The 55,619-nt window shown below is 68.4% G+C and carries 49 protein-coding genes, 1 pseudogene and 1 riboswitch (1 of these 51 running past the window's edge); of the genes and pseudogenes, 25 read left to right on the forward strand and 25 right to left on the reverse strand.

From position 1 onward, the window contains the following. Positions 1–258: 258 nt before the first annotated feature. Positions 259–708 carry a DUF192 domain-containing protein gene (locus ASE10_RS05080; RefSeq protein ID WP_055902048.1) on the forward strand — a complete coding sequence of 150 codons (450 nt, stop codon included), beginning with the start codon at positions 259–261 and terminating at the stop codon, positions 706–708. Positions 709–718: 10 nt separating this feature from the next. Here ASE10_RS05080 and ASE10_RS05085 read toward each other — a convergent pair whose 3' ends face one another. Continuing rightward, the gene (locus ASE10_RS05085) at positions 719–910 is read right to left on the reverse strand and encodes a rubredoxin (protein ID WP_055902052.1); all 192 of its coding nucleotides are present in this window, start codon (positions 908–910) and stop codon (positions 719–721) included. Positions 911–980: 70 nt separating this feature from the next. Here ASE10_RS05085 and thiE point away from each other — a divergent pair, with 70 nt between their 5' ends. Together thiE and hemL are read left to right on the forward strand one after the other, a co-directional pair. Next, positions 981–1,643 (forward strand): thiamine phosphate synthase, encoded by a 663-nt coding sequence (thiE, locus tag ASE10_RS05090; RefSeq protein ID WP_055902055.1) that lies wholly within the window; start codon positions 981–983, stop codon positions 1,641–1,643. After that, a complete protein-coding gene (hemL, locus tag ASE10_RS05095) occupies positions 1,636–2,919 on the forward strand; it encodes a glutamate-1-semialdehyde 2,1-aminomutase (protein ID WP_055902056.1) in 1,284 nt (427 codons plus the stop codon). The genes thiE and hemL overlap by 8 nt, the downstream gene beginning before the upstream one ends. Before the next feature lie 194 nt (positions 2,920–3,113). Here hemL and ASE10_RS05100 read toward each other — a convergent pair whose 3' ends face one another. Further along, positions 3,114–4,340: an acetylornithine/succinyldiaminopimelate transaminase gene (locus ASE10_RS05100; protein ID WP_055902059.1), complete on the reverse strand. Its 1,227-nt coding sequence runs from the start codon at positions 4,338–4,340 to the stop codon at positions 3,114–3,116. 121 nt (positions 4,341–4,461) lie between these two features. Continuing rightward, a complete protein-coding gene (locus ASE10_RS05105) occupies positions 4,462–4,860 on the reverse strand; it encodes a glutathionylspermidine synthase family protein (protein WP_055902062.1) in 399 nt (132 codons plus the stop codon). Positions 4,861–4,918: 58 nt separating this feature from the next. Between ASE10_RS05105 and ASE10_RS05110 the strand changes: the two genes are divergently transcribed. Continuing rightward, positions 4,919–6,508: a M20/M25/M40 family metallo-hydrolase gene (locus ASE10_RS05110; RefSeq protein ID WP_055902065.1), complete on the forward strand. Its 1,590-nt coding sequence runs from the start codon at positions 4,919–4,921 to the stop codon at positions 6,506–6,508. An 86-nt stretch (positions 6,509–6,594) separates the two neighbouring features. Here the strand turns inward: ASE10_RS05110 and ASE10_RS05115 are convergent, their stop codons facing one another. Beyond that, positions 6,595–7,440 (reverse strand): NAD(P)-dependent oxidoreductase, encoded by an 846-nt coding sequence (locus ASE10_RS05115; protein WP_056306367.1) that lies wholly within the window; start codon positions 7,438–7,440, stop codon positions 6,595–6,597. A 179-nt stretch (positions 7,441–7,619) separates the two neighbouring features. Next, a complete protein-coding gene (locus ASE10_RS05120; RefSeq protein ID WP_055902070.1) occupies positions 7,620–8,276 on the reverse strand; it encodes a serine/threonine protein kinase in 657 nt (218 codons plus the stop codon). A 132-nt stretch (positions 8,277–8,408) separates the two neighbouring features. Between ASE10_RS05120 and ASE10_RS05125 the strand changes: the two genes are divergently transcribed. Beyond that, entirely contained in the window at positions 8,409–10,430 is a 2,022-nt protein-coding gene (locus ASE10_RS05125; RefSeq protein ID WP_055902072.1) for a bifunctional DedA family/phosphatase PAP2 family protein, read from the forward strand. Between the two features lie 1,028 nt (positions 10,431–11,458). Here ASE10_RS05125 and ASE10_RS05130 read toward each other — a convergent pair. From ASE10_RS05130 to ASE10_RS05145, 4 genes are all read right to left on the reverse strand, one after another. Then, complete coding sequence (locus ASE10_RS05130) at positions 11,459–12,061, reverse strand: LON peptidase substrate-binding domain-containing protein (protein WP_055902075.1); 603 nt, start codon at positions 12,059–12,061, stop codon at positions 11,459–11,461. Positions 12,062–12,100: 39 nt separating this feature from the next. Then, positions 12,101–12,487, reverse strand: coding sequence for a hypothetical protein (locus tag ASE10_RS05135; RefSeq protein ID WP_055902080.1), 387 nt, complete (start codon positions 12,485–12,487; stop codon positions 12,101–12,103). A gap of 364 nt (positions 12,488–12,851) precedes the next feature. Beyond that, positions 12,852–14,258 carry a UDP-N-acetylmuramate:L-alanyl-gamma-D-glutamyl-meso-diaminopimelate ligase gene (gene mpl / locus ASE10_RS05140; RefSeq protein WP_055902082.1) on the reverse strand — a complete coding sequence of 469 codons (1,407 nt, stop codon included), beginning with the start codon at positions 14,256–14,258 and terminating at the stop codon, positions 12,852–12,854. Positions 14,259–14,492: 234 nt separating this feature from the next. Then, entirely contained in the window at positions 14,493–15,071 is a 579-nt protein-coding gene (locus ASE10_RS05145) for an adenylate kinase (RefSeq protein WP_055902085.1), read from the reverse strand. Positions 15,072–15,240: 169 nt separating this feature from the next. Here ASE10_RS05145 and ASE10_RS05150 point away from each other — a divergent pair, with 169 nt between their 5' ends. The 6 genes from ASE10_RS05150 (at position 15,241) to ASE10_RS05175 (ending at position 20,518) form a co-directional block, all read left to right on the forward strand. Further along, the gene (locus ASE10_RS05150) at positions 15,241–16,497 is read left to right on the forward strand and encodes a 6-phosphofructokinase (RefSeq protein WP_056100001.1); all 1,257 of its coding nucleotides are present in this window, start codon (positions 15,241–15,243) and stop codon (positions 16,495–16,497) included. Positions 16,498–16,507: 10 nt separating this feature from the next. Beyond that, entirely contained in the window at positions 16,508–17,326 is an 819-nt protein-coding gene (locus ASE10_RS05155; RefSeq protein ID WP_056306369.1) for an AraC family transcriptional regulator, read from the forward strand. A gap of 251 nt (positions 17,327–17,577) precedes the next feature. Then, positions 17,578–18,018 (forward strand): VOC family protein, encoded by a 441-nt coding sequence (locus ASE10_RS05160; protein WP_056306371.1) that lies wholly within the window; start codon positions 17,578–17,580, stop codon positions 18,016–18,018. Positions 18,019–18,179: 161 nt separating this feature from the next. After that, complete coding sequence (locus tag ASE10_RS05165; RefSeq protein WP_055902095.1) at positions 18,180–18,986, forward strand: hypothetical protein; 807 nt, start codon at positions 18,180–18,182, stop codon at positions 18,984–18,986. A 310-nt stretch (positions 18,987–19,296) separates the two neighbouring features. Continuing rightward, positions 19,297–20,028, forward strand: a complete 732-nt coding sequence (locus ASE10_RS05170; protein WP_157488346.1) for a hypothetical protein — start codon at positions 19,297–19,299, stop codon at positions 20,026–20,028. A gap of 7 nt (positions 20,029–20,035) precedes the next feature. Continuing rightward, complete coding sequence (locus ASE10_RS05175) at positions 20,036–20,518, forward strand: DUF2846 domain-containing protein (protein ID WP_056306375.1); 483 nt, start codon at positions 20,036–20,038, stop codon at positions 20,516–20,518. A 67-nt stretch (positions 20,519–20,585) separates the two neighbouring features. On the opposite strand, the gene ASE10_RS05180 is transcribed toward ASE10_RS05175, so the two are convergent. After that, positions 20,586–21,095: a hypothetical protein gene (locus ASE10_RS05180; RefSeq protein WP_157481193.1), complete on the reverse strand. Its 510-nt coding sequence runs from the start codon at positions 21,093–21,095 to the stop codon at positions 20,586–20,588. 188 nt (positions 21,096–21,283) lie between these two features. On the opposite strand from ASE10_RS05180, the pseudogene ASE10_RS05185 reads away from it, so the two are divergent. Both ASE10_RS05185 and ASE10_RS20955 read left to right on the forward strand, forming a co-directional pair. After that, positions 21,284–23,308 (forward strand): annotated as a pseudogene (locus tag ASE10_RS05185) (sodium-translocating pyrophosphatase); the annotation flags it as partial. Between the two features lie 54 nt (positions 23,309–23,362). Then, the gene (locus tag ASE10_RS20955) at positions 23,363–23,728 is read left to right on the forward strand and encodes an OmpA family protein (RefSeq protein WP_235565803.1); all 366 of its coding nucleotides are present in this window, start codon (positions 23,363–23,365) and stop codon (positions 23,726–23,728) included. Positions 23,729–23,797: 69 nt separating this feature from the next. Here ASE10_RS20955 and ASE10_RS05190 read toward each other — a convergent pair whose 3' ends face one another. Then, entirely contained in the window at positions 23,798–25,312 is a 1,515-nt protein-coding gene (locus tag ASE10_RS05190) for an adenosine deaminase (protein WP_056306381.1), read from the reverse strand. 375 nt (positions 25,313–25,687) lie between these two features. Here ASE10_RS05190 and ppa point away from each other — a divergent pair, with 375 nt between their 5' ends. Next, a complete protein-coding gene (ppa, locus tag ASE10_RS05195; RefSeq protein WP_055902112.1) occupies positions 25,688–26,242 on the forward strand; it encodes an inorganic diphosphatase in 555 nt (184 codons plus the stop codon). Between the two features lie 397 nt (positions 26,243–26,639). Here the strand turns inward: ppa and ASE10_RS05200 are convergent, their stop codons facing one another. From ASE10_RS05200 to ASE10_RS05220, 5 genes are all read right to left on the reverse strand, one after another. After that, positions 26,640–27,629, reverse strand: coding sequence for an aspartyl/asparaginyl beta-hydroxylase domain-containing protein (locus ASE10_RS05200; RefSeq protein ID WP_056100025.1), 990 nt, complete (start codon positions 27,627–27,629; stop codon positions 26,640–26,642). A 138-nt stretch (positions 27,630–27,767) separates the two neighbouring features. Continuing rightward, positions 27,768–30,602 (reverse strand): TonB-dependent receptor, encoded by a 2,835-nt coding sequence (locus ASE10_RS05205; RefSeq protein ID WP_082559623.1) that lies wholly within the window; start codon positions 30,600–30,602, stop codon positions 27,768–27,770. 299 nt (positions 30,603–30,901) lie between these two features. Then, the gene (locus ASE10_RS05210) at positions 30,902–31,834 is read right to left on the reverse strand and encodes a helix-turn-helix domain-containing protein (protein ID WP_055902120.1); all 933 of its coding nucleotides are present in this window, start codon (positions 31,832–31,834) and stop codon (positions 30,902–30,904) included. Positions 31,835–31,977: 143 nt separating this feature from the next. Then, positions 31,978–34,335 (reverse strand): winged helix-turn-helix domain-containing protein, encoded by a 2,358-nt coding sequence (locus ASE10_RS05215; RefSeq protein ID WP_162255249.1) that lies wholly within the window; start codon positions 34,333–34,335, stop codon positions 31,978–31,980. A 287-nt stretch (positions 34,336–34,622) separates the two neighbouring features. Continuing rightward, on the reverse strand, positions 34,623–35,309 hold the full coding sequence (locus ASE10_RS05220; RefSeq protein WP_056306383.1) for an ion channel: 687 nt from the start codon (positions 35,307–35,309) through the stop codon (positions 34,623–34,625). 339 nt (positions 35,310–35,648) lie between these two features. Here ASE10_RS05220 and ASE10_RS21265 point away from each other — a divergent pair, with 339 nt between their 5' ends. Beyond that, positions 35,649–35,783, forward strand: coding sequence for a hypothetical protein (locus ASE10_RS21265; RefSeq protein ID WP_255355466.1), 135 nt, complete (start codon positions 35,649–35,651; stop codon positions 35,781–35,783). Between the two features lie 653 nt (positions 35,784–36,436). On the opposite strand, the gene thiC is transcribed toward ASE10_RS21265, so the two are convergent. Then, positions 36,437–38,314, reverse strand: a complete 1,878-nt coding sequence (thiC, locus tag ASE10_RS05230) for a phosphomethylpyrimidine synthase ThiC (protein ID WP_055902126.1) — start codon at positions 38,312–38,314, stop codon at positions 36,437–36,439. A gap of 90 nt (positions 38,315–38,404) precedes the next feature. Beyond that, a riboswitch (TPP riboswitch) is annotated at positions 38,405–38,509 on the reverse strand. Between the two features lie 504 nt (positions 38,510–39,013). On the opposite strand from thiC, the gene ASE10_RS05235 reads away from it, so the two are divergent. Then, positions 39,014–39,265: a hypothetical protein gene (locus ASE10_RS05235; protein ID WP_055902129.1), complete on the forward strand. Its 252-nt coding sequence runs from the start codon at positions 39,014–39,016 to the stop codon at positions 39,263–39,265. Between the two features lie 98 nt (positions 39,266–39,363). Continuing rightward, entirely contained in the window at positions 39,364–40,032 is a 669-nt protein-coding gene (locus ASE10_RS20005) for a hypothetical protein (RefSeq protein ID WP_157481195.1), read from the forward strand. An 85-nt stretch (positions 40,033–40,117) separates the two neighbouring features. Here the strand turns inward: ASE10_RS20005 and ASE10_RS05245 are convergent, their stop codons facing one another. Beyond that, a complete protein-coding gene (locus ASE10_RS05245) occupies positions 40,118–41,269 on the reverse strand; it encodes a M23 family metallopeptidase (protein ID WP_157481197.1) in 1,152 nt (383 codons plus the stop codon). A gap of 423 nt (positions 41,270–41,692) precedes the next feature. Between ASE10_RS05245 and ASE10_RS05250 the strand changes: the two genes are divergently transcribed. From ASE10_RS05250 to thrC, 4 genes are all read left to right on the forward strand, one after another. Further along, positions 41,693–42,385: a hypothetical protein gene (locus ASE10_RS05250; protein ID WP_055902137.1), complete on the forward strand. Its 693-nt coding sequence runs from the start codon at positions 41,693–41,695 to the stop codon at positions 42,383–42,385. A 356-nt stretch (positions 42,386–42,741) separates the two neighbouring features. Then, a complete protein-coding gene (gene thrA / locus ASE10_RS05255; RefSeq protein ID WP_055902139.1) occupies positions 42,742–45,249 on the forward strand; it encodes a bifunctional aspartate kinase/homoserine dehydrogenase I in 2,508 nt (835 codons plus the stop codon). Further along, positions 45,246–46,229, forward strand: coding sequence for a homoserine kinase (locus ASE10_RS05260; RefSeq protein WP_055902143.1), 984 nt, complete (start codon positions 45,246–45,248; stop codon positions 46,227–46,229). Before thrA ends, ASE10_RS05260 begins: the two co-directional genes overlap by 4 nt. Continuing rightward, the gene (thrC, locus tag ASE10_RS05265; protein ID WP_055902145.1) at positions 46,226–47,515 is read left to right on the forward strand and encodes a threonine synthase; all 1,290 of its coding nucleotides are present in this window, start codon (positions 46,226–46,228) and stop codon (positions 47,513–47,515) included. The genes ASE10_RS05260 and thrC overlap by 4 nt, the downstream gene beginning before the upstream one ends. 325 nt (positions 47,516–47,840) lie before the next feature. Here the strand turns inward: thrC and ASE10_RS05270 are convergent, their stop codons facing one another. From ASE10_RS05270 to ASE10_RS05295, 6 genes are all read right to left on the reverse strand, one after another. Continuing rightward, complete coding sequence (locus tag ASE10_RS05270; protein ID WP_055902159.1) at positions 47,841–48,476, reverse strand: hypothetical protein; 636 nt, start codon at positions 48,474–48,476, stop codon at positions 47,841–47,843. Positions 48,477–48,818: 342 nt separating this feature from the next. Continuing rightward, a complete protein-coding gene (locus ASE10_RS05275; protein WP_157481199.1) occupies positions 48,819–49,922 on the reverse strand; it encodes a hypothetical protein in 1,104 nt (367 codons plus the stop codon). A 182-nt stretch (positions 49,923–50,104) separates the two neighbouring features. Further along, positions 50,105–50,434, reverse strand: coding sequence for an antibiotic biosynthesis monooxygenase family protein (locus ASE10_RS05280; RefSeq protein ID WP_082559633.1), 330 nt, complete (start codon positions 50,432–50,434; stop codon positions 50,105–50,107). 72 nt (positions 50,435–50,506) lie between these two features. Continuing rightward, the gene (locus ASE10_RS05285) at positions 50,507–50,794 is read right to left on the reverse strand and encodes a hypothetical protein (protein WP_055902173.1); all 288 of its coding nucleotides are present in this window, start codon (positions 50,792–50,794) and stop codon (positions 50,507–50,509) included. Between the two features lie 132 nt (positions 50,795–50,926). Beyond that, entirely contained in the window at positions 50,927–51,724 is a 798-nt protein-coding gene (locus ASE10_RS05290) for an alpha/beta hydrolase (protein ID WP_055902282.1), read from the reverse strand. Between the two features lie 108 nt (positions 51,725–51,832). Next, positions 51,833–52,024 (reverse strand): hypothetical protein, encoded by a 192-nt coding sequence (locus ASE10_RS05295; protein ID WP_055902176.1) that lies wholly within the window; start codon positions 52,022–52,024, stop codon positions 51,833–51,835. 371 nt (positions 52,025–52,395) lie between these two features. On the opposite strand from ASE10_RS05295, the gene ASE10_RS05300 reads away from it, so the two are divergent. After that, positions 52,396–53,358, forward strand: a complete 963-nt coding sequence (locus ASE10_RS05300; RefSeq protein ID WP_055902178.1) for a hypothetical protein — start codon at positions 52,396–52,398, stop codon at positions 53,356–53,358. Positions 53,359–53,386: 28 nt separating this feature from the next. Further along, positions 53,387–53,641 (forward strand): antitoxin Xre/MbcA/ParS toxin-binding domain-containing protein, encoded by a 255-nt coding sequence (locus ASE10_RS05305; protein ID WP_157481201.1) that lies wholly within the window; start codon positions 53,387–53,389, stop codon positions 53,639–53,641. Between the two features lie 163 nt (positions 53,642–53,804). Here ASE10_RS05305 and ASE10_RS05310 read toward each other — a convergent pair whose 3' ends face one another. Continuing rightward, positions 53,805–54,305, reverse strand: coding sequence for a sugar O-acetyltransferase (locus ASE10_RS05310; protein ID WP_235565800.1), 501 nt, complete (start codon positions 54,303–54,305; stop codon positions 53,805–53,807). A gap of 297 nt (positions 54,306–54,602) precedes the next feature. Between ASE10_RS05310 and ASE10_RS05315 the strand changes: the two genes are divergently transcribed. After that, positions 54,603–55,247 (forward strand): hypothetical protein, encoded by a 645-nt coding sequence (locus tag ASE10_RS05315; protein WP_056306740.1) that lies wholly within the window; start codon positions 54,603–54,605, stop codon positions 55,245–55,247. A 6-nt stretch (positions 55,248–55,253) separates the two neighbouring features. Further along, positions 55,254–55,619: the 5' portion of an XVIPCD domain-containing protein gene (locus tag ASE10_RS05320; RefSeq protein ID WP_055902191.1), read on the forward strand. 1,017 nt of this gene lie beyond the right edge of the window; only the first 366 of its 1,383 coding nucleotides appear in the window; the start codon lies at positions 55,254–55,256; the stop codon falls past the right edge of the window.

The raw sequence follows: 55,619 nt of genomic DNA on the forward strand, positions 1-55,619 counted from the left end.
TCCGTCCTCGTCACCAAAGTGCCCGAGGGAGCCGCACATCTTACAGCAGATTTCGCGACCGTCAACACCCTGCGAAACCTTTTTTCTTACCGCTTCCCGTCTTCCGTTCAGGCCCTTCGGCCGTCCCGGTGAGCGGGGCGCGCATTGTGCACAGCCAAATCTGAATTGGGAAGGGGGGCGGCGAAAATTTTTTCGACTTGACCGCCGCGCCGGCCTGCCCGAAGGTCGCCGCACCCTTACGGAACAAGGAAAAACTCGATGTCCACGCTACGTCTGTTGGCCGCCTGCGGCGCCCTGGTCCTGTCCGGTTGCGCCAGCGGCGCCGATTCCTGGGTGGAGCTGGGCGGTCAGCGCTACACCGTCGAGGTCGCCGACGACGACGAAGAGCGCGCGATGGGCCTGATGTTCCGCGAGGAAATGCCCGAGGGCAGCGGCATGATCTTCATCCACGAGCGCCAGGAGCCGCAGTCGTACTGGATGAAGAACACCAAGATCCCGCTGGACATCCTGTATTTCGACGATTCCCGCAAGCTGGTGTCGCAGCAGCGCGACGTGCCGCCGTGCTCGGCCGGCAACCAGTGCCCGCCCTATCCGAGCAATGCGCCGGCGCGTTATGTGCTGGAACTCAATGCCGGCCAGGCGGCCAAGCTGAAGCTGAACGACGGCGCAGTCCTGACCTTCGGCCCGGGGCTGCCGCCAAAGCCCTGAGGCGGCGGCCTCAGACCTCCATCATTTCGAAGTCGTCCTTGGTCACGCCGCAGTCCGGACAGGTCCAGGTGTCGGGCACGTCCTCCCAGCGGGTGCCGGGGGCGATGCCCTCCTCCGGCAGGCCCTTGGCCTCGTCGTAGATGAAGCCGCACACGACGCACATCCAGGTACGGAAGACGGTGACGACGGCGGTCTCGGACATATGGGCGGATAATGCGTTTTCTGCGGAACGTACATTGTCCCACTCCAGTCGCGCCCACGGAAGCGCCGTCATGCATTCATCCTGGCCGCGCCGCGGCGTTTACGCGATCACTCCCGACGAGAACGACGACGCGCGCCTGCTGGCGCGGGTCGAACAGGTCCTGGCCGCCGGCGCGGTCTGGCTGCAGTACCGCAACAAGGCCGGCGACGCCGCGACCCGCGAGCGCCAGGCGCGCGCCCTGCTGCCGCTGTGCCGCCGCCACCGGGTGCCGCTGATCGTCAACGACGACTGGCGCCTCGCCGCGGCGATCGGCGCCGACGGCGCCCATCTGGGCGAGGACGACGGCGAGATCGCGGCCGCGCGGCAGGCCCTGGGCGGCGACGCCCTGCTCGGCGCCTCCTGCTACGACCGCGCCGATCTGGCCCGCGCCGCGGTCGCGGCAGGCGCCGATTACGTCGCTTTCGGCGCGTTTTTCCCCTCCTCGACCAAGCCCCACGCGCGCCGCGCCGCGCCGCAGTTGCTGAGCGACGCCGCCGCGCTGGCGGTGCCGCGGGTGGCGATCGGCGGCATCACCCCGGACAATGCGCGCGGCCTGGTCGAGGCCGGCGCCGACTTGCTGGCGGTGATCAGCGGCGTGTTCGACGCGCCCGACCCGGCCGCCGCGACCCGCGCCTACCACGCCTGTTTCGACCCCGCTCCCCTTTCCCAAGACCCCGCGCCCGCCCATGAATAACGCCCGTTCGCACGCCCTGTTCACCCGCGCTTCCGAGCTCCTGCCCGGCGGCGTCAATTCGCCGGTGCGCGCGTTCAAATCCGTCGGCGGCGAGCCGTTCTTCGCCCAGCGCGCCGAAGGCGCGTACCTGTACGACGTCGACGGCAACCGCTATGTCGACTACGTCGGCTCCTGGGGCCCGATGATCGCCGGCCACGCCCACCCGCAGGTGCTGGACGCGGTCGCGCGCACCATGCGCGACGGGCTCAGCTTCGGCGTGCCCAATGCGCTGGAAGTGACCATGGCCGAGGCGATCACCGCGATCGTGCCCAGCTGCGAGATGGTGCGCATGGTGAACTCGGGCACCGAGGCCACGCTGTCGGCGATCCGGGTCGCGCGCGGCGCGACCGGGCGCAACCGCATCGTCAAATTCGAGGGCTGTTACCACGGCCACGGCGACAGCTTCCTGGTCAAGGCCGGCAGCGGCGCGCTGACCCTGGGCCTGCCGAATTCGCCGGGCGTGCCGTCGGCGCTGGCCGATCTGACCCTGACCCTGCCCTACAACGATTTCGACGCCGCGACGCGTTTGTTCGACGATGTCGGCGACCAGATCGCGGGCCTGATCATCGAGCCCATCGTCGGCAACGCCAACTGCATCCTGCCCAAGGACGGCTACCTTCAGCACCTACGCGAGTTGTGCACGCGCTACGGCGCGCTGCTGATCTTCGACGAGGTGATGACCGGTTTCCGCGTCGCCCTGGGCGGCGCACAGCAGCGCTACGGCATCGTTCCGGACCTGAGCACCTTCGGCAAGATCATCGGCGGCGGCATGCCGGTCGGCGCTTACGGCGGTCGCCGCGATCTGATGAGCCAGGTCGCACCTAGCGGCCCGATCTACCAGGCCGGCACGCTCAGCGGCAATCCGGTGGCGATGGCCGCGGGCCTGGCGACGCTGGACCTGATCCGCGCACCGGGCTTCCACGATGCGCTGGAACGCAGCACCCACGCGCTCTGCGACGGCCTGGAAGCGGCCGCGCGCGAAGCCGGCGTCGCCTTCCACACCACCCGCGCGCCGGGCATGTTCGGCCTGTATTTCCGCGAAGGGCCGGTCGAAAGCTTCGCCGATGCGATGGGCTCGGACACCGCCCGCTTCAACCGCTTCTTCCACGGCATGCTCGAGCGCGGCGTGTACCTGGCGCCGTCGGCGTTCGAGGCGGGCTTCATGTCCAGCGCGCACGGCGAGGCCGAGATCGCGCATACGATCGAGGCCGCACGCGCGAGTTTCGCCGCGCTGTGATCCGTACCGGATGAGTCGACCGGGCCGCGCACGCGCGGCTCCGGAAACGCGAACGGGCCGACTTGCGTCGGCCCGTTCTGTTTGCATCGCGCAGTTCTAGGTAGACCGGCGCGAACTCGTCTTCGTGAACCAGGCTGATCGGCCGGGTGCGGGCCGCGATCGCGCGAAGACGCGACCGCTCACCCGCCGCACGCTCAGCGGCCCAGGAAACCGGCCAAGGCAGTGCGCAGGCGCGCCAGGCCTTCGGCGAGGTCGGCGTCGGCGATGTTCAGGGCCGGCACGAAACGCAGTACGTCGGGACCGGCCTGCAGCAGCAACAGGCCGTGGTCGATGCAGCGGTCGAGGATCTCGCCGGCCTTGCCGGCATGCTCCGGACGCAGCTCCGCGCCCAGCATCAGGCCGCGGCCACGGATGTCGGAGAACAGCGAGAACTCGGCATCCAGGGCGCTCAGCGCGGCGCGCAGGGCGGCCGACTGGCGTTCGACGTTGGCCAGCAGCGCCGGCGACGACAGCTCGCGCAGGGCGGCGCCGGCGACCGCGGCGGCGAGCGGATTGCCGCCGAAGGTGGTGCCGTGGGCGCCGAACTGCATGCTCTCGCCGGCGCGCGCGCCGACCAGCATGGCGCCGATCGGGAAACCGCTGCCCAGCGCCTTGGCCAGGGTGACCACGTCGGGCACGACTTCGTAGCCGTGGCAGGCGAACAAGCGGCCGGTGCGGCCCATGCCGCATTGGATCTCGTCCAGGATCAGCAAGGCGTCATGGCGATCGCAGAGCGCGCGCAGGCCCTGCAGGAATTCCTGCGTCGCCGGCGTCACCCCGCCCTCGCCCTGCACCGGCTCGACCAGCACCGCACAGACGTCGCCGCCGGCCATCGCGGCTTCGGCCGCGGCCAGGTCGTTGAAGTCGCTGTAGCGGAAGCCCGGCGGCAGCGGCTCGAAACCTTCGTGGTATTTGGGCTGCGCGGTCGCGGTGACCGCGGCCAGGGTGCGGCCGTGGAAGCTGCCGCGGAAGCTGAGGATCGCGCGGCGCTCGGGCGCGCGACCCTGCGCGGTCGCCCACTTGCGCGCGAGCTTGATCGCGGCCTCGTTGGCCTCGGCGCCGGAATTGCAGAAGAACACCCGCTCGGCGAAACCCGAGGCCTGGACCAGGGTTTCGGCCAGGCGCAGCGGCGGCTCGCTGACGAACACGTTGCTGGTGTGCCAGAGCTTGCCGGCCTGCTCGGTCAGTGCGGCGATCAGCGCCGGATGGGCGTGGCCGAGCGCGTTGACCGCGATGCCGGCGCCGAAATCGACGTACTCGCGGCCGTCGCGATCCCAGACCCGCGCGCCCTTGCCGTGATCGAGCACGATCCGGCGCGGACGGTAGACCGGCAGGTAGTAGCGCTCGGAAAGGGCGAACAGCGATTCGGTCGAGGCGGTCATCGGACGCGGAGTCGGTTGGGGAGAATGCGTATTCTCGCCCAAGTCGGCAGCCGGCGCTGGCCTTCCGGCGCCACGCGGCCACGCGGTCCCCGTGCCGGAGAACCCGTATCGGCCGCTGCGATCAATCGAAGCAGTGCGGCACGAAGCGGCTGCCGTTGCGGGTCACGCGGTCGTCGTCCTCACGCATGCCCAGGCCGGCGGCGACGTCGCCGACCACCCAGGCCCCGAGCACCACATGGCCGGCGGCGCTGCGGTACAGCGGCGAATAGGCCTGGTAGACCGTGGCCGGCGCGGCCAGCAACGGCGCGCTTTCGAACACCATCACGCCCTCGCCTTCGCGACCGTGGCGCGGCTTGGCGACCAGCGGCCCGTCGATGTCGGCCGGATCGTGCGAGGCCGGCAGCAGGTTGGGATGGTCGGGAAACAGCCGCCACAACAAAGGCAGCAGCGACTTGTTCGACAGCAGTAGCCGCGCACCCTGGGGCCGACAAGCGCTGCAGGGCACTGTGCGCTGCGTCATGCGGCGAGCCGGTGCCTGCGCGCAGAATCACCGAACCACTCCGGGGACCCACACGCTCATGACCCAGCCGCGCCGCTCGTCGTTCGCCTGCCTGTTGTCCGCCCTGCTTGTCGTCACGTCCGCCGTCGCCGCAGCGCCCGACGCGCCCAAGATCTCGATCACCGAAACCGCCGCGTTCGATGCGGCTTCGGTGCCGGCGTTCAATGGCGACTACGCCGACATCTACACTTACCTCGACCAACACCGTGCCGAGAATCTGGCGCAGTTGCAGCGCTGGGTGCGCCAGCCTTCGATCAGCGCCCAGAACAAGGGCATCCAGGAAATGGCGGAGTTGCTGCGCGCCGATCTGCAGGGCCTGGGCTTCCGCGACACCGCGCTGGTGCCGACCTCCGGCCATCCGGGCGTCTACGGCTATTACGACGCCGGCGCCGAGCACACGCTGGTCGTCTACATGATGTACGACGTGCAGCCGATCGAGCCCACCGGCTGGAAGGTCGACGCCTTCAAGGGCGAGCTGGTCGACGAGCCCGGTCTGGGCAAGGTGCTGATGGCACGCGGCGCGACCAATCAGAAGGGCCCGCAGCGCGCCTTCCTCAATGCGCTGGAGGCGATGATCAAGGTGCGCGGCAAGCCGCCGGTGAACCTGATCGTGCTGGCCGAGGGCGAGGAGGAACTGGGTTCGCCGCACTACCCGGAGATCGTGGCCAAGTACGAGGCGCAGTTGCGCAAGGCCGACGGCGTGTTCTTCCCGATGAACACCCAGGGCCGCGACGGCAAGGCCGGGATGTTCCTGGGCGTGAAGGGCATCCTGTATTTCGAACTGGAAGCGCGCGGCAACGCCAAGACCGGCGGTTCGCAGAAGAGCGAGGTCCACGGTTCGATGGCGGCGACGCTGGACTCGCCGACCTGGCGCCTGGTGCAGGCGCTGTCGACCCTGACCACGCCCGAGGGCGAGATCGCGGTGCCGGGCTACCGCGATGCGATCCGTCCGCCCAACGCCGAGGAGCAGCGCCTGTACAACGGCCTGATCGGCGAACGCGAGAAGGACGCGGCCAAGAGCCTGGACGTGCTCGGCGCCACGCGCTGGAAGAACGGCCGCAGCGTGCGCGAGGCGGTGGCGTCGGAGCTGTTCGACACCACGCTCAATATCGACGGACTGGTCGCGGGCTACACCGGCGAAGGCGTCAAGACCATCCTGCCGCACCGCGCGGTGGCCAAGATCGATTCGCGGCTGGTGCCGAACCAGACTCCGGAACAGGCCTTGGCGCTGATCCGCAAGCAGCTCGACGCGCAGGGCTTCGACGACATCGTGGTGCGCCAGCTCTCGGGCTATCCGCCGGCGCAGACCTCGGTCGACGCGCCCTTGTCGCGTGCGGCGATCGGCACCTACCGCAAGTACGGTTTCACTCCGACCATCGCACCGCGCCTGGCCGGCAGCGCGCCCTACTACGTGTTCACCCAGACCCTGGGCCTGCCGATGATTTCCGGCGGCCTCGGTCACGGCAGCGGCGCGCACGCGCCCAACGAATACATGGTGGTCGAACCGCAGGCCGGTTCGAAGATCGCAGGCCTGGCGCAGGCCGAGCGCTTCTATGTCGACCTGATGTACGCGCTGTCGAATGCGCTGAAGCCGGCGGCGAAGCAGTAAGGCGACGGCACGCGGCGGGCGATGCGGTTCGCGTCGCCCGCCGCAGCCTGCGCCGGCCACACCTCGATGCTGGCGTCCGGCTTCGCTCAGCGCCTGTGCTTGGGCGCGCTGTCGAAATCCAGGAACAGGTCCGGTAGCAGCGGCTGGGTGGGATCGACGGCGTAAGCGGCGAAGTCGGTGATGCCCAGCGCGAACAGCACGTCGTCGTCGATCAGGAAGTGGCCGTAGTAGCCCTCCGCCGGCCGCACCAGCACCGCGTGTGCGGCGTCGGCGACGATTTCCGGGGTCCTGCAGCGTTCGGCCTGCACGCCCGGGATCATGTTGATCGCGTCGGTGGCGATCACCGTGCGCGGCCATAGCGCGTTGACCGCGACGCCCTGCGGGCCGAACTCGGCGGCCAGGCCCAGGGTGACGAAGCTCATGCCCATCTTGGCCAGGGTGTAGCCGGTGTGCGGGGCCCACCACTTCGGATCGGTGCTCAGCGGCGGCGCCAGGGTCAGGATGTGCGGGTTGGGCGCCTTCAGCAGATGCGGCAGGCAGGCCTGCGCGCACAGGAAGCTGCCGCGGGCGTTGACCTGCTGCATCAGGTCGAAGCGCTTCATCGGCGTGTCCAGGGTTCCGCGCAGCCAGATCGCGCTGGCGTTGTTGACCAGGATGTCGAGGCCGCCGAACGCATCCACGGTGGCCGCGACCGCCGCGCGAACCTCGTCCTCTTCGCGGATGTCGCACTTGAGCGCGAGGGCATGACCGCCGGCGGCTTCGATCTCGGCCGCGACGCTGTGGATGGTGCCGGGCAGCTTCGGATTGGCGACATCGGACTTGGCCGCGATCGCGATATTGGCGCCGTCGCGCGCGGCGCGCAGCGCGATCGCGCGACCGATGCCGCGCGAGGCGCCGGTGATGAAAAGGGTCTTGCCGGACAAGCTGCTCATGAGAACTCCTTGAGAGACCGCCGGCGACCAGCGCGCGGCGATCCCTGCATCGTGGGTGGCGTCGTTCGTGGGCGCGGGCGCCCGCCTATGCCATCGATCCTAGCCGAGGCGCCGCTCCATGCGCTGCTGGCCCATCCAGGTACGGACGCGCTTGCGAACCGGCTCAGGGCCCGGCCGGCTCAGGGCTTGGGTCCCTGCCCTTCATTGTCTTCCCAATGCAGGATACGCCGCGTCACGAAGCGGTACACCGGCTTGCCGGTCGCGAACCAGGCCTCGCGCAGCCACGAATGCCGCTGCAGCAGGCGCCGCTCGACCGGGGTCAGCGCCTGCGGGCAATAGGTGCGCTTGTGCTTGAGCAGATGGCGCAGGTCCTCGCGCGCCAGCAGGCGCATCCAGCGCGAGCGCGGGCGGCCGCGCACGGCGAGCTGGAAGTCGATCACCGCCGGGGCGCCGTCGGCCAGGACCAGCCAGTTGGCTTCCTTGGCCAGGTCGTTGTGGGCGATGCCGCAGCGATGCAGTTGCTGCAGCAAACGACGCGCGCGCCGGAAATAGCCGAGGTCGCCGCGCGGCGGGCGCTGGTACATGGCGGCGCCGTCGAGATAGCTGCGGTCGAGCCGGCGCCCGTCCCAGCGCAGCAGTTGCGGCGCCGCCAGGCCGCTCACGCAGCGCAGGGCCTGGGCCTCGCGCCGCGCCAGCCACCACGCCGGCAGGCGCAGCCACAGCGGCACGTGGGCGAGGTCGCGACGCACGAACAGGCCGTCGCCGTCGCGCATCAGCGCGATGCGGCCGAAGCTGTCGGCCTTGAGCGCGGCGACTTCGATGGCGTCGGTGGTCATGTACGCAGTGTACGTTCGGGGCCGTGGCTTGGGGATTCGGCTTGGAGATGCGGTGCGCGCGCCGCGCTTGAATTCGACGCTCCACCGCCCCCACTCCCTAATCCTGTCTTCCGCGCTGCCTATAATCGACCGATGGATTCAGCCTGGCTCGAAAGCGCGACCGCATGGATCGCGGCGAACCCCACCGCCGCCGGCGCGGTGATCTTCCTGATCGCGTTCTGCGACGCGCTCATCATCCTGGGCATCGTGGTGCCTGCCCTGCCGCTGCTGTTCGCGGTCGGCGCGCTGGTCGGCCTGGGCCACATCAGCGGGCCGTATGCGCTGGCCTGCGCGGCGCTGGGCGCGTTCGTCGGCGATGGGCTCAGCTACTGGGTCGGTTATCGCTGGGGGCCGCAGTTGCGCCAGCGCTGGCCGTTCTCGCGCTATCCGCAATGGCTGGACCGCGGCGAGCAGTTGTTCCGCCGCCACGGCAGCAAGAGCATCGTGATCGCGCGCTTCGTCGGCGCGGTGCGGCCGTTCGTGCCGGCGATCGCGGGCATGCTGCACATGCCGGCGCGCCGTTACGCGCTGCCCAGCCTGTTCGCCTGCATCGCCTGGGCGGCCGCGTTCCTCGCGCCCGGCTGGGTCCTGGGCGCGTCCTACGACGCGGTCGCGGCGGTCGCCGATCGCCTGGCGCTGGTGCTGGGCGGGCTGCTGGTCGCGATCGCCCTGGTCTGGGCCTGCGTGCTCTACACCTGGCGCTGGTTCGCCGCGCACGCCAACAACCTGCTCGCGCGGGCGCTGCGCTGGACCCACCGCCACCCGCACCTGGGCCGCTACGCAGAAGCCCTGATCGACCCGAACCGGCCGGAGTCGGCCTCGCTCGCGATCCTGGCGGTGTGCCTGCTCGGGATCAGCTGGGCCTGGTTCACCCTGCTTGCGACCCTGCTCGCCAGTGGCGGTCCGCTGGCCCTGGACCACAGCATCCACGAACTGATGTGGAGCCTGCGCAATCCGCTGGCCGATCGCCTGATGGCCGCGCTGGCGAGCCTGGGCGACGCCGCGGTGCTGGCGCCGGCGGCGCTGGTCGCGTTGGGTTACCTGCTGTGGCGCAGGCGCTGGCTCGCGGCCGCGCATTGGGTCGCGGCGATCGTGTTCGGTCTGGCGCTGACCAGCCTGCTGGAGGCGGCGATCGACATGCCGCGCCCGCCGACGGCGCCGGCCGGCTTCGGTTTCCCTTCGGTCGCGGTCACCATGACCACGATCGTGTTCGGTTTCTTCGCGGTGCTGATCGCGCGCGAACTGCCCGGGCGGCAGCGGGTGTGGCCGTACCTGCTCGCGGGCGTGGTCACCACCCTGGTCGGCTTCGCGCGCCTGTACCTGGGCGCGCACTGGCCCAGCGACCTGGTCGGCGGCACCTTGTTCGGCATCGTCTGGCTGCTGGTGCTGGGTATCGCCTACCGTCGCCACGTCGCGCGTTCGTTCTGGATGCGGCCGCTGGCCTGGCTGTTCTACGGCACCTTCGCCGCTGCCGCGCTGTGGCACGCGCCGCGCGCGGCCGACGCCTTGCTGGCCAAGTTCGCCGCCGCCGCGCCGACCCGCGTGCTGTCCGCCGACGATTGGTGGCGACGCGACTGGGCGGTCCTGCCCGAACACCGCAACGAACGCGACCTGCGCCGGCGCTGGCCCTTGAACCTGCAGGTCGCCGGGCCTCTGCAACCGCTGCGCGACACCCTGCTGGCGCAGGGCTGGCGGGTGCAACCGCAGGCCGACTGGCTGGCGACGATCGCCCTGCTCAACGACGACGCCACGCCGTTGGAACAGGCGGTGCTGCCCGCGACCCTGGACGCGCAAGCCGAATCGCTGCTGTTGCTGCGGCCGAGCACGCGGCCCGACGAGCAGTACGCGCTGCGTTTGTGGCGGGCTCCGGCCAAGCTCGACGACGGTACGCCGCTGTGGCTGGGCACGAGCCAGGTGCTGCGCCTCACCAAACCGCTGGATGCGGCGGCGCTATGGCTGCCGACCAGCGACGACGTCCGCGCGCACGCCACGGTCCGCGCCGCGCTGGCCGGCTTCGGCGGCATCGAAGCGACCGGCCTGCACGGCACGCCGGTGCTGCGGTTGCGGACCACGCCGATGGGCGAGCCTTCGCCGGATGAAGAGCGCAAGCGCTGAGGTTGCGCGGTAAGGCGGCGTGGGCTCACATCGAAAAGTCGAGGCGGCCATTCGCAATCCCACTGTTGTATTGCTTGCATGCCGTTGCTGTTGCTGTTGCTGTTGCTGTTGCTGTTGCTGTTGCTGTTGCTGTTGCTGTTGCTGTTGCTGTTGCTGTTGCTGTTGCTGTTGCCCCGGCATTGAAATCCAACGCACCGCACTCGCCCAGTCCCACCCAGACCCGAAGGGCGGCGCGCAGGACGCGCGCCGTTTTTCGAGGAACAGGATGTTCCTTCGAAAAATCCCGGCGCCACTTCCGATCTCGCACGGGAGGGTTGTCAAGGCAGGCCCTTCTCTTTGGTTACTTTCTCTTGGGCCAGCAAGAGAAAGTGACCCGCACGCGCAGCGGGCGGAAGCCTTTGCTTAAGAACGAAACCAACGCAGCAAACGGAATTCGCGATCGCGGCTTACGCCGCTCCCACAGAAAGCGGAGCCAATCCGAATCGAAGCCAGCGCGCTAATCGAAGGTCGCGGTCGCGGCTCACGCCGCTCCTACCCCAAGGCGAGTGGCGAGAGAAAGTGACTCGCACGCGCAGCGGGCGGAAGCCTTTACTTAAGAACGAAACCAACGAAGTAGCTGGGATTCGTAATCGCGGCTTACGCCGCTCCCACAGAAGGCAGAGGCAGAAAGCGGAACCGTAGCGGAACCTACGCCGGCAAACGAGGGCCGTGGTCGCGGCTCACGCCGCTCCTACCCCAAGGCGAGTGGCAAGAGAAAGTGACCCGCTCGCGCAGCGGGCGGAAGCTGTTGCTTAAGAACGAAACCAACGCAGCAAACGGAATTCGCAATCGCGGCTTACGCCGCTCCCACAGAAAGCAGAAAGCGAAGCCGATCCCCATCGAAATATGCGTAGTGGCCGGAGGTCGTGGTCGCGGCTCACGCCGCTCCTACCCCAAAGCTGGAGCGGGGCGGACGGGCCAAGCGATCGCGGCTCACGCCGCTCCCACAGAAAGCAGAAAGCGAACCCCAGAGCGAGAGCGAGTGCCCGCTAGGGCAACAACGCCAACAAACGGTCCAGACGCTCGTGCGGATCGTCGATCTGCAGCAAGGCCTGGCGCTGCGCGTCCTGCAGCGGCAACAGCTCGGCCAGGCGCCAGCCGACCCAGGCCGCGTCCTCCATCCGCACCCGCGGCGCCATCGCGTGCTCGCCGCCGAAACGGTCGACCAGTTGCTGCAGCAGGATCGCGAGCAAGCCGTGTTCGGGCCGCACCGCCTGTTCCGGGTCCGGCGCGCACCATTCGATCTCGGCCACCTGCAGGCCGTTGTCGCGTACCCGCACCCGGCGCGCGTGGAAGCGGCGCGCGCCGCGCACGCGCAGGGTCAGCAGGCCGTCGGCGTCGTTGCCGAAATCCTCGATCAGCGCTTCGGTGCCGAAGGCCGCGGCACTGGCCGGGGCGCCGACCTCCTCGCCGTCGATGATCAGGCAGACGCCGAAACCACGGCCGCGGCGGCCGCAGTCGCGGACCAGGTCGAGGTAGCGCGGTTCGAATACGCGCAGGCCGAGCGCGGCACCGGGCACCAGCACCGTGTGCAGGGGAAACAGGCCCAGCCATTCCGGGCTGGGCGGCGCGGCATCGGAGGCGAGCGACATGTCGCCAGTGTACCCGCGCCGCACGATGCGGCTATCGCCTCAAGCCGGGTCGAGCAGCTCGATCAGAGCGCGGCGTTTCTTGCGCGGGAGCCGCCGCAGCAGGCCGGCCAAGCGCATTTCCTCGGGGTCGCCGTACGGGCCCTGGGGATCGCGCACCGACAGGCCGTTGCCGTCGACGCTGCCGCGGCCGGTGGACAGCCATTCGAAGCTCACCTGCTGCTGCGTGGCGATTTCGATCATGCGCTGCAGTTCGGGCAGCGACAGTCCGAGCAGCCACTTGCGCGCGGTCTCGCGGCTGACGTTGTAATGGATCGACAAGGCGCCGATGCGGGCGCGGCCCTTGGCGAAGCCCGAGAAGTCCAGCGCATGGCTCAGGCGCCGGGCGAAGTCTGCGTGCTTGGGCTTGTCGTCGTGCGTAGAGTTCATAGGTACCGCCCATGCATCCTGCCAGGCCGAGACGGGCTCCTGCGCGGGCGCGGACGCTGCGCCCGCAGAGCGGGGAATGACGCAACTCATTGTTGCGTATATGCCGCCCTGAAATGGCACTTTTCGTGTGCAGAAATAGCAATTTTAAGTTGCGATATGCGGCGCGTGCCCAGACTCGCATCGGATGTGCCACGAGGTCGGCAATGGGCACATTTAGGCCGATTTATATGCCTATCAGGCGTGGTGAGATGTCGGCAAACGGCACGCAGGATCCGGCGCAAGCGGCGACGCGCACGTCATCGCCATTGCACGTTCGGATTGGAAACTCGGCAGGCGCCGCGCCCGGGACCGGGCGCCGGCCGATTCAGCCGGCGGCGTCCTGCAGTACGGCGAGGAAACGGCGCGGCGCGCCGTCGAAACCGCCGTTGGACATGAAGACGACGTGGTCGCCGGCGCGCACGCGGGCGCGCAGGGCTTCGATCAGCACGGCCGCATCGGGCACGGCCACGCCTTCGCCGCGCAGGCCGGCGACGACCTTGCCGGCGTCCCAGGCCAGTTCCGGGCGATGCAGGAACACCACGGTGTCGGCGCCGTCCAGCGACGGCGCCAGGGCTTCGGCGTGGGCGCCCAGGCGCATGGAATTGCTGCGCGGTTCCATCGCCACGACGATGCGGGCGCCGCCGACGCGCGCGCGCAGGCCGGCCAGGGTGGTCGCGATCGCGGTGGGGTGGTGGGCGAAGTCGTCGTAGACGGTGATGCCGCCGGCCTCGCCGATCACTTCCAGGCGGCGCTTGACGCTGCGGAACGCGGCCAGGGCCGGCAGCACCGAGGCGACATCCACGCCGACCGCGTGGGCGCTGGCGAGCGCGGCGAGCGCGTTCATCACATTGTGGCGGCCGAGCAGCGGCCAGCGCACTTCACCGATCTCGACGCCATCGTGGACCACGACGAAAGCGCTGCCGTCGTCGGCCAGCAGGCGCGCGCTCCAGGTGTAAGCGGCACCGCCCTCGCCTGCGGCGTGCCGGGCCAGTCCGGCGTCCAGGCCGAAGGTCTCGACCGGGGTCCAGCAGCCCATCGCCAGCACTTCGGCCAGGCGCTCGTCCTCGCCGTTGACGATCAGGCGGCCGCGGCGCGGCACGGTCCGCACCAGGTGGTGGAACTGGCGCTGGATCGCGGCCACGTCGGGGAAGATGTCGGCGTGGTCGTATTCGAGGTTGTTGAGGATCGCGACCAGCGGGCGGTAGTGGACGAACTTGCTGCGCTTGTCGAAGAAAGCGGTGTCGTACTCGTCGGCCTCGACCACGAACTCGCGGCCGGCGCCGATGCGCGCGGAGACGCCGAAATCCTCGGCGACGCCGCCGATCAGGAAGCCCGGCGCGCGGCCGGCGGCTTCGAGCAGCCAGGTCAGGATGGTGGTGGTGGTGGTCTTGCCGTGGGTGCCGGCGACGGCGAGCGTGTCGCGGCCCGGCAGCACCCGTTCGCTGAGCCACTGCGCGCCGGAGGTGTAGCGGCGGCCGTCGTCGAGCACCTGCTCGACCGCGCCGTTGCCGCGCGAGAGCGCGTTGCCGACCACGATCTCATCGCAATCGGGCGAGATGTTGCCGGGCTGGTAGCCCTGGCGCAGGGCGATGCCGAGCTGTTCGAGCTGGGTCGACATCGGCGGGTACACCGCCTGGTCGCTGCCTTCGACTTCGTGGCCGAGTTCGCGGGCGAGCGCGGCGACGCCGCCCATGAAAGTACCGGCGATGCCCAGAATATGTAGCTTCAAGATCCGACGTTCCTGATAAGACTGCGCTACCTACTCCCCTCCCCCGCTTGCGGGAAAGGGGCAAGGGGTGAGGGCACGCGAGACCCGGCGTCCGACGCCGGCCGCAAGTCTGCCTACGTCAACGCAAGGAAACTCGCGCCGCGTTTTGTGGTTCGTATGCCCTCACCCCAGCCCTCTCCCGCTTGCGGGAGAGGGAGCCGAGGCATGAGCGGCGAAAGCGACTCAGGCCGGTAAAGCTCAGCCGACCACCGGCGCCGGCGACAGCGCCTCGACGATGCGCGTGAACACCTCGTCCAGCGAGCCGACGCCGTCGATCGCGGTCAGACGGCCGTGCTGGCGGTAGTACTCGATGACCGGCGCGGTGACCTCGTCGTAGACCTTCAGACGGGTGCGGACCGCGTCCGGGCTGTCGTCCTTGCGGCCCTGCTCGGCGGCGCGGCCGGCGATGCGCTCGACCAGCAGATCGATCGGCACCTCCAGCTGTACGGCGTAGTCCATCGGCTGGCCGATCTTCTTCAGCAGCGCGTCCAGCGCATCGGCCTGGGCCAGGTTGCGCGGGTAGCCGTCGAGGATGAAGCCGCCATGGGTGTCGGGACGCGAGAAGCGCTCCTCCAGCATGCCCAGCAGGATCGCGTCGCTGACCAGGTTGCCGGCGTCCATCACCGCCTTGGCTTCCAGGCCCAGCTTGGTGCCGGCGGCGACTTCGCCGCGGAGCAGGTCGCCGGTGGAAATGTGCGGCACCTGCAGGTGGTCCTTGAGTCGCGCCGCCTGCGTGCCCTTACCGGAACCGGGCGCGCCCAGAAGTACCAATCGCATCTACATCGCTCCTAGAACAAGAATGCCTCGTGCGGCCGGCGCTCTCCACGGAGCGGCCTGGGTCGCATGCCCGGGGCGCGGCGCTACACTCGTAGCCGTCGCCACCCCACCGCCGGGCGTCAATATTGCGGTCAGCTTACCGCATCCCGGCGTCAATCCTGGAACCCCCATGGCCTCTGGAACCCTGCTGTATGCGCAATCCGGCGGCGTGACCGCCGTCATCAACGCCACTGCCTCGGCCGTGATCGAGACCGCGCGCGCGCGCAAGGTCAAGGTGCTGGCGGCCCGCAACGGCATCCTCGGCGCCCTGCGCGAGGACCTGATCGACACCTCCAAGGAATCGGCGGCCGCGATCCGGGCCCTGGCCCACACCCCGGGCGGGGCCTTCGGCTCCTGCCGGGTCAAGCTGAAATCGCTGGACGCCGACCGCGCCCGCTACGAACGCCTGCTGGCCGTGCTCAAGGCCCACGACGTGCGCTGGTTCCTCTACAACGGCGGCAACGACTCGGCCGACACCGCGCTCAAAGTGTCCCGGCTCGCGGCCGAGTTCGACTACCCGCTGACCTGCATCGGCGTGCCCAAGACGGTCGACAACGACCTGGCCGTGACCGACTGCTGCCCGGGCTTCGGCTCGGCCGCCAAATACACCGCGGTGTCGGTGCGCGAGGCCGCGCTGGACGTGGCCGCGATGGCCGAGACCTCGACCAAGGTCTTCGTCTACGAGGCCATGGGCCGCCACGCCGGCTGGCTGGCCGCGGCCGCCGGCCTGGCCGGCGACGGCCCGGACCAGGCCCCGCACCTGATCCTGTTCCCGGAGCGGCCGTTCGACGAGGCCGACTTCTTCAAGCGCGTCAAAGCCGTGGTCGAGCGCGTGGGCTACTGCGTGGTCGTGGCCAGCGAAGGCATCCAGACCGCCGACGGCCGCTTCGTCGCCGACGCCGGCGGCGGCAAGGACTCCTTCGGCCACACCCAGCTCGGCGGCGTGGCCTCGCACCTGGCCGGCCGGGTCAAGGACGCGCTGGGCTACAAGGTCCACTGGACCCTGCCCGACTACCTGCAGCGCTCGGCCCGGCACCTGGCCTCCAAGACCGACGTCGAGCAGGCGCTCGCGGTCGGCAAGGCCGCGGTCGAGTACGCACTCAAAGGCATGAACGCGGTGATGCCGGCGATCGTGCGCACGGCCGACGCGCCCTACCGCTGGAAGATCGCGCCGGTGCCGCTGGACAAGGTCGCCAATCACGAAAAGAAAATGCCGGCCGGCTTCATCCGCAAGGACGGCCACGGCATCACGCCCGCCGCGCGCAAATACCTGGAGCCGCTGATCCGCGGCGAGGCGCCGCCGCCCTACGGCCGCGACGGCCTGCCCAAGTACGTGGCGCTGAAGAACGTGGCGGTGAAGCGCAAGCTGCCGGACTTCAAGGACTGAGGCCGCGGCCGTGCACGGGACGGCGACGCTGCGGCCCTGGGTCGCACAGGTCTGGGCCTGCGCGCGCCCCGACGCGCCGCCCGCGCACGCGCGCGAGCACTCGCTGCCCAGCGGCGCCATGCATCTGACGGTCCGGCTGGACGGGCCGCCGCTGCGGATCTACGCCGACGCCGCCGACCGCCAGGGCCGCGGCTACAGCGCGGCCACCGTCGGCGGGGTCCGCGCCGGCTACTGCATCAAGGACACCGCACGACCCGCGGCCTCGGTCGGCGCGGTACTGCGGCCGGGGGCGGCGCTGGCGCTGTTCGGCGTATCCGCCGCCGAACTCGCCGACGGCCACGTCGACCTGGCCGACCTGTGCGGGCACGAGGTCGAACTGCTGTGCGAACGCCTGGCCGCCGACGCCGACCTTGGCCGTCGCCGTGCGCTGCTGCTGGCCTTCCTGGAGGCGCGGCTGCGCCGCGCGCGCGGCCGGCGCGGACTGGACCCGCAGATCGTGCAGGCGCTGGCCTGCGTGCAGCGCGCGCCGGCCGATACCGACGTGGCCGCCCTGGCCGATGCCTGCGGCCGCAGCCACCGCCGCTTCATCGCCGGTTTCCGCGACGTCGCCGGCCTGGCGCCCAAGCGCTATGCGCGCGTGCTGCGCTTCCAGCGCCTGCTCGCCGCGCTGGCGGCGACGCCACGTCCGGCCTGGGCGCAATTGGCCCTGGACGCGGGCTATTTCGACCAATCGCACCTGATCCGCGAGTTCCGCGAATTCGCCGGCGTGAGCCCACGCGAGTACGCAGCGCGCGCACCGGCGTCGCCGAACCATCTGCCGCTGAGCTGAGCATCGAGCTGAGCACCAGGCTGAGCACTGGGCTGTCTGTGGGAGCAGCGTGAGCCGCGATGGCAGTCGGCAGCGATGAAGCTCGCGGACCCTGCGCGGCAGTTGCGGTGACGCGATCGCGGCTCACGCCGCTCCTACAGACAGCGGAAGGCCCGCCCCGCTCCCGGCAACGGCAAACGGGTAAATTTCGTCCAATCGCGCGCCGCGCGTCGGGCGCAGGCTGGCCCGCACACCCACACCGGAGCACCGCGATGGCCGTACACGAACTGTTTCCCTACCTCTGCGTCGCCGATGCCCAGGCCGCGGTCGAGTTCTACATCCACAGCTTCGAGGCCAGCGAGAAATTCCGCCTGGTCGAACCCTCCGGCCGCATCGGCCATGTCGAGCTCGCCCTGGGCGGCAGCACCCTGATGCTGTGCGAGGAGTTCCCCGAGGTCGACATCCGCCGTCCCGAGCCGGGACGCGGCCACAGCCACACCTTGCACCTGCACGTCGACGACGCCGATGCGACCGTCGCCCGCGCGGTCGCCGCCGGCGCACAGCTGGCGATGGCGCCGCGCGATCATTTCTACGGCGAACGCTCGGGCACGGTGATCGATCCTTTCGGTCACCGCTGGAACATCGGTCACAGCATCGAAGAACTCACGCCACAGGAAATGCAGCAGCGCTACCCCACCGACCCCTGCAATTGAGCGCAAGAAAGGCACGTTCGAACGCAGGAATGCGAACGCGATAGCGGAATTAATGCCGGATGGTCGTTGAATCGACCTGGCTAATCCGGCAATCTGCGGCCGCGGGCGTCGCAGGCCTACGGCAGGGCGCACGGAAGACCGATCACTTCAAGGAACTCCTCATGAAAGCCAAGCCGATCCAGCTGATCCTCCCGCTGCTGCTGTTGCTGCCCTCCCTGCCCGCGCTGGCCGGCCAGTGCGACGACAACTTCAGCAAGAAGGGCAACGCGCTCTCCGGCGCCGAATATTCGACCTCGTACAAGGTCCCGGGCCTGAGCGTGCCCAGCGCGATCGGCCAGATGCGCAACCTCGCCATCGCCGACGGCATGGACGTGCTCGACGAAAGTCCGGAAAGCGGTTCGCTGCTGCTCGAGGAGCCGGCCAACATGGCCCACAAGGGCCTGCAGGTCTACGTCACCGCCAAGCCCGACGGCGCGGTGTCGATGCTGATGAAGACCCGCCGCGGCTCGTTCGGCAACGCCGACGGCATCCGCGACGCGATGTGCAAGATGCTGACCCAGCTCAAGCCGGGCAAGGCGCCGGTCGCGCGCGCCGCGGCCAAGGCGATCGAGATCCAGGCCACCTCGCTGGCCACCGACATCGAGCGCCAGGGCCTGGAGAACGGCGCCGCGATCGACGTGCGCTTCGAAGGCAAGGTTTACAACATCAAGGGCGTCAACAAGGGCGTGGCCGGCAAGAAGGGCGCGTTCGAGCTCTACTTCGACATGAACCCCTCGCTGGTGCCGGGCGTGATCCAGAGCAAGTCGCGCCGGGGCGAGCTGCGCATCGCCTGCCGCATGCAGCCGGACCAGAACGCCTACTCGCTGGCGATGCGCACCGGCGACAAGATGTACCTCAACGCCACCTACGACCATTACGACCAGACCAGTCACTTGGTGTGGCTGACGAACTGCCGCGGTCTGCAGTAAGCGGCCATACGCAGGCCGCGCTTCGGCGCGGCCTGCGCGCTCGCTTTCCCGGCCAGGCCGAGCCGCACCGCTTCGGCGACGAACGCGACCGTTCTGGCGCGCGGCTTGCGAGACGCGCGCGTACTCCATGCCTCGTTTTGGCACTGCCCAGGTAGCGACCCATCCGCTCCCCCGCCGATGCCCAGCCCTTGCGGCTATTGGCTCGGCGCCTCACGCGCATCGGCAATGCCGGCCCGGCTTGCGGTGCCGCCGCCGCGCCGCGATCGATGCGAACCCGGTCCGCGCAGGCGCCTAGGCCCGCGCGCGGCGCTTGCCTGAAATCGGAGCCTTGGCTAATGTGCGGCCACGCTCAGGGGGGGCGTCGCTCATGTTCAAGCTCGCAGCCGCGCTCGCGGCTTTGCTCGTCGTTCCTGTCGCGCAGGCGCAGGATGCCGCCGCCGCACCGCTCCCCACCACGACTCCCGCCCCGACGACGCAGCCCGTCGCTGCGCCGGCCGCCGCCGATGCCAGCCTCGCCGCCACGCCCGCGCCCTGCTGCCGGCTCGCGGCGGGCAGCGTGGTCGAACTGCAGCTCGGCGAAAGCCTGTCCTCCGCGCGCCACAAGCGCGGCGACCGCTTCGCGCTGCGCCTGAGCCAGCCGCTGGCGGTCGAGGGCGCGGACCCGATCCCGGCCGGCACGCCCGCCGTCGGCGAAGTGGTGCACGGCGCGCGTTCGCGCGGCGGCGGTCATCCGGGCGAGCTGCTGATCGCCGGCCGCTATCTGGAATTCAACGGCCGCCAGATCCCCTTGCGCGGCCTGTCGGTGGGGCAAAGCGGACGCGACCAGATCAACGGCGCGATGGGCGCGGCCTTCCTGATCGGCCCGTTCGCGATGTTCGTGCGCGGGCGCGAGATCGAGATCCCGGCCAACACCGCTCTGCACGCCAAGCTCGCCCAGGACCTGGATCTGCCCGTCGCCGGCACGGTCGCCGCGACCGCCGCCCTCCCCGTTTCTCCGTCGTCGGCTGCCACGACCGACGTCGTTCAACCACCCAAGGAGTAGTCCTTAGATGAACCTGAAGTTCCGTGTTTCCGCACTCGCCCTCGGCCTGATGTTTTCCGGCGCCGTGCTGGCCCAGGACGTCGCCCAGCCGGCCGCGACCGCAGCCGCCGCCGAAGCGGCGGAAGACGCCAGCGGCGCGCAGGCCGCCGGCACGATCGGCGTGCCGCCCCAGGGCAAGGGCCAGATCGTGTTCTTCCGTCCGTCCAAGTTCGTGGGCGCCGCGGTCGGCTTCAAGGTGCGCGAGGGCGAGACCGAGCTGGGCAAGCTGCGCAGCGGCAAGTACTTCGTCCACGTGGCCGATCCGGGCACGCACGAGTACCGCGTCCACGGCGAGACCAAGGACGTGCTGACCATGGAAATCGAGGCCGGCGAAACCTACTACGTGCAGGGCACGCTGGGCATGGGCATCGTGGCCGGCCGTCCGAACCTGTCGCCGACCGACGCGGCGGCGTTCAACGCCCTGGCCGACAAGCTCAAGCTCGCCAAGTAAGCCTCACCGATCGCGACGGGCGCCGCAGCGGCGCCCGTCGCGTGATGCGATCGGCGCGCGGCGCGCCTCAACCGCCGCAGGCCTTGCCCTCGACCGACATCGCCGCGGCGAACATCGGGATCGCCGCGAGCTGCCGGGCCGCGGCCTTGGCCTTCTCGTCGCTCAGGTACAGGCGCGCCTGGCCCTGCGCATCGAGCTTGGGCGGCGCCACGTCGGCCGGCTTGCGCCACACCCGCACCACCGCCTGCTGCGACGGGCAGGCCGCGCTGGGGACACGGATCAGATCGTTGAACTTCCAGCCCGCGGCCAGCGAGGGCTGGGCCTTGGCCGCGTCGACGAAACGCGCCCGCGCCTGGCAATTGGGGCTGGTGCGGACCACGGCGAACTTGTACGGCTGCGCGGCCTGGCCGGTGAACTGGCCTTCGATACGCGCACAGGCCTCGGGGATCTGGCGCAGGGTATGGACCGCGCCCACCGCCTGCGGCTGCGCGGCGGGGCGCTGGATTTCCGGCGTCGGATCGGCGGCCAGGGCCGGCAGCGACAGGGCGACGGCGAACAGGGCGACGGCGATGCGCATGAACGGCTCCATCGTTACGTGACTGGGGTCGCAGGCTGGCACGCTCGGGCTGAACCCTGGTTTCACGAGGTTTCACAGGCCCGGAGCCTGTGCGATAGTCCCAGCGTTGCCGCGCCGGAACTCCGGCTCGCGACCTTAAAACTAGGCAATCCCGTTGTTGTCCTGATGTCCACTCTGGGGAGGGGTTCATGCTGGAGCAGTACGGTTTGACCTTGGCGCTGGCTTGCGCCGTCATCGCGATCCTGTACGGGATCATTTCCGCGCGCTGGATCAGCGCGCAACCCGCCGGCAACGAACGCATGCAGGAGATCGCCGGCGCGATCCAGGAAGGCGCCCGCGCCTACCTCAACCGCCAGTACAGCACCATCGGCATCGCCGGCGCGGTGCTGTTCGTGGTCATCGGCATCTTCCTGAACTGGCCTACCGCGATCGGCTTCCTGATCGGCGCGGTGCTGTCCGGCGCGGCCGGCTACATCGGCATGAACGTGTCGGTGCGCGCCAACGTGCGCACCGCCGAAGCCGCGCGCAAAGGCATCGGCCCGGCCATGGACGTCGCCTTCCGCGGCGGCGCGATCACCGGCATGCTGGTGGTCGGCCTGGGCCTGCTCGGCGTGGCCGGCTACTGGCTGGCGCTGGGCAAGATGGGCATCACCGGCGAAGCGGCGCTGCACGCGCTGGTCGGCCTGGCCTTCGGCTCGTCGCTGATCTCGATCTTCGCCCGACTGGGCGGCGGCATCTTCACCAAGGGCGCCGACGTCGGCGCCGACCTGGTGGGCAAGGTCGAAGCCGGCATCCCCGAGGACGACCCGCGCAACCCGGCGGTGATCGCCGACAACGTCGGCGACAACGTCGGCGACTGCGCCGGCATGGCCGCGGACCTGTTCGAAACCTACGCGGTCACGGTGATCGCGACCATGCTGCTGGGCGGGCTGATGATGGCCCAGGCCGGCACCCATGCGGTGCTGTACCCGCTGGTGCTGGGCGGCGTGTCGATCGTCGCCTCGATCATCGGTGCGTTCTTCGTCAAGGTGAAGGCCGGCGGCTCGATCATGGGCGCGCTGTACAAGGGCGTGATCGTGTCGGCGGTGCTGGCGGCGGTCGCGTTCTACCCGATCACCACCCAGCTGATGGCCGACTCGTCCTACGGCGCGATGAACCTGTACTGGTGCGCGCTGATCGGCCTGGTCCTGACCGGCGTGATCGTGTGGATCACCGAGTACTACACCGGCACTCAGTTCAAGCCGGTGCAGCACGTCGCGGCGGCCTCGACCACCGGTCACGGCACCAACATCATCGCCGGCCTGGGCGTGTCGATGAAGTCGACCGCGCTGCCGGTGATCGCGGTGTGCCTGGCGATCTGGGGCGCGCACGCGTTCGCCGGCCTGTACGGCATCGCCATCGCCGCGACTTCGATGCTGTCGATGGCGGGCATGATCGTCGCGCTCGACGCCTACGGCCCGATCACCGACAACGCCGGCGGCATCGCCGAGATGGCCGAACTGCCGCCGGAAGTGCGCGCGGTGACCGATCCGCTCGACGCGGTCGGCAACACCACCAAGGCGGTGACCAAGGGCTATGCGATCGGCTCGGCCGCGCTGGCCGCGCTGGTGCTGTTCGCCGACTACACCCACAACCTGCAGGCCGCGCATCCGGGCACGGTGTTCTCCTTCGACCTGTCCGACCACTACGTGATCATCGGCCTGCTGATCGGCGGCCTGATCCCCTACCTGTTCGGCGCCATGGCGATGGAAGCCGTCGGCCGCGCCGCCGGCGCGGTGGTGGAGGAGGTCCGGCGCCAGTTCCGCGATATCCCCGGGATCATGCAAGGCACCGGCAAGCCGGATTACTCGCGCGCCGTGGACATGCTGACCAAATCGGCGATCAAGGAAATGATCGTGCCCTCGCTGCTGCCGGTCGCGGTGCCGGTGGTGATCGGCCTGCTGCTGGGGCCCAAGGCGCTGGGCGGCCTGCTGATCGGCACCATCGTGACCGGCCTGTTCGTGGCGATCTCGATGACCACCGGCGGCGGCGCCTGGGACAACGCCAAGAAGTACATCGAGGACGGCCACCACGGCGGCAAGGGCTCCGAGGCGCACAAGGCCGCGGTCACCGGCGACACCGTCGGCGATCCGTACAAGGACACCGCCGGCCCGGCGATCAATCCGCTGATCAAGATCATCAACATCGTCGCCCTGCTGCTGGTGCCCTTGCTGCCGGCCGGCAGCGGCGCAGCCGATGCGGTGGCGGCGCACGCGGCGCCGACCGAGATGAGCGCCCCGGCGACGGTCGCGCCGGCCGCCGGTGCCGCCGCCGCGACGCCGGATTCGCGCGCCACGCTGTACTTCGAAAGCAACTCGGCGGCGCTACCGGCCGAGTTCGAAACCGCGCTGTCGAACGTGTATCACCGCCTGCAACGCGATCCGGCGCTGAAGGCGCGCGTGTCCGGCTTCCACGACCGCAGCGGCGACCCCGCGGCCAACGCCGAGCTGGCCAAGCAGCGCGCTTCGGTGGTCAGGGACTGGCTGATCGCGCAGGGCCTGCCGGCCGACCGCGTCAGCATGGACAAGCCGGTCGAGACCACCGGCGACGGCACGTCCAAGGAAGCGCGCCGGGTCGAGGTCGTGGTCGAGTAATCCGGCCGTCCGCTACCGGCGACGAGAACGGCGGCTACGGCCGCCGTTTTCGTTGCCGCGCCGCATCCGTCAGCGTGGCTCGCGCTCGAACCGCCCGAACTGTTGCTCCAGGCGCCATTGCATCCGCGCCTTCTCGCTGCCCTGCAGGTAGCGCTCGCAGGCCAGGTCCGGCGACGACAGCGCGGCGGCGCAGGCCGCGACCCGGGCTCCGCCCACCTTGCCTTGCCACAGGCTGGCGCCGGGCAGGAACGCGTACTCGATACTGTCGCGGGCGATCCGCTTGAGGTCGGCGTAGCGCAGGCCATGCTCCTGCGCCGCGCGCAGGTACTCGTTGCTCATGTCGCTGCGCAGCACGCCCTGGTCGTCGCTCGCCAGCACCACCGGCACGCCCGCCTCGCGATACAGCCGCAGGGGATGATCGGCGCCTTTCACGCCCAGGATGGCGGCATTGCTGCTGAGGTTGATCTCGACCGCGATCCGCTCGCGCGCCATCCGCTGCAGCAAGGCCTGCGCGTCGCTTTCGTAAGCGATATCGACACCGTGGCCGATGCGCTTGGCGCCGGCCACCATCACCGCGTCGCGCACATGGAAACGCAGTTCGCGCGGCGCGACCAGGCCCAGGGTCTGCTCGCCCGCGTGCAGCGACAGCGGCACCGTGGGATGGCGCTGTTTGAGGTAGGCGAACATGCGCATATGCAGCGCATAGTCGCGCTGCGCCAACGGATGGTGCTCGGGACCGACGATGTTGACGCCGACCCAGCGTGGATCGGCCTCGACCAGGGCGAAGCCGAACGCCATCGCGGCGAAGGCCTGCGCCGGCGGGCGATGGCGCGGCACGGGAATCTGATAGCGCACCTCGACCGTGCAGGCCGGTTGCGCGGCGGCGCCCGTGCAGCCCTGCGCCGCAGCGAGAGTCGCTTCGTAGCGGTCCAGCTCCGCGCGCGCTTCGGCGATCGCGGCCGGCAGCAAGGGCGCCAGTACGGCGGCCAAGGCGCCGAAGTCGTTGCCGTCCTGTCCGCTGGCCTTGGCCGCGTCCAGCAGGCCTTGCGCGCTGCGCGGCATCGTCATCAGCTCCAGATAGGAGACGCGGTCGTCGGCCGCCAGCTCGCGTGCGGCCGCCACCAACCGGCTGCCGTCGCCGCTGGACAAGGCGCGGAAGCCGTCGAAGCTGGCGAAGAAGCGCTCGAAATCCGGCAGGCTCGCATTGCGCATCGACAGCGCGTCGATGGCGCGGCTATAGGCGCCGTAGTCCTTGCTCGCCAGATCGCGCGCCGGCACCGACGCGGGCGCTACGCACGGCGGGCGCACGATGCGATGGCTGTCGCTGGCGATGCAATAGTCCTGCTCCGCCGCCCAGCGCAGAAAGTCCTCGGCATAGACCGAACCGCTGGCGTGGTTGTGCAGGTCGGCGCCCTTGGGCATGGCCTGCAGGAATATCCGCAGCTGCGGCGGGCTGGCGGCGATGCGGTCGAAGTACGCGGCGGTGCGCGCTTCGTCGCTGGCGGGCCTGGCCGCGACGGGCATGCAGGCCAACCACAAGACGGCCAGCAATGCGGTTTCTCGACATCCGGTTCGTTCTTTCATTCCCTGCATCGCGGTCGTTTTCCTGAGTGGATTGGACACCGGCGACGCCCCGCGCTCAAGGCGCCCGGCATGCGGCGCACGCGGCGCGGCCGCTCGCCCGGCTTTTCCTCCATCGCCCCTGTCCTGTGGAAAGACGGCCCCGCAGGCCAGCGGACCCCTGTCGCCAGGCGATCCGCGGCCGGGCCTGAGCGTTCGGGCCCGTGCATTCGAACTGCGGCCGCGCCACGCAGGCGTGCGGCCCGCCGATGGCAGCTCTCGGGAGGCCCCGGGCAGCGCGCGCCCCGCCCCATGCTGCATCGCAGCAGCCAGCCGCGTAGAATGCCCGCTCTTTCATCGGCCCGTCCCCCGGCGGGCCACCAGCAGTCGGAGCTACGCATGGGCCTGGACCTCGTCCCCACCGGCAAGAACCCGCCGGATGAGATCAACGTCATCATCGAAATCCCTAAGGACGCCGAGCCGGTCAAGTACGAGGTCGACAAGGCCTCCGGCGCGATCTTCGTCGACCGCATCCTGTCGACGCCGATGCGTTACCCCTGCAACTACGGCTACGTGCCGCACACCCTCTGCGGCGACGGCGACCCGGCCGACGTGCTGGTGGTGCTGCCGCTGCCGCTGATCCCGGGCTCGGTGATCCGTTGCCGTCCGGTCGGTGTGCTGCGCATGACCGACGAGGCCGGCGGCGACGAGAAGCTGCTGGCGGTGCCGATCGACAAGGTCTTCGCCGGCTACAGCCACATCGCCGACATCGGCCAGGTCAGCCAGCATTGGCTGGACCGCATCGGCCACTTCTTCGAGCACTACAAGGATCTCGAGAAGGGCAAGTGGGTCAAGCTGGACGGCTGGGGCAACGCCGCCGAGGCCAAGCAGATCCTGCTCGAAGCGATCGATCGCTACAACGCGACCGAAGAAGGCGACAAGCCCAAGTTCTGAGGCGGGCGCCGTCGGCGCCGCTCGGACACGACGAAGGCCGCCCCAGGGCGGCCTTTGTTTTTTGGATTCGAACTTTTGATCTTCCTTCTGCCAGGGGAGAAGGTGGCGCGTAGCGCCGGATGAGGGTCCGGGTTGCAGTTGCAGTCGCGCACCGGCCCTCACTCCAACCCCTCTCCCGCTCGCGGGAGAGGGGCTAAAGCGCGCGGAGATCTTGTTGTCCCGTCTTCAGTTTGAGGGAGAGGGGCTAAAGCACGCGAGGCTCTTGCCGTCCCTTCTCCCGCTCGCGGGAGAAGGTGCCCGAAGGGCGGATGAGGGCAGCGGCCGAGGTCGCAGCTACGCGCCGCGCTGCCCTCACCCCAACCTCTCCGCTCTCGCGGGAGAGGGGCCAAACAAGCATTCAGGCGTTATCGCCCACCGCCCGCTGCTGTTCCGCATTGCTGCCCGCCGCCGGCGCTTCACCGCCGACCGCGAACTTGGCGACGATGGTCATCATCGCGTTGAACCAGCGCAGTTCGTTGCGCAGGCGGATGCCCTGGCTGGGTCCTTTGACCTCGTCGATGAAGCGCTGCAGGGTCTCGCGGTAGCGCGCGCGGCCTTCCGGGCGCTCGCCGTATTCGAACCACAGGCCCTGCCAGGCGCGGGCGAAGCGCATCGCGCTCTGCCGCACCTGCTGCAGTTGCGGATGCGGCTCGGCGTCGGCGAACAACAGGCCGAAGTGGGCGTTGAGCTCCCAGGGGCTCATCACCACGGGCACGTTGACGGTCTCGCAGGGGAAACGCACGACCTCGTCCGCGCGCGGCGCAACCGCGCGCAGCGGCCAGCCCGCGGGGGCGACGTTGTGCGGACGTCCGCGCCCGACCAGGTCCCAGAACTCGCCGCCACCGACGGTGTCGACGACCAGATGGATGCGCGACTGCACCGCATCGTTGATGACCCGGTGCTGGCGCCAGGTGTCGAAGATCCAGCACTCGCCCGCGGCCATGTTGATCGCGGCGTCGCCGCATTCGAAGCGCACGGTCGGCTGGGTCACGATCGGCACGTGCACGCGCACGCGCTCGGCCCAGTAATAGCCCTGGTCGGCATGGCGGGTGACTTCGGCATGGCCGGACAGGCGCATCAGGCGGCTGCGGCCGGCCGTGGCGCCGAGGCTGGCGAAGACCTGGGTCAGATAGGGGCAGCGCTGCAGTTCCGGGGTCGGGCGCATCTGCCCGGCGAAGGCCTCGTTGCCCGGCTCGCCGTCGACGGCGACCAGCGGCAGCATCGAGTTGCCGGCGAAGCCCTGCGGGTGCGGGCGCCACGGCGCCTCGCCCAGAGCGGCGATCTCCGACGCCAGCCGCGCCGCGTCGAACGACAGCGGCAACTGGATGAACGGCACCTGCAGTTTCATCGTGCGATCCGGACCTGCGACCGCCCTATCGTACACAGGACCGCGAAGCCGTCGCCATGCCCGGGCGCGCATAAAAAAGGAGGCGGGCCGATGGCCCGCCTCCCGGTACTGCATGTTGCCTACTGACTGGACCGTCGATCAGAAGCGCTGACGGTACTGCAGGTAGTAGTAACGGCCCGGCACGTCGTACTGCGGATCGAACATGTTGTACGGCGCGGTCAGCGACTGCGGCGGATCCTTGTCGAACACGTTGTTCGCGCCGACCGAGACGGTGGCGTTCCACGGCGTGTTGTAGCGGAACTGCATGTCGTGATACGTGACCGCACCCAGGTGGTTGCGCGGCGCCGGACCGTCGATGGTCACGCGGTTCGGATCCGAGCAGTAGGCCTGCGCGTCGGCGCCCGTGAACGGGCAATCCTCGTCGATGCCCGACTTGTAGCGCATGCCCCAGGTCGCGCCGAAGTCGCCCTTGGTCCAATCCAGGTACAGATTGGACTTGATCCGCCAGTACGGATCCTGCGGCAGGTACAGGCCCTGACGCTCTTCCGGGGTCGAATCCTTGGTGGCGGTGGCGATCCACTTGGAGGTGTAGCTGGTGTCCCAGGTGATCGAGAACTTGCCGTACGCCGTTTCCGGCAGACGGTAGTTCAGGGTCACGTCGTAACCCTCGACCTCGTACTGAGCGAGGTTGAGCAGCGGCATCTCGAGCTTGTCGATGATGTTCGGGTTGCCGGCCGAGGTGCCGCCGCGCGAGTACAGACCGCAGTACGCAGCCTGCTCGCCCGCGGTACCGGCGTAGCACTTGTCGAGGATGAACTGCGCTTCCGGACGGGTGATCGCGTTCTCGATCTTGACCTTGTACCAGTCGACCGCGATGTCGAAGCCCTGCAGCCAGCTCGGGCTGTAGACGAAGCCCAAAGTCTTGCTGGTCGAGGTTTCCGGGGCCAGCTGGTCGTTCGAGGTCCAGGTGAAGGCTTCGAGCGTCTGACGCGACGCGCCGTTACCCGGCTGGACGAAGTTCGCCGGCACGCCTTCGGCGGCGCAGCGAGCCGCGACCTGGGCGTTGCCGCGCAGCGGGGAGTGGCTGGAGCACGGGTCGATGTAGCTCTCGAACGAGTCGGTGTTGCCGCCGTAGAGGTTGCTGATGCTCGGGGCGCGGAAGCCCTCCGACCAGTTGCCGCGGATCAGCAGGTCGTCGATCGGCTTCCAGCGGAAACCGAACTTGCTGTTCAGCGTGTCGCCGAAGTTGCTGAAGTCCGAGTAACGCGTGGCGACCGAGAAGTCGAGCAGCTTGGCGAACGGCAGGTCGGACAGCACCGGCACGGCGACTTCGAGGTAGAACTCGTCCAGCGAGTACGAACCGGCCGTGGGCGAACGCGCGTTGCCGGTGCTCAGGCCGGCGGCGATGAACGCGTCCGGATCGAACTGGCCGCTCTCGGTGCGGTGCTCATAGCCCGCGGCGAAGCCCAGCGGGCCGGCCGGCAGGTCGATGATGTCGCCGCTGAGGTTCAGCGTGTAGCTCTTGGACTCGACCTTGGCCGAATCGTGCGCGGTGAAGCCGGTGTACGCCAGGCCTTCCGGGGTGATCGAACCCAGGCCGCCGAGCGGATTGATCGGCACGCAGCCGGCGATGATGGCGCCGCCCGGTGCGGACACGCACACGGCCTTGCCGTCGCGCATTTCCGACGGACCGTAGGCGTTGCGCAGCGCGGCCAGGTTGAACAGACCGTAGGTCAGGGTGTTCTCGTCGGACTTGTCGTAGCGGTAGCCAGCGTCCCAATCGAACTGACGCTCGCCGACGCTGAAGAAGCCTTCCAGACCGCCGTAGAAGTGGAAGTTCTTGACGTCCTGGTTGAACGAACGGCCACCGGTTTCCTGGAAGCGGCGGTTGACGCCGATCAGGTCGCGCACGCCCTTGTACTCGGCCGGCGCGTACAGGCTGTCCTTGCTCAGGGTCTGGCCGGTGACCGGCATGGCCGCGAGCAGCTGCTCGGAGATGCGCTGGTTGTACAGCGTCTCGGTGCGGAAGGTCAGGTTGTCGGTGATGTTGAACGTGCCCTGCGCGAACAGCGAGGTACGCTCCTGCGGGGTCAACAGGTAGTTGTCCGGCGCGGTGTTGTAGCCGTGCACGGCCGAGTTGTAGGGAACCTTGTTGCCCTGCGCGTCGAGGACATAGCGCACGTCGTCGGTGTTGGACGCGGTGCCCTGGTTGTCGACGAACGAGCCCGGGAAGCCGGTGCCGCTCTGGCCGCCGAAGAACGGGGGACCGCCGGACGAGATCTTGCGCGCGCCGGCCATGACGGCCTCTTCCTTCACGTAGGACGCGCCCAGCAGGATCGAGGAACGATCGTTGCTGACGCCCATGGTGAAGTCGTACGCCTGACGGTCGCCGTCCTGCTGGCTGTACTGGCCGAAGTACGCGCCGGCTTCGGCGCCTTCGAAGTTGCGGCGGGTGATGATGTTGACCACGCCGGCGATGGCGTCGGAACCGTAGATGGTCGAGGCGCCGTCCTTCAGCACTTCCACGCGCTCGATGATCGAGGCCGGGATGGTGTTGAGGTCGACCGAACCGTCGAGCTGGGTGGTCCAGCGACGGCCGTTGACCAGGACCAGGGTACGGCTGGAGCCGAGGTTACGCAGGCTGATGCCCGAGGAACCGTCGCCGCCGTTGTTGAAGGTCGAGTTCAGCGCGGCGCCGTTGCTGGAGATGCGCTGCAGCACGTCGGCGACCGAGGTCACGCCCTGCTTGTCGATCTCGGCGCGGGTCAGGGTGAAGATCGGCTGCGAAGTTTCGATGTCGGCGCGCTTGATGCGCGAGCCGGTGACCTCGATGCGATCGAGGGTCGTAGCATCTTGTTGGGCGGGAGCTGCATCGGCTTCCTGGGCGCTGGCGAACGCCGGCACCAGTGCGATCGCGATGCCGGCCGGCAACAAGCCGAGCCGCACCACGGGACGCAAATTGCGATGGTTCATCTATCTCTCTCCAGTAATCGTTATGGGCGTGTTAAAACGCCCAGCAAAATTACGTTCCGATGGCCATCGCTGCTTTGCATGCGAGGCCGAGAGACTTTGCCGAGTCGGTCCGCGAGTTCACGCCCGCATCGTTCGCAACGTCGTTGCGATAGCGCAGCGCGGACACGCGCAAGCGCACGCGAAACCCGCGCGCTGCCGAAGTGCTTATCGAAAAAGTGCGCCGCGACGGATGCAGGGCGTGGTCGCGGCGCGCCGGAAAATCGGCGGCATGCGATCAACGCATGCGCGCCGACGCCGCATCAGATTGCGGTGGCCAGCGCCGCTTTGCGCACACTGCCGCGAGACTTTGCCGAGTCGGCCCGCGAGCTCAAGCCCGCGTTGCTGGCGGCGGCGCTGCGATAGCGCGTGGCGGACACGCCGAAGCGCGCGCGGAACGCACGCGCGAAGCTGCAGCAGTTGTCGAAGCCGCTGGCCGCGGCGACTTCGCCGATCATCATCGTGGTGCTCTTGAGCAAATCCGCCGCATGTTCCAGGCGCATGCGCGCCGATGCGGCCTGCGGGCTCTCTTCGTAAAGACTGTGGAAGGTCTTGGAGAAGTACCAGCTGGAGAAACTGGTGAGCTCGGCGAGTTCGCTGATGCGCACGACGCGATCGCAATTGCCTTCCAGGTACAGGCGCGCGCGCTGCAGGCGGCCGAACACCTGGCGCTTGCGGCTGCGCGAGCGGCCCGGGCAACGCGGGATGCGCGAAGCCAGCTCGCGCTGGATGCCGGCCAGGTGCAGCAGGATCGGACGCAGCGAGGTGGCCTCGGCCGGCGCCTCGGTGTCGGCGGCGCGCACGCTGGCCTGGCGCCACAGGCGCAGGACCACGCGGGCGTCGCGCCGGCTCATGCGGCCGCGACCGGCATAGAGGCCGCAGTCGGCGAAGCGCGCCATCGCCTTGAGCGCGTCGGCGCTCAGGTTCAGGCCCACGCACAAACCGTGGCGGTCGGCCTGCAGCACCGGCTTGGAGTCGCGCTCGAACGCGATCCAGTCGCCGCGCTTGAGCCGGAACTTGCCTTCCTTGGCTTCGACCCAGGAGGCGCCGCGCAGCTGCACCCAGATCGAGAAGTTGGCGCCCGACAGCTGAGCGCTGCCGAGACGGGAGACGCCGACGCAGCTACCCAGCGCTGCGTTGTCCGGGCTGTCGAGCTGCAGCAGCTGCCCGCGGTCCGCCCATTGCGATTGCTCCATTGGTCCACCTCATGTGCCGAGAATGGCCAATGCTTTTGCCGGACACCGAGTCCGGCTTCAGGAAAATTGCCGGAGAGTTATGCGAAATCGCAACGAGGGCAAAACCGAAGAACTTCCGAAAGACTATTTACCTTTTGCATCAATCACTTGAACCAACCCGGCACTTCCGTCTTCGGAGCCTGCAACAGGTCCATGTAACCGATATCAGCCCCGTCCCACTCGACCAGGGCCACATACACGGCGTCGCCGCGCGGGCTGACCGAGAAGCCGTTGACCGCCGCGCGGCGGCTTTGGTCCAGGCATAGGGGCGGCGCCGCCGGTGCGTCTCCAAGATCGATGCGACGCAGGCGGGCGGCGCAGGTTTGCAGTTGCTCCAGGTACCGGACCTGGCCGTCGCCCGCGACCGCCCACAGCCGGTAGCGGTCGGAGATCGGCTCTTCCGCGTTCAGCTCGCGCACGCTGCCCGGCGACAGGGCCAGGTCGGCCTGCCACAGGCCGCTGCGGGTCGGCCGGGTGAACAGCACCCGTTGGCCGGCCGGGTCGAGCTGGACCTGGGACACGTCGTCGATCGTGGCCAGGGGCCGCATCGGGCTCTGGCGGCGGTCGAACAGATGCAGGCGCAGGTGGCCGTCGCCTGCCCCGGCCAGGACCAGGATCCGCGACGGGTCGGGCAGGTACAGGGCCTGGACCGGCTCGCTCAGCGGCAGGTCCAGCTGCGAGACCCGGCCGCTGGACGGCACCACCTCATGCACCACCGGCCGGCCGGCGCGGTCGCGCCCGCTGACCAGCACGCTGCGGGCGTCGGCCGACCAGCTCGATACGTAGCGCGTCGCCGGCTGCACGCCGGCGATCATGCGCAGCGATTCCGGCCGCTGCAGATCGGCCCACCACAGGCCGTTGCTGCCGGAGCGGTCGGACACGAACACCAGCTGGCGCGAATCCGGCGCCACCGACGGCAGCACGTCGCGCGCCGAGGACGCGAACAGCGGCTCGACCACGTGCACCAGGCCGCCGGAATGCTCCGGCACCGCGACCCGGTACAGGCCGAAATAGGGTTTGCGCTGCACGAACACCGCCGCCGGCCGGGTCCGCGCGGCCACCGGATTCTGCGCATCGGCGATGCCGGTGTCGCTGATCCGGCCGCTGTCGAAATCGAGCCGGTACATGCGGATGTCGCCGTCGATGGCGCGGCCGAACAGCAGGCCGCTGCCGTCGGGCAGCCAGTCCCAGCCGCGCACGTCGGCGCGCAGCTCGGTCAGGCGCTCGGCTTCGCCGCCTTCGGCCGGCACCCGCCAGAAGTCGCCCAGCGGGGCGTTGCGCACGAACGCGATCCAGCGCCCGTCCGGCGAATAGCGCGGCGCCGTGTCCAGGTCCGCGCGGCCGCGGCGGTAGTTGAGCGCGGTCCACTCGCCGCTGGCCAGGTCGAGCTGGCGCATGCCGACCACACCCAGGGCGGTCGGCATGCTGCCGAACACCAGGCCGTGGCTGTCCGGGGTCCAGTCGAAGCTGGGCGGACTGCGATGGTCGCAGGTGCCGACTTCGCGCTCGGCGCCGCCGTTGGCCGCGATCACCATGATCCGGCAGGCCGCGCCCGGCTCCACGCGCAGGAACGCGATCGAGCGCCCGTCCGGCGACCAGGCCGGCGCGCTGTCCTCGGCCGCGCCGCTGGGATGGCTGAGCGCGCGCGGCTGGGTCTGGTCGGTGGTCTGGACCATGATCGCGGTGGCGCGCGCGCGTTCGGGGATGGCGACGTAGGCCACCATCGACGCGTCCGGCGACAGGGTCGGCGCCAGCTCGAAGCCGGGCATCGAGGTGATCAGGCGGTACGGGCGCTCGCTCGGCAGCGCCATCGCGCTGTTGGCGCGCGCGTCCTGCGGCGCCGGCGCCGGCGCGCGCAGCATCGACCACAGCACGATCGCGCCGACCAGCACCGCCACGGCGACGATCGCGCCCAGGATCGAGCTCCAGGCGCCGCGCGCGCTGGGCGCGGCCACGAGCGGAATCGCCGCGACCGCGTCTTCGCGTTCGGGGCCCGGAAACGACGGATGCTCGGCGGTGGTACGCGAAGGATCGACCAGCACCGCATCGTGGCGCGCGCGGTCGTTGCGCTCGCTGCGCGCGGTGGCGCCGGCGGACACGACCGCGTCCAGCCAGGTCACCGGCGTCAGCAGGCGATAGCCGTTCTTGGCGATGGTTTCGATGTAGCGCGGATTGCCGCGCTCGTCGTCGAAGGCCTTGCGCAACTGGGTGATGGCCTGGGTGATGACGTCGTTGGTCGGCAGCGTATCCGGCCACACCTCGGCCAGCAGCGCGTCGCGGCTGACCACCCGACCCTGGTGTTCGACCAGGCTCAGCAGCACGCCCATCGCCTTGGGCGTGATCCGGCGCGGCCGGCGCGCGCCCGGCGCCAGGATCTCGCGCAGCGGCACGTCGACCAGGCAATCGCCCACGCGCAGGCGCTCGGACGGCAGCGACGGCGATGGCTCGGGGGGTCGGGACATGAATCCTGCAATGGTCGCGGCGGACCGCATCGGCGTCATGTGCCTGAAGACCTGAACGGTCAACAGCCAGACCCGGCACACAGCGGAGGCGCGAACGGGCTAACGCGCCTGAAGGCACCATTCTAACGTCGCCGGGTACCTCCGCATTCATTGCGGGTGGCACACAGGCCCTCTCTCGCCGACGTCTTACAGAACGTATCGTTCCACTTTCGCGTCGCAGCCTTCACGGGGCTGGGGCGCGATTTTTTTATCCGCGTCCGCCGCCTCCGAGTTTCCTGAAGATCCGTTCAGCGTCGCTCCCGATGCAGGATGGTCAGCCCGATCAGGCGCGACACCACCGCGGCGATGTAGCCCACCCCGGCGAACTGCTCGAGCATCACCAGCACCCGCGCGCCCGAGCCCAGCGGAATCACGTCGCCCAGGCCCACCGCCGACAGATTGGTGAAGCTCAGGAACAGCAATTCGATCCAGGTCCGCGGCTCGCCCGGCCGCTCGGCGCCGACGAAACTGCCCGGATACAGGGCCTGGCAGACCAGGAACGCGTAGGCGAAGCCCCAGGCCAGCAGAGTGAAGGTCGCGCCGGCCGCGAACAGTTCGTCGGCGGTGACCCGGTGGTCGCTCATCATGTAGCCGATCAGGCTGCCGGCCGCATAGAAGTACAGCAGCGCCTCCAGCGCCGACGAGGCCACCAGCAGCGTGTCGCTGGCCAGCACCACCGACAGGATCGACAGCGCGAACGCCGGCGTCGCCAGCAGCCACGCCACCCACATGTTCGCCGGACTGCGGTTCACCACCCACACCGCCAGCGCCAGCACCAGCACACCGAACGCCCCGAACACCACCCGACCGCCGCCGGAGGGCTCGAACAGCGGATAGGCGACCATGCTCAACAACTGCGCCGCCAACAAGAACGCCGACGGATGCCGCCGCGCCAAGGCGCGCCATTTCAGGGAAGCGTAACTGTGGTCGCTCATGCGGCGGAGTGTGCAGGACTTGGCGGACGGCGCCCAGGGGAGGGGTCGGGCTTGGGTTCCTTATATATGGAGCGGGAGCGCCGGGTGGGTCGGCATGTGCATGAGGGTCGGCTTGTGGAGGCGAGTGCGCGAAACGAAAGGCGTTGCGACATTGTCTTTCGATTTGTCGTCGCGGAGCACGAGAGACCAAGAACACGGCGGTCTCGCGCCCCTGCATCCCGCCTGCATTCATCGCATCCGGCGGATACGTAGGGTGCGGTGGCAACCGCACCGTCGTGCACCGCCATGGTCTGGTGACGATGCGGTTCGCCTATGGCTCACCGCATCCTACGGGGCTGAATGAGGTCGCCGTTGCCGTTGCCGTTGCCGTTGCCGTTGCTGTTGCCGTTGCTGTTGCCGTTGCTGTTGCCGTTGCTGTTGCCGTTGCTGTTGCTGTTGCTGTTGCTGTTGCTGTTGCTGTTGCTGCGGCATTGAAATCCATCGAGCCGCACTACGACGAACAACCGTAGACCCGAAGGGCGGCGCGCAGGACGCGCGCCGTTTTTCGAGGAACAGGATGTTCCTTCGAAAAATCCCCGCGCAAGCTCCGAACCCGCACGGGAGGGTTGTCAAGGTAAGCCCTTCTCTTTGGTCACTTTCTCTTGGGCTAGCAAGAGAAAGTGACCCGCACGCGCAGCGGGCGGAAGCCTTTGCTTAAGAACGAAACCAGCAAAGCAGCCGAAATTCGCAATCGCGGCTTACGCCGCTCCCACAGAAAGCAGAAAGCGGAGCCAATCCGAATCGAAGCCCGCGCGGCAGCCGAAGGTCGCGGTCGCGGCTCACGCCGCTCCTACCCCAAGGCGAGTGGCAAGAGAAAGTGACCCGCACGCGCAGCGGGCGGAAGCCTTTGACCTAAAGAACCGAAGCCATCGCAGAACGCCGAAATTCGCAATCGCGGCTCACGCCGCTCCCACAGAAAGCAGAAAGCGAAGCCAATCCGAATCGAAGCCAGCGCGGTAGCCGAAGATCGCGGTCGCGGCTCACGCCGCTCCTACCCCAAAGCAAGAGCGGCGCGAATGCGGCCGAGGCCGCCGACAGGCCGACAGGCCGACAGATCGGCAGATCGGCAGATCGGCAGATCGACGAACCTACGCCCGCCGATAAACCTCCGCCCCCTGCGCCAAAAACTCCGCCGACTTCTCCGCCATCCCCTCGCTCAACGCAGCCGCCTCCTCAACCCCATGCTCCTTGGCGTAGTCGCGCACGTCCTGCGTGATCTTCATCGAGCAAAAATGCGGCCCGCACATCGAGCAGAAATGCGCGACCTTGTGCGCATCCTTGGGCAGCGTCTCGTCGTGGTACTCGCGCGCCCGCTCCGGGTCCAGGCCCAGGTTGAACTGGTCTTCCCAGCGGAACTCGAAGCGCGCCTTGCTCATCGCGTTGTCGCGCGCCTGCGCGCCGGGGTGGCCCTTGGCCAGATCGGCCGCGTGCGCGGCGATCTTGTAGGCCATCAGGCCTTCGCGCACGTCCTGCTTGTTGGGCAAGCCCAAGTGCTCCTTGGGCGTCACGTAGCACAGCATCGCGGTGCCGAACCAACCGATCATCGCCGCGCCTATCGCGGAGGTGATGTGGTCGTAACCCGGCGCGATGTCGGTGGTCAGCGGGCCGAGGGTGTAGAACGGCGCCTCGCCGCACACCTCCAGCTGCTTGTCCATGTTCTCCTTGATCAGCTGCATCGGCACGTGGCCGGGGCCTTCGATCATGGTCTGGACATCGTGCTTCCAGGCGATCTTGGTCAGCTCGCCCAGGGTTTCCAGCTCGCCGAACTGGGCCGCATCGTTGGCGTCGGCGATCGAGCCCGGACGCAGGCCGTCGCCGAGCGAGAAGGCCACGTCGTAGGCCTTCATGATTTCGCAGATGTCCTCGAAGTGCGTGTAGAGGAAATTCTCCTTGTGGTGCGCCAGGCACCACTTGGCCAGGATCGAGCCGCCGCGCGAGACGATGCCGGTCACGCGCTTGGCGGTCAGCGGCACGTAGCGCAGCAGCACGCCGGCGTGGATGGTGAAGTAGTCCACGCCCTGCTCGGCCTGTTCGATCAGGGTGTCGCGGAAGATCTCCCAGGTCAGTTCCTCGGCGCGGCCGTCGACCTTCTCCAGTGCCTGGTAGATCGGCACCGTGCCGATCGGCACCGGCGAATTGCGGATGATCCATTCGCGGGTTTCGTGGATGTGCTTGCCGGTGGACAGGTCCATGACCGTGTCCGCGCCCCAGCGCATCGACCACACCAGTTTCTCCACTTCCTCGGCGATGCCCGAGGACACCGCGGAGTTGCCGATGTTCGCGTTGACCTTGGTCAGGAAGTTGCGGCCGATGATCATCGGCTCGCTTTCCGGGTGATTGATGTTGTTGGGGATGATGGCGCGGCCGCGCGCGACTTCGTCGCGGACGAATTCGGGCGTGATGATCTTCTGGATGTTCGCGCCGAAGCTGTGGCCCGGGTGCTGGTTCAGCAGGTGCGCTTCGCGGATCGACTCCAGGCGCTGGTTCTCGCGGATCGCGATGTATTCCATTTCCGGCGTCACGATGCCGCGGCGCGCGTAGTGCATCTGGGTGACGTTGGCGCCGGCGACGGCGCGGCGCGGCAGCGGCCGGTTGCCGAAGCGCACGTGCGCCAGCTTGGGGTCGTGCTCGCGCTTGCGGCCGAACTCCGACGACAGCCCGCTCAGCACTTCGGTGTCGCCGCGCTCGGCGATCCAGGTCGCGCGCAGCGGCTTCAGGCCGGCGGCGAGATCGATGACCGCCTCATGATCGGTGTAAGGGCCGGAAGTATCGTAGACCGCGAGCGCGGCGTTGTCCTCGCCGCCGAAGATGGTCGGCGTGCGCGCCAGCGCGATCTCGCGCATCGGCACTTGCAGGTCAGGGCGCGACCCTTCGACGTGGATCTTGCGCGAACCGGGGATCGGACGCACGACGTCGGCCGAAAGACGTTCGGCCTGCTGCAGCAGTTCGGAGGGCACCGCATTCATGGGATCGGATCCGCTTTGGGTGAAGACATCCGCACGGGACGTGCGGGCGCATGCGAGTGAACGCACAAAGCGGGCGGCGCGCGGCCGCGAAGCGCGGCCGGCGAAGCTTCCCTACGGCGGTCTCAACCGCATCAGGTTCGAAGGGACTGTCTCAACCGCCGGCCTGGAACCGCCGCGGTACCCCCGCTTCAGTGCGCATTTCACCACGATAGGCGCTGCAGGGCCAGTATCCGCCGGGCGGGCGCGATTCCGCCCGGGCATGCCTCACGGATCTGGCCGAGCGGACCAGGCAGAGCGGACCAGGCCGGCACCTTGCCCACAGCTGCGGCGCAGGCCCGCGGCGAGTCGTATCTCCTCACCTGCGCTAGCCGCCCATCGCCGGAGGTTGCGCGTTGCCGGTGGTTGGAACAGGGCGGGTGGTATCGATGCGCGATGCCTCATCCACGAACCTGCACGCAGCGTCAGGTCGTTGCGGATTGGGCTGAACCTGACCCGTTAGGCGATGCCGCCTCAACCATCCGAGCGCAGCTCGGCGGGATCGGCCGCCTGACCAGCGCGCGCCCACGGCAAGCCACGGAACACACACATTCAGACTGCGTCCGCCACCTTATCGGCGAGCTGAAACCACATTTCCTCCGTCTATCTTTTTCGACACTGGAAACTAGACTCGAGATGCGACCGAAACCATCCGTCGCATGCATGACCATCATCTATGGAAGGACGAAAATGAAGCTCACGAAGAATACGGCGCATAAGAAACTCTTGCTCCTGCTGGCGGCGACGTTCGCCGTCGTCGCTGCGGAATCGGTCATCGTCAACAACGTGCGTTACACGTGTCAGAACGAGTGCGTTGTCCGCACCTACCCTGGCGGAGGAACCTCGGTCACCGACTCCAAGGGCGGCTCGATCAAAACCGAGGACCTGACCGATACGACTCCTCCGGAGTCCTAAGCTCCAGCCGAGCCCCTCCTTGAACGATGCGGTGAAGGGGCTTCGGTGCATGTCTGCCTGCAGGGCTGCAGGCTCGCAGAGGTCCAAGGAGTTCTGGAATGCGAAAGCTAGTCATCGCCGCGATCGCCTTGTCGGCAATTGCGCTATCTGCCTGGCTTCTGAATCGTCGCGCAGCTGAGCGACAGGCCAAACCGCCCGTCGCACTTGAGCAGCCGGAGGCCTCAACTGCCGGGCCAGCCACAGGTCCATCGGTCGACGGCTTCGAGCAAACGGCTACTCGAAGCGCACGCCTCGATCCCGAGACAGGCAACGCTAAGAACCATAGCGCCGACGATACACAAGGCTTATCGCCGGTGGAATCCGCACTGCTGACTCAAGGCATGGTGAACGACCGGGCCAACGACACTTTGGTATCCGAACACTTCGACGACTTCATGGTTTCGCTGCAGGCGGCAAAGGTTTCGGATGCGGGCGAACGAAGCTCGGCTTATCGCATCGAGGTCGAAGAGTCGCTGCAACGCCACCCCGAGCTGGGCACCTTGGATCGCTTCGCCTGTGGCGGAGCGTTCTGCGCGGGCTCGATCAATATCGGCACGAAGCGCAAGGAACTCCAGGCCTGGGCCAATACGCTCCAGGGCCAGGCGACCTTACCCATTCCCGCATTTTCCTATCGCTTGATCGCCTCGCCCGATGGCTCGACCGAAGCGCGGTTCCTCTTCACGACGCGCGGCACAGGCGGATTCATCACTTCCGGCAAGCGGCGATAGGCGGCCAAAAGCGTTGCCCGGCTGGAAACGCCAGCCGGGCAACGCCGTGCGGATCACCGAGCGGGTCGGCGCATCCGCAGCCGCATCACGGGTTGGTGAACCAGCCCGAGCAGTACCGGGTTCCGTTCTTGGTCAGATAGAAGCGGCTGCAGTTGGTGTCGTAGCTGGTGCCGATCGCGGTGATCTGGAAGCCCGACACGTACACGCCGTTGAGGTGATAGAAGCTGCCGTTGGACTTCAGCGACCAGTGCTCGTGCGGGCCGGTGGACGCGCCGCCGTTGCACAGCGCCTGGGCCTGGGTGTTGGCCGGATTGGCGATGCGGGTGTTGGCCGCGATGCTGGCGCCGGTGCCGTACTGGATGTTCATCAGATGGTAGTAGGTCGTCGACCAACCGCCGCTGTGCACCACTTCGGCGAAACACGAGGAATGCCGCTTGAACGAGCCGGCCGCCGACGACGACACCCAGGTACCGCTCTGGTTGCTGCCCCAACCGCCGCCCAGCGACATGTCCAGCGACGACATCGGGTAGTTGCCCGAGCCGGTGTTGGTGTGCGCGCCGCCGACGTGCCAACGCTGCCCGCGCGGATAGGGGAACTGCAGGAAGCCGTTGGCCGGACCGGCGAGGGCGCCGACGTCCGGACCGGCGGCGAATCGCGCCGAGGCCGGTGCGGCCTTGCGGGTTTCGTTGAACAGGCCGGCGTAGACCTGCTGGAACTCGCTGTCGCCGCTGTAGGCCGCGCTGGATTCGCTCGCGCCGGCGCGCGCGAACAAGGATTGAATCGGATTGGCGCGCGCCAGCGGCACCGGGCCCTTCGCGTTCGGCCCGTCCTGCGCATACAAGGCCTCGCGCAGGGCCAGCGCCACCTCGCGGGTTTGCGCGCTGAAATCGCGGCCCTGGGCGAGCTTGCCGTAAGGACGGCTCAGCGCATCGGCGGCGGCGCGCTTGCGCGTGACCACTCCGCTTTGCTGTTCCATCAGCGCGATCAGCACCTTCGGGCTGATGCCGCTGTAGCCGGCCCAGTGCGAGATCGTTTCGCCGTAACGCGACAGATGCGGCGCGCGCCTGGCCAGGTAGGCGTCGATGTCGAAGTCGAACATCTCGTCGTAGCTGTAGACCAGGTCCTGCCCGGACAGCCCGGCGGTCGCCGCGGGTTCCGCCGCGACCGCGTTGCTGCACACCGCAGCGGCGATACAGCACGCCAACAGCGCCATTCTTGCCTGGGAAATCTCCTTCATGGTCTTGCTCCTTGATAGATGAATGGGCGAACTGTCCGCGCCGACCCGAGCCGTCGGGTCCCGCGCCGAGTCGTAACGTCCGGCTAAACGTCTCTCCACTCCGCCCGCATCCGCCGCCCTTGAGGGATGCGCGGCGGAAAAACTTTGGCGCCCGGGCGCGGCGATGTCGCGGGACACAGGTCCGGTCGTTTAGGTCCAAATGAGACAAATCCCGCAGTTCCGTCATTCCAAATCGACATGAGCGCGGCTGCGGCCGGCGCAGGCGCGACAGCAACGCGTGTGCGACGGCGGCGCGACAAGCGCACTTTTCCTATTCACATCAAGTGCCTGCGACGTATCGCAAAACCGCGCACCCTGCACCTATCGGTACCGGCGCCCTGCGTGCCACGATGCCGTCATCGCCACGACGCACGCTCCGGCCGCATGAATCGACCCTCCCCGCGCCTGATCGCCCTGTTCTGCGTCGTACTCGCCACCAGTGCCTGTTCGCTGTGGCCGTTCCGCGGCGAGGAGGCCCCCGCCCCGGTCGCGAACGACGCCAGCGAGCTGTTCCGGCGCCTGTCCGCGCTGTGCGGCAATGCCTACCTGGGCAGGGTGGTCGCCGACATCCCGGAAAACGCCGCCGACCCCTATTCCGGCCGCGCCCTGGTGATGCACGTGCGCGAATGCGGCAAGCGCGAGATCCGCATCCCCTTCCACGTCGGCAGCGACCGCTCGCGCACCTGGGTGCTGAGCCAGCACGGCCACGCGCTGCAGCTCAAACACGACCACCGCCACGCCGACGGCGCCGCCGACCCGCTCTCGGGCTATGGCGGCGACAGCAGCCGCATCGCCATCGACGCCGGCAGCGCCCAGGCCGATTTCCCCGCCGACCCCGATTCGCGCGCCTTGTTCCGGCGCCTGGGCCGGCCGGAATCCGCGCAGAACGTGTGGTCGATCGAACTCGATGACGGCCGCAGCTTCGTCTACAAGCTGGCCCGGCCGGGGCGGCTGTTCCGGGTCGAATTCGACCTGACCCAGCCGCTGGCGATCCCGCCGCCGCCCTGGGGCGCGGCCGAGCCGGCGCCGGCCGCGGCCAAGCCCCAGCGCGCGCCGCGGGCGAAAAAACTGCGCTGAGTCCGCAGCGCGACGGCACCGGCCGGTACCGGCGCCCAGCCGCGCCCATACCCGCACAAGCCTGCCCGCCCGCAAAACGCGACCTGCGTCGGCGCCGCTTGACGCACCGCACAAACCTCGGGTATTGCTGTCGCCCATGCACCCCGCTCTCGCCACCGCCCGCATCGCCGCCCTGCCGCAAGGCCGGGGCCCGGCCACGCGGTCGCTGTCGATTACCACCACCGGTACCACCACTACCCCAGTGGTGCGGACGGGCGTGTCCAACTGATCCAAACACGCCGCTCCGCACCCGATCCGGGTGCGGCCTGCCGGCCTCCCCCGAGTCGCGCCGCGGAGCCCCAAACGGAGCTCTCGCCATGTCGTCCGCGCCACCCTCGTCCGCCGCTGTTGCCGTCGCCGCACCCGCCTGCCACGTGCACAAGTTCGGCGGCAGCAGCGTCGCCGACGCCGCCCGCTACCGCGCCGTCCCACCGCTGATCGACGACGGCGCGTCCGCGCGCCTGGTGGTGGTCTCGGCGATGCAGGGCGTGACCGACGCCCTGGTCGAGCTGGCCGCCGCCGCGCGCGCGGGCCGTGCCTTGGAACCCGCCCTCTCCAGCCTGTCCCAGCGCCACCTCGATGCCGCCGCCGAGCTCGATCCCGATGGCCGCCACCGCGTGGCGCAGGCGCTGCGGCGCGAACTCGCCGCGCTGCACGCGCAGTTGGACCGCTTGGTCGTCGGACGCTGGCCCGAAGAACAGGCCCAGCGCATCGCCGCCGCCCTGCCGGGCCTGGGCGAAGTGCTGTCCTCGTACCTGATGCACGCCGCGCTCGGCGGCGACGCCGCCGGCTGGCAGCGGCTGGACGCGCGCGAGGTGCTGGTCGTGCATCCCGGCGAAATGGGCGTGGCCGTGGATTGGGACGCCAGCCGCGCGCGCCTGCGCGACTGGCGCGCGCGCCACCCCGGCGATCGCATCGTCGTCACCGGCTACGTCGCCCGCGACGCAGACGGCGAGGCCACCACCCTGGGCCGCAACGGCAGCGACTACTCCGCCGCGATCTTCGCCCACCTGTTCGACGCCGACGCGCTGACCATCTGGACCGACGTCGACGGCGTGCTTTCGGCCGACCCGCGCCTGGTGCCCGACGCGGTCTGCCTGCCGTCGATGTCCTACGCCGAAGCCTGCGAACTGGCCTACTTCGGCGCCAAGGTGCTGCACCCGCAGACCCTGGCGCCGGTGCAGCAGCGCGGTATCCCGCTGCGCATCCGCAACGCCCGCAACCCGCAGGCGCCGGGCACCCTGATCAGCACCACGCCCTCGGCCGACGGCGCGCCGGTCAAGGGCCTGAGCCTGGTCCACGACCTGGCGGTGCTGGAGCTGATCGGCAACGGCATGGTCGGCGTGCCCGGCACCGCCGAGCGCCTGTTCGGCGCGCTGCGCGGCGCCGGCGTGTCGGTGACCATGATCTCGCAGGGCTCGTCCGAGCATTCGATCTGCTGCGTGGTGCGCGCCGACCAGGCCCAGCGCGGACGCGAGGCCATCGTCGCCGCCTTCGCCGACGCCATGGCCGACGGCCAGGCCCAGGAAGTCAGCGTCACCCCCGACGTGTGCGTGCTGGCTGCGGTCGGCGACGGCATGGTCGGCACCCCGGGCGTGGCCGCACGCCTGCTCGGCGGGCTGGCGCAGGCGCGGGTCAACGTACGCGCGATCGCCCAGGGCGCGGGCGAGCGCAACATCTCGGTCGCGATCGGCGCGCGCGACGCAACGCGCGCATTGCGCGCCGCGCACTCCGCGTTCTGGCTGTCGCCGCAGTGCGTGTCGGTGGGCCTGATCGGCCCCGGCAAGGTCGGCCGCGCGCTGCTCGCGCAACTGGCGGCGGCGCAGCCGCGCTTCGAACACGACTCGCGCCTGGAACTGCGCCTGCGCGCGATCGCCGACAGCCGGCGCATGCAGCTGTCGGCCAAGGCGATGCCGCCGCAGGACGCGGTCGCCACGCTCGAAAGCGGCGAAGCCCTGGACCTGGAACGCTTCGCCGCGCACGTACGCGCCGAACACCTGCCGCACGCGCTGATCGTCGACTGCAGCGGCAGCGACGCGGTCGCTGCCTACTACCCGCAGTGGCTGGCCGCCGGCATCCACGTGGTCACGCCCAACAAGCAGGCCGGCGCCGGCCCGCTTGCGCGCTACGAGGCGATCCGCGCCGCCACCCGCAACGGCGGCGGCAAGTTCCGCTACGAAGCCACGGTCGGCGCCGGCCTGCCGGTGATCCAGACCCTACGTTCGCTGCTCGACACCGGCGACGAGCTCACCGAAGTCGAAGGCATCCTGTCCGGCACCCTGGCCTGGCTGTTCAACCGCTACGACGGCAGCGCCGCGTTCTCCGAACTGGTGCGCGAAGCCCACCGCCTGGGCTACACCGAGCCCGACCCGCGCGACGACCTGTCCGGCACCGACGTCGCCCGCAAGCTGGTGATCCTGGCGCGCGAAGCCGGGCGGCCGCTGTCGCTGGAACAGGTCGACGTCGAAAGCCTGGTCCCCGACGCGCTGCGCACAGTGTCCAAGGACGAGTTCATGGCGCGCCTGGACGAACTCGACGCGCCGCTGAAACAGCGCTTCGACGCCGCCCGCGCCGCCGGCCTGGGCCTGCGCTACCTGGCGCGGCTGGACCGCGACGGCCGCGCCAGCGTCGGCGTGGTCTCGCCGCCGCCGGGCCACGCCTCCATGCACGGCGCGCTCACCGACAACCTGATCCAGTTCCGCACCCGCCGTTACGCGGATAATCCGCTGGTGGTGCAAGGGCCCGGCGCGGGGCCGGACGTCACCGCGGCCGGCGTGTTCGGCGACATCCTTTCCATCGCGCAGACCCTCGGAGCCCGCGCATGAGCGCCGCAACACCCGGTTCGTCCCCCATCGATGCCGCGCGCACCGACGCCGCCGGCAGCGTGCGCGCGTTCGCGCCCGCCAGCGTCGGCAACATCGGCGTCGGCTTCGACCTGCTCGGCCACTCCATCGACGGCCCGCGCGACATCGCCGTGGTGCGCCGTATCGCCGCGCCGGAAGTGCGCATCGCCGCGATCCGCGGCGACGTCGCCGGCGCCGACTCACTGCCGCTGGAGGCCGCGCGCAACACCGCCGGCCAGGCCCTGATCGCGCTGCGCGACAAACTCGGCCTGGGCCACGGCTTCGAACTGGAACTGGAGAAAGGCATCCCGCTGGGCTCCGGCCTGGGCGGTTCGGCCGCCTCCTGCGTCGCCGCCGTGGTCGCGGCCAACGCCCTGCTGGACGCGCCGCTGCCGCGCGACGCGCTGTACGAATTCGCGCTGGACGGCGAGTCGGTGTCCAGCGGCAGCCGCCACGGCGACAACGTCGCGCCGATGCTGCTCGGCGGCGTGGTCATGGCCACCGCCACCCGCATGATTCCGCTGGCCGTGCCGTCCTGGCTGTACGCGGTGGTGGTGCATCCCGACCAGGTCCTGGAAACCCGGCGCGCGCGCGCCGTGCTCGCCGACCCGTATCCGCTGCACACCGTGGTCGAACAGAGCGCGCACCTGGCCTTGTTCCTGACCGGCCTGCAGCGCGGCGACGCCGGCCTGCTGCGCGAAGGCCTGGTCGACCTGCTGGTCGAACCGCGCCGCTCCCCGCTGATCCCCGGCTTCGCCGCCGTCAAAGCCGCCGCGCTCGACCACGGCGCCCTGGGCGCCAGCATCTCCGGCGCCGGCCCCAGCACCTTCGCCTGGTTCGAATCCGAAGCGCAGGCGCGCGCCGCTGCGCCGTCGATGCGCCAGGCCTTCGCCGACGCCGGTTTCGACTCGCGCGCCTACGTCACCCCGGTGGCGGGACCACGCGCGGAGTTGATCGCATGAACTTCTTCAGCACCCGCGGCCGAACCCCCGCGACCGCGATCGACGACGCCCTGTCCGCCGGTCTCGCGCCCGACGGCGGCCTGTACGTGCCCGAACACCTGCCCACGCTCGCCGCGCTGCCCGTCTACGACGCACTGGCCGACACCGCGCACGCCGTGCTCGCGCCCTACTTCACCCAGTCCGCCTTGCGCGAACGCCTGCCCGACCTGTGCCGCAGCGCCTACGCCTTCCCCGCACCGCTGCACCCGCTGTCGCAAGACGACGACCTGCTGCTGGAGCTGTTCCACGGCCCCACCGCCGCATTCAAGGATTACGCCGCGCGCTTCCTGGCCGAAGCCCTGGCCGGCCTGCGCCAACCCGACGCCGCGCCGACCACCATCGTGGTCGCGACCTCCGGCGACACCGGCGCCGCGGTCGCCGCCGCATTCCACCGCCGCCCCGGCTTCCGCGTGCTGATCCTCTACCCCGACGGCCGCGTCTCGCCGCGCCAGGCCCACGGCCTGGGCTGCTGGGGCGACAACGTGCAGGCGCTGCGCGTGGACGGCGATTTCGACGACTGCCAACGCCTGGCCAAGCAAGCCCTGTCCGACACCGAACTGCGCCGCGCGCGGCCGCTGAGTTCGGCCAACAGCATCAGCCTGGGCCGGCTGCTGCCGCAGGCCGCGTACTACGCCCACGCCGCCGTCCACCATCACCACGCCCACGGCACTCCGCTGAACTTCATCGTGCCCACCGGCAACCTCGGCAACGCCTGCGCTGCAGTGGTCGCCCAACGCATGGGCCTGCCGATCGGCGAGATCCGCCTGGCCACCAACGCCAACGACACCCTGCCGCGCTACTTGAACGGCGCCGACTACGCACCGCAGCCGACCCGCGCGACCCTGGCCAACGCCATGGACGTCGGCGCACCCAGCAACGTCGAACGCCTGCGCCACTGGTTCGACGACGACAACGCACTGCGCGCCGCCATCCACGCCACCGCCGTCGACGACGCCACCATCACCCAAACCATCCGCCACGCCCCTCAGCGCCACGGCGTAGTGCCCTGCCCGCACACCGCCACCGGCCTGCACCTGCTGGAACGCCTGCGCTCGGAAGGCGACACCCGCCCCTGGGCCGTGGTCGCCACCGCGCACCCGGCCAAGTTCGACAGCATCGTCGAGCCCCTGGTCGGCCACCCGGTCGAACCCCCACCGGCCCTGGCCGCCGCCCTCGCCCGCCCAGCCTCGGCCGACCCGCTGCCCGCCGACTACCCCGCCCTGCGCGAACACCTGCTCCACCGATAAACACCACACTGCTCTGGGGTAGGAGCGGCGTAAGCCGCGACCCGCCTTCGCCGCTCTCTGTGGGAGCGGCGTAAGCCGCGATCGCCTCGAGCGAAGGAAGTCCGCAACCGGCCCAAGGATCAGCTCGGGCAAACTCTCAGCGATGCACGAGCGCATCCGCTCCCAGGCTTCCGCATCCATGGACGGACGCGCGAGCCCTTCGGCCTTCGCCGCCGTCGCGCGCCCTCACCCCAACCCCTCTCCCGCGAGCGGGAGCGGGGCTTAAAAGCGGTTGGGGCTGGCAAGTGCAGGGGGGCGCGAGGCGGTTCGCTGCGCTCGCCGCGTCCTACTTGCCCTTCATCGCGAAGCTGCCCAGGGCCTTGCGGTAGGCGGCGGAGTAAGCGCCCAGATAATCGGGGCAGCGCGCCTGCGGGTCGTTGCGTTTCTGCTCGGCGCAGGCTTCCGATTCTTCGGCTACGCGGTCCAGGGATTTCATCGCCAGGATCAGCGATCTCCAGGAGATGCCCAGTTCGTACACAGCGCGCGAGCGCCCGTCGACGCATACGGCCAGGAAGGTGAGCATGCGGCCGTCCAGGGCGAAGGGCTTGTCCACGGGCGTGGTCGCGCAACCGGGGTTGAGGTCGGTGACGGTGAAGTTGGCGTTGGGGTAGCGCTGCTTGGCTGCGTCCAGAACGGACTGGCCGGCCTCGGACTTGCCCTTGTAGAGCACGCTCAGCGCGTAGGTGTCGTAACCGCTCAGGCCGATCACCATGACCGTGTTGCGCTTTTCCTTCTTGTCGCGGTATTCCTCCCACTCGATATCGCCGTAGGTGTTGCTGGGCGCGATGTAGGAGAAGGCGTAGTAGTCCTTGTCGAACTGCCCGGCCGGCGAGCGCGAGCCGACGTGCTTGTAGTTTTCGGTTTGCGCGGCGGCATTGGCCGACGCGGCCAGTAGCGCGATTGCGCACAGCCACTTCCACATTCTTGCGTTCCCCCTGATAAGCCGGCCGCGGCGCGGCCGGCGGTGTGGCGTTCAGGCGCCGACGATCTCGCCCGTTTGCATGTCCAGCGCCGCCAAGCCCCCACTAGCGGCGATGCCGAGTGTTTCATGTTCGGTGGCGCGCTAGGGAGTGCGCTTTTTCTAGGACGCTCCGCGAAAGCGCACTCTGACCCTTCTTTGGCGACCTGGACTCGCGCGCTCAAGGGCGCATACCGCCATCAAGGTGAGCGAGGCCCTCCCGCGAACCTAGATCGCCGCGAACGCCAAAAACGGCCGCGGCGACAAACCAGGAAACGAGATCGCGCCGCTAACAACCGGCCGGCATCATTTCCCCAGCTCAACAAAATACACCTGCCTACCATCCCGCTTTTTTGGGTCGGCCTTTGCCGCCATCGTCAGCTCGCGGTACTGGATCTTGGTCAAGAGTTGGCTGAGTTTCGGAAAACCGCGCGCCGCGGCATTGGCCTTCTCCATGTCCCCCGGAATGGCCTGAATGCGGATGAGGTCGTAACCGGTCAGCGCGCAATTCACCTGATCGCTTTTGATGCGTTCGCAACTCTTCTCGGTGAAGCTGGCGGCGGGGTTCTCGGCAAACAAGCCGTCGATCAGCAAAACTTCCCCGGGCCTTGCCGTGAACGATGCGAAAGGCGTCGCCAGCGTCGCTTGGACTTCAACGCCGCTCACGTCCACTTTTTTTGTCGTTTCATAGTATCCGGCGGCGCGGCTCTGGCTGGTCACGTTATCGGTGTAAGTGCCCCATTGAACGCACTGGTCGCTTCCGGCTATCACCATCGTGCAATAGTTGGATTTCACCGCATCGGTGACATAGGCGGCATTGCGCCATTCCTGACCCTTCTCATATTCGGAGAACGTGGTTTCCCTGAAAGAGACCTGGCCGATTTTGGAGGCCCCGCCTGTGCCGCGGCTCGCGCCTGTTTTGGGCGCGCGCGTCCGGGGCAACGTATAGCTGGCGCCGGTCAGCGTGTAGGTTCCCGGGGCAACGATGTACACCATGTACCGTGTGCCATCCGACACGAAACTGAAAAAAGAGCGGTCGAGCTCTCCGTTCTTGAAATCCGAGTCGTTTCCAACGGTAAAAAAGCTTCCGGGCTGCTGCCCTTTCCAGACCGATGTGGAGGTGCGGTCGGTTACGTATGTCCCCGTTCTGCTGGATGTATACAGCGCGCTGTTGTCGATCATCGCGTCCTTGTTGGGATACTTATGATCGAGATTGATCGTTGCGGTGACGACCATGCTCATGCCGTTCTGAAGAGCATCCAGAAAAAGCTGGTCGGTCAGTGCGGCATTGTGGGCTGCGTCCGTTTGCTTCTTTTTCGCATGGGCAGGCATGGCTACGCACGCCACCATTGCCGCAACGGCCACCCCACTACAAAGCCGTGATGCAAGATCGGAATGGATTTTCGTCATAAGCCCCCCACGTTTGAAGTTTCATTCAACGGTATCACGCTCCGCGCGCGTCGCCTGCGCCGGGGAAACTGTTGCGGCGGAAACAGGGGAAAATGCTTTTTCCAGGACGCTCCGCGAAAGCGCACTCCGACCCATCTTTGTTGAGTCATTTTCCAAGCAGGATGTCTGCACGTCGCTAGGCATCAGCCACGCGGAAGCGGGGCAAGAAAGTCCGCCACCGGCTCAAGGATCAGCTCGGGCAGACTCTCGGCGATGCACGAGCGCATCCGCTCCCACGCCTCCGCATCCACGGACGGACGCGCGAGCCCTTCGGCCTTCGCCGCCGCCGACGGCCACTGCGTGTAGCTGTACCAGATGTCATCCGGCCCCCGGTGCAAGCGCGACCCGAGCGAGCCCCGTTCGGTCCGCAGCAAATGCGTCACCCGCGACCAGGCATCGACGAACGTCGGCTCGGAGCCGGGGTGCAGGCGCCAACGATAGAGGGCGCAGAAGGCGGGGCTGTCGTTGCTCATCCTCTTCTCCCACAAGGTAGCTGCTGTGACGGCAACTTCGCATTGGCTACCGCTCTTTGGCCGTAAGGGCTATCAGGCGCCGTGGTCCGGTGCGTCCTCGCCCCAGGCAACACCCTTGGCGCTGACCTCCAGCCCCGCATAGCGTTGGACCAAGGCCCATGCCCCGTCGGTGGTGTCGTACTCGACGATTTCGTAATCGCGGCCGCAGGACTGCCAGCTTCCGCAGGGGGCTGCATTTGGAGCCGCATCCCACGGGATAGCGGAAAGACGTCGAAGCTCATCCCAGGCAGCCTCGATCGTAGAGAACTCGCCGATGGGTTCGGCGTGGCTCTGGTCTTCCACCACAAAGATCTTCGGCATGAGCGCGATCAGGTCATGGGACTTCAGGCCATTTTTCCATACGTGGCTTGAAAGCGAGAGGCCCGCCGATGGGCGGGCCTCTCTGCAGTACGGGGAGATGCGGGATCGCTGCCTGGGCCCGCGGTCCTCGAGTTACCGCGCCGGGCTTGCCGTGTCCGCTCCGGGCGAGACCGCGCGGATCGCGTCGGCGACGGCCTTCGGGTTTTCGCGATGGATGTTATGCCCGGTGGCGAAATAGCGGTGCGTGCCCTGGCTGAAGCTTGCGAACAGGGCGGCGTGCTGCGCTTTCCACAGCGCTTTGCCCTGCGCGGTTTCCTCGAACACGAACGGCTGGTCCGCGACCTGGGTGGAGGTCAGCAAGGCCACCGGCACGTCGGGCATGGCGCGCGGGGCGGCGGCGTCGGCGCTGTCCAGCTGGGCGATCAACAGTGCGTAGTCGGCGCGCAGGGGCGGCGGCAGCATCGCCAGCAGCGCTTTGTCGTCGGCGGTTACGCGGTCGCGGTCCGCCGCCATGAAGGCGTGCCGTTGCTGCATCGTGGCCGGGTCCACCAGCACCAGTGCCTGCACGCGCTGCGGATACTTGCGTGCGAACTCGGTGACCAGCAGGCCGCCGTAGGAATGGCCCACCAGCACCACCTTGCGGCCCGGTGCGAGCGAATCGATCACCGCGCCCAGGTCTTGCAGGTGCGCGTCGATCGTCTTGGACTTGCCGTCGGTGCCCGACTGGCCCAGCCCGGCGCGCGCGTAGGCGACGCAGCGGCACTGCGCGCCCAGGTCGGCGATCACGTCCTTCCACACGCCCGCGCCCTGACCGAAACCGGATTCGAAGACGACCGCCGTGGCGCCATCCCCCTGTTGCTCGGCCTGCAAGGTGTAGCCCGGGCGGTGCACTTCGGCGCCACCGGCCTGCGCGACCGTCGTGCCCAACATGGCTGCCACCAGCAGCGTGGCTTGTGCCGCAAATTCCTTGATCATTCCCTTCCCCTGATAGGTGCGCGACCGTCTGGGCCAGCGCGGCAGTCGTCGTATGCGGCGGGCTCAGCCGAAGCGGAAGCGGGGGGTGGTGCGGTCGGGGGCGTAAGGCGCGGCGGTGGCGTAGCCGCTGCTGGAGCCGTAACCGATGCCAAAATCCCGCTCCCGCTTGACCGGGCGGGCCACCAGGGGCGCGGCGGTGCTGCGGTTCTGCGGTCGCGGAAGGTGGGTGGAAAACAGGGAGGTCATGGCGTTCATGGCGGAGGTCCGTGGATTGTGTGATTTGGTGTGTTGGTAAAGTACAACACCAAGCACGCTTAAGCCATGGGCCGGAAGTCACCCCTCTATTGGGCTAGCCGCTTCAGCGGCGGCTGGGGCCGCCTGGGCCCAGCTTGGTCGGCCGGTTGGAACCGGATCGTCCACGTTTGGAGCCCGCCCGGGCGGCACGGTTGGCGGCCGAGGAGTCCGCACAGGCCAAGATCGGCCCGGGAGGCAAGGGATGCCCCAACATGGGCAGGCGCTCCGGACGGCTCCGCAACCGGGCGAACCGCTTTCTCCTCCGCCGGCAAAGCGCGCTTTGGTCGAGTGGCCGAAATGCACTGCTCCCGACCCAGGACATCCCCAACCACATGGATGTATTCGATCTTCTTTCTTACAAGCTTGAGCATTTCTTGGGCATTCGCCCGCGCTCGATGGCGCCAGGCGCCGTGTTCTATGAAGAGGACGAGCCTTCGCTGCTATCCCTCGTCGCTCGAAAGCGCGACGGCGCAACCCTCTGCGTGAGCCGTTGGGGCGACCTGTTTCCCGTGAGCGCCTTCGAAAACACCATGGCGACCAAGGGGTTCACGGAATCGGACTGCTATGCCCTGCTCTTGGTCCTGTCGCGCTTTGGTTATCTGCTTGAGATCGACAACCGCCAACGGCCCCGCAAGGACTACTTCATCTTCTACTACCTGGTGCAGTTGACCAGCCTGAAGAACGGCCCGCTCGATGCGGACGAAGCAATCAGGAATCACATGCTCAGGTTCTTGCTTTTCGAGCTGAGCATCGACGACGAAGCCTATCGGCGCTTCAGCATCAAGGGGAACCAAGTGCAGATGGCCACCGATTCGCTGGGGCCGGTGCCGTTCTTGGAGGTGATCGAACGGGTTTACGAAGCGCTGCAGCAGATCATCGTGGGCGAAGACGACTTGCTCGGCACGCTGAAGACCTACCAGACCGATATCGTGAAGCTGCTGGCCACCCCCGACGGCACCACTTACCGACTCCCCCTTGGCGATCGGCGCCACGGGCTCATCTATCCGGATGTCTTCATGCAGGCGCTGACCGGGGATCGGAAACAGGTGATGGAGGCGCTGACCGGCGCCGTCGGCGCGGATCAGACGGCGGAAAGCCGCTTCGTCTCCCGTCTCATCCTGATGAACTACTCCTTCCACGTGTTGGGAAGCAGGCCGCAGGAGATTTCGGCGCTGCAGAACCATGTTCAAGACGAGGCGTTGTTCGGCAAGTTGCTCGAAGCGTTGTCCATTTTCCGGCCGCCGCCGCTCAGCCGCCAATCGATACAGCAAGAGCGCCGTTGCCCCGTCGAGTAAGATGGAGACACAAGCAGGGAGACTATCGATGGATCCGGCCTGGGACGAATTTTCGGCGATATGCCGGCAGGATTTTGTTGGTTGCGAGTTCCAGGAGGCGCTGCTGAAAGTCTGCGACGGGAACGAAGACATCGCGTGGGCCGTCTACTTCCATTGCCGCGGCGACGCGATCGCCTGGACGCGCCGATCCGTCCCGGCCTTGGGTGGAAAAACGCCGGCGTCGCTCATAGAGGCCGGACGCGGCGACGAAGTCAGGGCATGCCTTTGGTCGATGCCCTGCTAGCGCATGCTGGTGTTCGCTTCTGGCCGAGGGCGGGCATCGAGCCATGGCGGATACCTCACGAAGACACTGGCACCCGCCTTCCGTGAGCAATCCCTCCGCGAGAAAGCCATTGCACCTACGGAAGGATCATCGCCCCCTCCACCCGAATCCGCGTCGCCCGCGCTCAGTCGCCGATCGCCCGTATGAGCCTCGCCGGGTTTCCAGCGACCAGCGCGTTCGGCGGGACATCCTTGGTCACCACCGCTCCGGCCGCGACAACCGAGTTCTCGCCGACCGTCACGCCGCCGATCACCGTGGCGCCGGCGGCGATCCAGACGTTGCGCTCGATCACGATGGGCTTTGCGACGACGAACGCGCGCCGCTGGGACGGCTCGACGGGGTGGCCGGTGGTAATGAGGCTCACGTTCGGCCCGATCATCACGTCGTCGCCGATGTCGAGCCCGCCCAGATCGTAGAAAGTACAGTTCTGGTTGACGAAGACATTGCGCCCGACACGGATGTCGAGCCCATTGGCGGTGTAGAACGGCGGTATCAGCAGAAAACTGTCGTCGACCGGCTTGCCGATGAGGTCGCTGAACAAGGTCCGGACTTCATCCGCATCCTCGTAGGTCAAACGATTGAGGGTGGCGGTGATCGCCATCGCCCGTTTGACGTTGGCCGACATGGCCGCCGATTCCGGGGTTCCCCTGGGGATGGTGCGGGTTCGGTCGTCGCTTGGCATTCGTTTCCCGCTCAGAAGGTTCGACACGATGTTTCTCGGTCCGCTCAGCCTGGTGCTGGCCGAGGTCTCGCAGCGTGTGCCGCGCCATCTAGCGTAACGAGTGTGTCCGTCGCCGACCACTGCGCACATTGCGTATTGATTCTCCATTCTTGATGACGCTCTCCCGTCAGAGGCGCGGTGCGCCGGCGCTCGAAGGTCGGTACTCTTTGCGGCAAGCCGCTTCAAGGAAGGAACGTCACCATGCTCATGCGCAACGGATTTCCGAATGCTCTACCGGCGATCCGACTGACCGCACTGGCCTGCCTGCTCTGCGTCGGCGCTTGCGCCACTACGGCCGCGGGCCCTGCAGCGGTTCAGGAGAAGCCCGCCATGACGGAATCGACACCCGCCACCGCCAACGACATGCTCGACGCACAACAGCTCAACGAGCGGGTGCTGGCCTGGATTCTGAGCGTGCGCGATGCCCGGGATCTATCCGCACAGAACATCGAGAAGCATACCGGGATCAAGTTCAAGGTCGACCCCGAAGATCCCAACGGCTTTTATGCGGTCGGCGCGCTGACTGGGGCTTGGCGGTACTCGCTGACATCGATAAAAGCCCTCCCCGGATCCCACCCCGGCGGCGTGGATTTTGATATGGGCGTTTCCGGCGACAACGACGCCGACATGACACCGGTCTGCATCGGTCTCAACAGCTACCAGCAGGCACTGATTGCGGCCGGCTTTAGGTTGTCGCAACTTCCTGCTCACGTCGGCGTGGAATACAGACGCTTCAGGAGCGACAAAGCTAGCGTCTTGATCTACCTGCGCGGGAAGACTAAGCGCTATGACGAGCAATTGTGTGTTTTCAGAATCGTTGTCAACGCACCGAATAGAAAGAAGTAGGTAAGCATGGCTGCGGTTCATGACGAACTCACTGCGCAGGAAAAACTGGATGCGCTGCTTTCGGATTTCGATCGACGCACGCTCACCGAGAACATGCACCCTGGAAAGGTCCTCCGCGAGACCCTGGACAGCACGCCCGAACTGAAAGCAGCTGTGCTACGTTCGCTAGAGAATGGCCAGTTGCTCAAGTTCGACGCGGAAGCGGACCCAAGGTTCAAAGGCACTTTCGACTACAACGATGGCACTTTACGCCTGTCGCTGGAACAACTGAACGAAGTAGATCTGAGCGCCTCATCCGACGAACTCGAACAGAGTGCCAACTTCGTTCGCTATACCGTCGGCCATGAGATCGATCATGCGATCTCCAGCGAT

Origin of the sequence: Lysobacter sp. Root76 (assembly GCF_001428685.1) — a bacterium.
Lineage (GTDB): Bacteria > Pseudomonadota > Gammaproteobacteria > Xanthomonadales > Xanthomonadaceae > Lysobacter.

What these genes read in the sequence shown, in the direction of transcription:
- ASE10_RS05080 (WP_055902048.1), top strand. Translation starts at nt 259, where the DNA reads ATGTCCACGCTACGTCTGTTGGCCGCCTGCGGCGCCCTGGTCCTGTCC.
- ASE10_RS05085 (WP_055902052.1), bottom strand. Translation starts at nt 910, where the DNA reads ATGTCCGAGACCGCCGTCGTCACCGTCTTCCGTACCTGGATGTGCGTC.
- thiE (WP_055902055.1), top strand. Translation starts at nt 981, where the DNA reads ATGCATTCATCCTGGCCGCGCCGCGGCGTTTACGCGATCACTCCCGAC.
- hemL (WP_055902056.1), top strand. Translation starts at nt 1,636, where the DNA reads ATGAATAACGCCCGTTCGCACGCCCTGTTCACCCGCGCTTCCGAGCTC.
- ASE10_RS05100 (WP_055902059.1), bottom strand. Translation starts at nt 4,340, where the DNA reads ATGACCGCCTCGACCGAATCGCTGTTCGCCCTTTCCGAGCGCTACTAC.
- ASE10_RS05105 (WP_055902062.1), bottom strand. Translation starts at nt 4,860, where the DNA reads ATGACGCAGCGCACAGTGCCCTGCAGCGCTTGTCGGCCCCAGGGTGCG.
- ASE10_RS05110 (WP_055902065.1), top strand. Translation starts at nt 4,919, where the DNA reads ATGACCCAGCCGCGCCGCTCGTCGTTCGCCTGCCTGTTGTCCGCCCTG.
- ASE10_RS05115 (WP_056306367.1), bottom strand. Translation starts at nt 7,440, where the DNA reads ATGAGCAGCTTGTCCGGCAAGACCCTTTTCATCACCGGCGCCTCGCGC.
- ASE10_RS05120 (WP_055902070.1), bottom strand. Translation starts at nt 8,276, where the DNA reads ATGACCACCGACGCCATCGAAGTCGCCGCGCTCAAGGCCGACAGCTTC.
- ASE10_RS05125 (WP_055902072.1), top strand. Translation starts at nt 8,409, where the DNA reads ATGGATTCAGCCTGGCTCGAAAGCGCGACCGCATGGATCGCGGCGAAC.
- ASE10_RS05130 (WP_055902075.1), bottom strand. Translation starts at nt 12,061, where the DNA reads ATGTCGCTCGCCTCCGATGCCGCGCCGCCCAGCCCGGAATGGCTGGGC.
- ASE10_RS05135 (WP_055902080.1), bottom strand. Translation starts at nt 12,487, where the DNA reads ATGAACTCTACGCACGACGACAAGCCCAAGCACGCAGACTTCGCCCGG.
- ASE10_RS05145 (WP_055902085.1), bottom strand. Translation starts at nt 15,071, where the DNA reads ATGCGATTGGTACTTCTGGGCGCGCCCGGTTCCGGTAAGGGCACGCAG.
- ASE10_RS05150 (WP_056100001.1), top strand. Translation starts at nt 15,241, where the DNA reads ATGGCCTCTGGAACCCTGCTGTATGCGCAATCCGGCGGCGTGACCGCC.
- ASE10_RS05160 (WP_056306371.1), top strand. Translation starts at nt 17,578, where the DNA reads ATGGCCGTACACGAACTGTTTCCCTACCTCTGCGTCGCCGATGCCCAG.
- ASE10_RS05165 (WP_055902095.1), top strand. Translation starts at nt 18,180, where the DNA reads ATGAAAGCCAAGCCGATCCAGCTGATCCTCCCGCTGCTGCTGTTGCTG.
- ASE10_RS05175 (WP_056306375.1), top strand. Translation starts at nt 20,036, where the DNA reads ATGAACCTGAAGTTCCGTGTTTCCGCACTCGCCCTCGGCCTGATGTTT.
- ASE10_RS05180 (WP_157481193.1), bottom strand. Translation starts at nt 21,095, where the DNA reads ATGCGCATCGCCGTCGCCCTGTTCGCCGTCGCCCTGTCGCTGCCGGCC.
- ASE10_RS20955 (WP_235565803.1), top strand. Translation starts at nt 23,363, where the DNA reads ATGAGCGCCCCGGCGACGGTCGCGCCGGCCGCCGGTGCCGCCGCCGCG.
- ASE10_RS05190 (WP_056306381.1), bottom strand. Translation starts at nt 25,312, where the DNA reads ATGAAAGAACGAACCGGATGTCGAGAAACCGCATTGCTGGCCGTCTTG.
- ppa (WP_055902112.1), top strand. Translation starts at nt 25,688, where the DNA reads ATGGGCCTGGACCTCGTCCCCACCGGCAAGAACCCGCCGGATGAGATC.
- ASE10_RS05200 (WP_056100025.1), bottom strand. Translation starts at nt 27,629, where the DNA reads ATGAAACTGCAGGTGCCGTTCATCCAGTTGCCGCTGTCGTTCGACGCG.
- ASE10_RS05205 (WP_082559623.1), bottom strand. Translation starts at nt 30,602, where the DNA reads ATGAACCATCGCAATTTGCGTCCCGTGGTGCGGCTCGGCTTGTTGCCG.
- ASE10_RS05210 (WP_055902120.1), bottom strand. Translation starts at nt 31,834, where the DNA reads ATGGAGCAATCGCAATGGGCGGACCGCGGGCAGCTGCTGCAGCTCGAC.
- ASE10_RS05215 (WP_162255249.1), bottom strand. Translation starts at nt 34,335, where the DNA reads ATGTCCCGACCCCCCGAGCCATCGCCGTCGCTGCCGTCCGAGCGCCTG.
- ASE10_RS05220 (WP_056306383.1), bottom strand. Translation starts at nt 35,309, where the DNA reads ATGAGCGACCACAGTTACGCTTCCCTGAAATGGCGCGCCTTGGCGCGG.
- ASE10_RS21265 (WP_255355466.1), top strand. Translation starts at nt 35,649, where the DNA reads ATGAGGTCGCCGTTGCCGTTGCCGTTGCCGTTGCCGTTGCTGTTGCCG.
- thiC (WP_055902126.1), bottom strand. Translation starts at nt 38,314, where the DNA reads ATGAATGCGGTGCCCTCCGAACTGCTGCAGCAGGCCGAACGTCTTTCG.
- ASE10_RS05235 (WP_055902129.1), top strand. Translation starts at nt 39,014, where the DNA reads ATGACCATCATCTATGGAAGGACGAAAATGAAGCTCACGAAGAATACG.
- ASE10_RS20005 (WP_157481195.1), top strand. Translation starts at nt 39,364, where the DNA reads ATGCGAAAGCTAGTCATCGCCGCGATCGCCTTGTCGGCAATTGCGCTA.
- ASE10_RS05245 (WP_157481197.1), bottom strand. Translation starts at nt 41,269, where the DNA reads ATGAAGGAGATTTCCCAGGCAAGAATGGCGCTGTTGGCGTGCTGTATC.
- ASE10_RS05250 (WP_055902137.1), top strand. Translation starts at nt 41,693, where the DNA reads ATGAATCGACCCTCCCCGCGCCTGATCGCCCTGTTCTGCGTCGTACTC.
- thrA (WP_055902139.1), top strand. Translation starts at nt 42,742, where the DNA reads ATGTCGTCCGCGCCACCCTCGTCCGCCGCTGTTGCCGTCGCCGCACCC.
- ASE10_RS05260 (WP_055902143.1), top strand. Translation starts at nt 45,246, where the DNA reads ATGAGCGCCGCAACACCCGGTTCGTCCCCCATCGATGCCGCGCGCACC.
- thrC (WP_055902145.1), top strand. Translation starts at nt 46,226, where the DNA reads ATGAACTTCTTCAGCACCCGCGGCCGAACCCCCGCGACCGCGATCGAC.
- ASE10_RS05270 (WP_055902159.1), bottom strand. Translation starts at nt 48,476, where the DNA reads ATGTGGAAGTGGCTGTGCGCAATCGCGCTACTGGCCGCGTCGGCCAAT.
- ASE10_RS05275 (WP_157481199.1), bottom strand. Translation starts at nt 49,922, where the DNA reads ATGACGAAAATCCATTCCGATCTTGCATCACGGCTTTGTAGTGGGGTG.
- ASE10_RS05280 (WP_082559633.1), bottom strand. Translation starts at nt 50,434, where the DNA reads ATGAGCAACGACAGCCCCGCCTTCTGCGCCCTCTATCGTTGGCGCCTG.
- ASE10_RS05285 (WP_055902173.1), bottom strand. Translation starts at nt 50,794, where the DNA reads ATGCCGAAGATCTTTGTGGTGGAAGACCAGAGCCACGCCGAACCCATC.
- ASE10_RS05290 (WP_055902282.1), bottom strand. Translation starts at nt 51,724, where the DNA reads ATGTTGGGCACGACGGTCGCGCAGGCCGGTGGCGCCGAAGTGCACCGC.
- ASE10_RS05295 (WP_055902176.1), bottom strand. Translation starts at nt 52,024, where the DNA reads ATGAACGCCATGACCTCCCTGTTTTCCACCCACCTTCCGCGACCGCAG.
- ASE10_RS05300 (WP_055902178.1), top strand. Translation starts at nt 52,396, where the DNA reads ATGGATGTATTCGATCTTCTTTCTTACAAGCTTGAGCATTTCTTGGGC.
- ASE10_RS05305 (WP_157481201.1), top strand. Translation starts at nt 53,387, where the DNA reads ATGGATCCGGCCTGGGACGAATTTTCGGCGATATGCCGGCAGGATTTT.
- ASE10_RS05310 (WP_235565800.1), bottom strand. Translation starts at nt 54,305, where the DNA reads ATGTCGGCCAACGTCAAACGGGCGATGGCGATCACCGCCACCCTCAAT.
- ASE10_RS05315 (WP_056306740.1), top strand. Translation starts at nt 54,603, where the DNA reads ATGCTCATGCGCAACGGATTTCCGAATGCTCTACCGGCGATCCGACTG.